At 47.8% G+C, this 44773-nt stretch carries 39 protein-coding genes, 1 rRNA gene, 1 other RNA gene and 2 riboswitches; of the genes, 11 read left to right on the top strand and 30 right to left on the bottom strand.

Annotated elements, in window-relative coordinates:
* The 17 genes from BC351_RS31745 to rpoE all read right to left on the bottom strand — a co-directional run.
* A 16S ribosomal RNA gene (locus BC351_RS31745) occupies nt 1-1271 on the bottom strand; the annotation flags it as partial.
* A 317-nt stretch (nt 1272-1588) separates the two neighbouring features.
* Nucleotides 1589-1858 carry a pro-sigmaK processing inhibitor BofA family protein gene (locus BC351_RS31750; RefSeq protein ID WP_244209244.1) on the bottom strand — a complete coding sequence of 90 codons (270 nt, stop codon included), beginning with the start codon at nt 1856-1858 and terminating at the stop codon, nt 1589-1591.
* A 3-nt stretch (nt 1859-1861) separates the two neighbouring features.
* Nucleotides 1862-2152: a DUF2508 family protein gene (locus tag BC351_RS31755; RefSeq protein WP_244209245.1), complete on the bottom strand. Its 291-nt coding sequence runs from the start codon at nt 2150-2152 to the stop codon at nt 1862-1864.
* Nucleotides 2153-2292: 140 nt separating this feature from the next.
* Nucleotides 2293-2889 (bottom strand): recombination mediator RecR, encoded by a 597-nt coding sequence (gene recR, locus BC351_RS31760; protein ID WP_079418619.1) that lies wholly within the window; start codon nt 2887-2889, stop codon nt 2293-2295.
* 42 nt (nt 2890-2931) lie between these two features.
* Entirely contained in the window at nt 2932-3243 is a 312-nt protein-coding gene (locus BC351_RS31765; protein WP_079418621.1) for a YbaB/EbfC family nucleoid-associated protein, read from the bottom strand.
* Between the two features lie 20 nt (nt 3244-3263).
* Entirely contained in the window at nt 3264-5009 is a 1746-nt protein-coding gene (gene dnaX / locus BC351_RS31770) for a DNA polymerase III subunit gamma/tau (RefSeq protein WP_079418623.1), read from the bottom strand.
* A 77-nt stretch (nt 5010-5086) separates the two neighbouring features.
* Nucleotides 5087-6523, bottom strand: coding sequence for an ATP-binding protein (locus tag BC351_RS31775; protein ID WP_079418625.1), 1437 nt, complete (start codon nt 6521-6523; stop codon nt 5087-5089).
* 172 nt (nt 6524-6695) lie between these two features.
* An RNA gene (gene ffs / locus BC351_RS31780) (signal recognition particle sRNA large type) lies at nt 6696-6959 on the bottom strand.
* Between the two features lie 56 nt (nt 6960-7015).
* Nucleotides 7016-7429 carry a hypothetical protein gene (locus BC351_RS31785; protein WP_079418627.1) on the bottom strand — a complete coding sequence of 138 codons (414 nt, stop codon included), beginning with the start codon at nt 7427-7429 and terminating at the stop codon, nt 7016-7018.
* A 91-nt stretch (nt 7430-7520) separates the two neighbouring features.
* A complete protein-coding gene (rpmE, locus tag BC351_RS31790; protein WP_056621960.1) occupies nt 7521-7718 on the bottom strand; it encodes a 50S ribosomal protein L31 in 198 nt (65 codons plus the stop codon).
* 119 nt (nt 7719-7837) lie between these two features.
* The gene (locus tag BC351_RS31795) at nt 7838-9112 is read right to left on the bottom strand and encodes a radical SAM family protein (protein WP_079418629.1); all 1275 of its coding nucleotides are present in this window, start codon (nt 9110-9112) and stop codon (nt 7838-7840) included.
* 134 nt (nt 9113-9246) lie between these two features.
* A complete protein-coding gene (rho, locus tag BC351_RS31800; protein ID WP_079418631.1) occupies nt 9247-10542 on the bottom strand; it encodes a transcription termination factor Rho in 1296 nt (431 codons plus the stop codon).
* A 62-nt stretch (nt 10543-10604) separates the two neighbouring features.
* Complete coding sequence (locus BC351_RS31805; protein WP_079418694.1) at nt 10605-11864, bottom strand: UDP-N-acetylglucosamine 1-carboxyvinyltransferase; 1260 nt, start codon at nt 11862-11864, stop codon at nt 10605-10607.
* A gap of 251 nt (nt 11865-12115) precedes the next feature.
* Nucleotides 12116-12970 carry a class II fructose-1,6-bisphosphate aldolase gene (fba, locus tag BC351_RS31810; RefSeq protein WP_079418633.1) on the bottom strand — a complete coding sequence of 285 codons (855 nt, stop codon included), beginning with the start codon at nt 12968-12970 and terminating at the stop codon, nt 12116-12118.
* Between the two features lie 129 nt (nt 12971-13099).
* Nucleotides 13100-13492: a response regulator gene (locus BC351_RS31815; protein WP_079418635.1), complete on the bottom strand. Its 393-nt coding sequence runs from the start codon at nt 13490-13492 to the stop codon at nt 13100-13102.
* A gap of 161 nt (nt 13493-13653) precedes the next feature.
* Nucleotides 13654-15255 carry a CTP synthase gene (locus tag BC351_RS31820; RefSeq protein WP_079418637.1) on the bottom strand — a complete coding sequence of 534 codons (1602 nt, stop codon included), beginning with the start codon at nt 15253-15255 and terminating at the stop codon, nt 13654-13656.
* 362 nt (nt 15256-15617) lie between these two features.
* Nucleotides 15618-16193: a DNA-directed RNA polymerase subunit delta gene (rpoE, locus tag BC351_RS31825; RefSeq protein ID WP_079418639.1), complete on the bottom strand. Its 576-nt coding sequence runs from the start codon at nt 16191-16193 to the stop codon at nt 15618-15620.
* A gap of 423 nt (nt 16194-16616) precedes the next feature.
* On the opposite strand from rpoE, the gene BC351_RS31830 reads away from it, so the two are divergent.
* A complete protein-coding gene (locus tag BC351_RS31830) occupies nt 16617-17777 on the top strand; it encodes a S8 family peptidase (RefSeq protein ID WP_079418641.1) in 1161 nt (386 codons plus the stop codon).
* Between the two features lie 930 nt (nt 17778-18707).
* Here BC351_RS31830 and argS read toward each other — a convergent pair.
* The 3 genes from argS to speE all read right to left on the bottom strand — a co-directional run bounded on the left by argS (nt 18708) and on the right by speE (nt 21804).
* Entirely contained in the window at nt 18708-20381 is a 1674-nt protein-coding gene (argS, locus tag BC351_RS31835; RefSeq protein ID WP_079418643.1) for an arginine--tRNA ligase, read from the bottom strand.
* Between the two features lie 5 nt (nt 20382-20386).
* Nucleotides 20387-20797, bottom strand: a complete 411-nt coding sequence (locus BC351_RS31840; protein WP_079418645.1) for a YwiB family protein — start codon at nt 20795-20797, stop codon at nt 20387-20389.
* A gap of 179 nt (nt 20798-20976) precedes the next feature.
* Nucleotides 20977-21804: a polyamine aminopropyltransferase gene (gene speE, locus BC351_RS31845; RefSeq protein WP_079418647.1), complete on the bottom strand. Its 828-nt coding sequence runs from the start codon at nt 21802-21804 to the stop codon at nt 20977-20979.
* Between the two features lie 420 nt (nt 21805-22224).
* Between speE and BC351_RS31850 the strand changes: the two genes are divergently transcribed.
* The gene (locus BC351_RS31850; protein WP_425270954.1) at nt 22225-24249 is read left to right on the top strand and encodes a transglycosylase domain-containing protein; all 2025 of its coding nucleotides are present in this window, start codon (nt 22225-22227) and stop codon (nt 24247-24249) included.
* Between the two features lie 172 nt (nt 24250-24421).
* Here the strand turns inward: BC351_RS31850 and BC351_RS31855 are convergent, their stop codons facing one another.
* Nucleotides 24422-24913 carry a YwhD family protein gene (locus BC351_RS31855; RefSeq protein WP_079418651.1) on the bottom strand — a complete coding sequence of 164 codons (492 nt, stop codon included), beginning with the start codon at nt 24911-24913 and terminating at the stop codon, nt 24422-24424.
* A 212-nt stretch (nt 24914-25125) separates the two neighbouring features.
* Between BC351_RS31855 and BC351_RS31860 the strand changes: the two genes are divergently transcribed.
* From BC351_RS31860 to sugE, 5 genes are all read left to right on the top strand, one after another.
* Nucleotides 25126-27126, top strand: a complete 2001-nt coding sequence (locus BC351_RS31860; protein WP_079418653.1) for a M1 family metallopeptidase — start codon at nt 25126-25128, stop codon at nt 27124-27126.
* A 30-nt stretch (nt 27127-27156) separates the two neighbouring features.
* Nucleotides 27157-27975 carry a hypothetical protein gene (locus BC351_RS31865; protein ID WP_079418655.1) on the top strand — a complete coding sequence of 273 codons (819 nt, stop codon included), beginning with the start codon at nt 27157-27159 and terminating at the stop codon, nt 27973-27975.
* A gap of 167 nt (nt 27976-28142) precedes the next feature.
* Nucleotides 28143-28284, top strand: a riboswitch (cyclic di-AMP (ydaO/yuaA leader).
* 3 nt (nt 28285-28287) lie between these two features.
* Nucleotides 28288-28761, top strand: coding sequence for a C40 family peptidase (locus BC351_RS31870; RefSeq protein ID WP_079418657.1), 474 nt, complete (start codon nt 28288-28290; stop codon nt 28759-28761).
* Between the two features lie 93 nt (nt 28762-28854).
* On the top strand, nt 28855-30231 hold the full coding sequence (locus BC351_RS31875) for a cryptochrome/photolyase family protein (RefSeq protein WP_079418658.1): 1377 nt from the start codon (nt 28855-28857) through the stop codon (nt 30229-30231).
* Nucleotides 30232-30321: 90 nt separating this feature from the next.
* A riboswitch (guanidine-I (ykkC/yxkD leader) is annotated at nt 30322-30425 on the top strand.
* An 87-nt stretch (nt 30426-30512) separates the two neighbouring features.
* A complete protein-coding gene (sugE, locus tag BC351_RS31880; protein ID WP_079418660.1) occupies nt 30513-30833 on the top strand; it encodes a quaternary ammonium compound efflux SMR transporter SugE in 321 nt (106 codons plus the stop codon).
* Nucleotides 30834-30972: 139 nt separating this feature from the next.
* Here the strand turns inward: sugE and BC351_RS31885 are convergent, their stop codons facing one another.
* From BC351_RS31885 to BC351_RS31900, 4 genes are all read right to left on the bottom strand, one after another.
* Complete coding sequence (locus BC351_RS31885) at nt 30973-31932, bottom strand: hypothetical protein (RefSeq protein ID WP_079418662.1); 960 nt, start codon at nt 31930-31932, stop codon at nt 30973-30975.
* Nucleotides 31929-33005: an ABC transporter permease subunit gene (locus BC351_RS31890; protein WP_079418664.1), complete on the bottom strand. Its 1077-nt coding sequence runs from the start codon at nt 33003-33005 to the stop codon at nt 31929-31931. Before BC351_RS31890 ends, BC351_RS31885 begins: the two co-directional genes overlap by 4 nt.
* Before the next feature lie 177 nt (nt 33006-33182).
* On the bottom strand, nt 33183-34898 hold the full coding sequence (locus tag BC351_RS31895; RefSeq protein ID WP_079418666.1) for an ABC transporter ATP-binding protein: 1716 nt from the start codon (nt 34896-34898) through the stop codon (nt 33183-33185).
* 57 nt (nt 34899-34955) lie between these two features.
* Nucleotides 34956-35843 carry a methyl-accepting chemotaxis protein gene (locus BC351_RS31900; protein WP_158082301.1) on the bottom strand — a complete coding sequence of 296 codons (888 nt, stop codon included), beginning with the start codon at nt 35841-35843 and terminating at the stop codon, nt 34956-34958.
* 173 nt (nt 35844-36016) lie between these two features.
* On the opposite strand from BC351_RS31900, the gene BC351_RS31905 reads away from it, so the two are divergent.
* Nucleotides 36017-36802 carry a lipase family protein gene (locus BC351_RS31905; protein ID WP_079418670.1) on the top strand — a complete coding sequence of 262 codons (786 nt, stop codon included), beginning with the start codon at nt 36017-36019 and terminating at the stop codon, nt 36800-36802.
* A gap of 176 nt (nt 36803-36978) precedes the next feature.
* Here the strand turns inward: BC351_RS31905 and BC351_RS31910 are convergent, their stop codons facing one another.
* Complete coding sequence (locus tag BC351_RS31910) at nt 36979-37461, bottom strand: SgcJ/EcaC family oxidoreductase (protein WP_079418672.1); 483 nt, start codon at nt 37459-37461, stop codon at nt 36979-36981.
* A gap of 159 nt (nt 37462-37620) precedes the next feature.
* Here BC351_RS31910 and BC351_RS31915 point away from each other — a divergent pair, with 159 nt between their 5' ends.
* Nucleotides 37621-39150 carry an MDR family MFS transporter gene (locus BC351_RS31915; protein WP_079418674.1) on the top strand — a complete coding sequence of 510 codons (1530 nt, stop codon included), beginning with the start codon at nt 37621-37623 and terminating at the stop codon, nt 39148-39150.
* 68 nt (nt 39151-39218) lie between these two features.
* On the opposite strand, the gene cysK is transcribed toward BC351_RS31915, so the two are convergent.
* The gene (gene cysK / locus BC351_RS31920) at nt 39219-40151 is read right to left on the bottom strand and encodes a cysteine synthase A (protein WP_079418682.1); all 933 of its coding nucleotides are present in this window, start codon (nt 40149-40151) and stop codon (nt 39219-39221) included.
* A gap of 200 nt (nt 40152-40351) precedes the next feature.
* Between cysK and BC351_RS31925 the strand changes: the two genes are divergently transcribed.
* On the top strand, nt 40352-41113 hold the full coding sequence (locus BC351_RS31925) for an exodeoxyribonuclease III (RefSeq protein ID WP_079418684.1): 762 nt from the start codon (nt 40352-40354) through the stop codon (nt 41111-41113).
* 110 nt (nt 41114-41223) lie between these two features.
* On the opposite strand, the gene BC351_RS31930 is transcribed toward BC351_RS31925, so the two are convergent.
* From BC351_RS31930 to BC351_RS31940, 3 genes are all read right to left on the bottom strand, one after another.
* Nucleotides 41224-42357 (bottom strand): hypothetical protein, encoded by a 1134-nt coding sequence (locus BC351_RS31930; RefSeq protein WP_208629874.1) that lies wholly within the window; start codon nt 42355-42357, stop codon nt 41224-41226.
* Nucleotides 42358-42360: 3 nt separating this feature from the next.
* Nucleotides 42361-42915: a hypothetical protein gene (locus tag BC351_RS31935; RefSeq protein WP_079418686.1), complete on the bottom strand. Its 555-nt coding sequence runs from the start codon at nt 42913-42915 to the stop codon at nt 42361-42363.
* Nucleotides 42916-43128: 213 nt separating this feature from the next.
* A complete protein-coding gene (locus BC351_RS31940) occupies nt 43129-43581 on the bottom strand; it encodes an SRPBCC family protein (protein WP_079418688.1) in 453 nt (150 codons plus the stop codon).
* 127 nt (nt 43582-43708) lie between these two features.
* Here BC351_RS31940 and BC351_RS31945 point away from each other — a divergent pair, with 127 nt between their 5' ends.
* Entirely contained in the window at nt 43709-44572 is an 864-nt protein-coding gene (locus BC351_RS31945) for a helix-turn-helix domain-containing protein (RefSeq protein WP_079418690.1), read from the top strand.
* Nucleotides 44573-44773 lie beyond the last annotated feature (201 nt).

Here is a 44773-nt window from a genome sequence, read left to right on the forward strand (position 1 = left end):
CCTCGCGGCTTCGCTTCCCGTTGTACCGACCATTGTAGTACGTGTGTAGCCCAGGTCATAAGGGGCATGATGATTTGACGTCATCCCCACCTTCCTCCGGTTTGTCACCGGCAGTCATCTTAGAGTGCCCACCCGAAGTGCTGGCAACTAAGATCAAGGGTTGCGCTCGTTGCGGGACTTAACCCAACATCTCACGACACGAGCTGACGACAACCATGCACCACCTGTCTCCAATGCTCCGAAGAGGGCGCCTATCTCTAGGCGTTACATTGGGATGTCAAGACCTGGTAAGGTTCTTCGCGTTGCTTCGAATTAAACCACATACTCCACTGCTTGTGCGGGTCCCCGTCAATTCCTTTGAGTTTCACTCTTGCGAGCGTACTCCCCAGGCGGCATACTTACTGTGTTAACTTCGGCACCGAGAAATCGAATCCCCGACACCTAGTATGCATCGTTTACGGCGTGGACTACCAGGGTATCTAATCCTGTTTGCTCCCCACGCTTTCGCGCCTCAGCGTCAGTTATAGGCCAGAAAGTCGCCTTCGCCACTGGTGTTCCTCCACATCTCTACGCATTTCACCGCTACACGTGGAATTCCACTTTCCTCTCCTACACTCAAGTCAACCAGTTTTGGATGCGAACCGGGGTTGAGCCCCGGGCTTAAACACCCAACTTAATTAACCGCCTGCGCGCGCTTTACGCCCAATAATTCCGGACAACGCTTGCCCCCTACGTATTACCGCGGCTGCTGGCACGTAGTTAGCCGGGGCTTTCTTCTCCTATACCGTCACACACAAGGCAGTTACTCCTCATGCTGTTCGTCTAGGGCAACAGAGCTTTACGATCCGAAAACCTTCATCACTCACGCGGCGTTGCTCCGTCAGACTTGCGTCCATTGCGGAAGATTCCCTACTGCTGCCTCCCGTAGGAGTCTGGGCCGTGTCTCAGTCCCAGTGTGGCCGTTCACCCTCTCAGGTCGGCTACGCATCGTCGCCTTGGTGAGCCGTTACCCCACCAACTAGCTAATGCGCCGCAGGCCCATCTANCAGCCACAGATTGCTCCGTGTTTCATAATTCTCTCATGCGAGAAAACCAGTTATCCGGTCTTAGCTATCGTTTCCGATAGTTATCCCGATCTGATAGGCAGGTTACCTACGTGTTACTCACCCGTCCGCCGCTAAGCATTCCCCGAAGGAAATACTCCGCTCGACTTGCATGTATTAGGCACGCCGCCAGCGTTCGTCCTGAGCCAGGATCAAACTCTCCATAGTAGCGGACGATTGCTCGTCCGTATATCTGAAAGCTGAAATGCTCAATTGACTTGCTAGCGAGATTTTACAATCTCTTTTTTTGAACGATTGCTCGTTCGTGCTTACTCACTCGTTGTTCAGTTTTCAAAGATCAATGTCTCTTGTTCAACCCGCTCTCTTTCGAAAGCCGGAAGATCAATATACCACACTAATTATTCGAATGCAACTTGTTTTTCTTAAGCTGCTTCTTTATCCCCGCATGTCTCAGCGGCAACTTTTATAAGATACCACAGATAGGTTAAGAGAGTCAACAACGAATTCACACGTTTTTAATTCCACTAGAGCAAAGTCAATTTTAGTCCAGCAAGCAGCAATACCCCTGGTATGCCAAGAACCGTAACCGTTCCTAAGGTTGCTGTATTAATGGGAATTTCAAACTGTGTATAAGCACTAAGTAAATTAAGCGCATATAAGAGGAACGCAGCCACTACAATGTTCAAACCAAGAGCTGACAGAGCCCTGCCTACGCTGCGATTGCGAAATACAACCAACACCAGCATCAATGATGAGAAAAGAAGCAACCCCCACACCACATATTTGAGATACACGTTCTACACCTCCATTAAGCGATCACTGTCGATCAGACTGACGCCTAGCTTTTTGGCTTGCCTAATAAGCATTTCAAATCTTTTCTCAGCAGCTTCCATCGCATAGATGGCATAGTCGATCTGATCCTTGTCCAAGGCAAATTCAAAGTGAGCTTGTGCGGCAACCCATGTCTGATGAGCATCCCGGATTTCTTGAATCAGCATCTGCTTGTCCTTTATTTGTTCTTCTCTTGCCTGCTTCGCCTGAGGACTTTTTAAACCATACTTCCCTAATAAGGCTGGTCTCATCTGCATTACCTCCATTCCTCCCATAAGCGGGGTGATCTATCCTTATCCATATGGAGGGAATGGAGCCTTTAGAACCATGCAATGTTCGTTTATGGCATAAAAAAAAGAGAGCTCGGCAGCTCCCTCTTCTCGTACAGTTGACTTGCTTATATTTCTCGGCGGCCTTCCATGGCTTTGGTCAGCGTCACTTCATCCGCATATTCCAAATCTCCGCCTACAGGTAATCCATGCGCAATACGCGTCACTTTAAGTCCGAAAGGCTTGATCAACCTGGACAAATACATGGCCGTCGCTTCGCCTTCAATATTAGGATTCGTAGCCAAAATCAATTCTTGCACCGTTTCATCACCCAATCGCTTGAGCAATTCGGCGATATGAATCTGATCCGGTCCGATTCCCTCCATTGGCGAGATTGCCCCATGAAGCACGTGATAGTATCCTTCGAATTCTTTGGTCCGTTCCAATGCGACCAAGTCCTTAGGCTCCTGCACCACACAAATGACCGATCCATCCCTGCTTTTGTCTTGACAGATGCGGCATGGATCAACGTCAGTGATGTTGCAGCAGACTGAACAATAGTGAAGGTTCCTTTTGACATTGACGAGGGCCTTCGCGAAATCAATCACGTCTTCTTCTTTCATACGAAGAACATGAAACGCAAGGCGCCCCGCAGTCTTAGGGCCAACTCCCGGCAGGCGGGAGAAAGCATCAATTAACTTGGATATCGGTTCGGGGTAATACAAAGGAGTTCTCCTTCATTGATCAGAATCGTTGCTCTTGATGTCTTAGAACAAGCCAGGGATGTTCATGCCGCCTGTAAATTTGCCCATATCTTTGTTTGCGATCTCTTCGGCTTTGGTCATTGCGTCGTTTACAGCTGTAAGAACTAGATCTTGCAGCATTTCAACATCTTCCGGGTCTACTGCCTCTGGCTTGATGATAATACTTTGAACTTTCTTGTGACCGTTGATCATCACCGTGACGACACCGCCGCCAGCTGTACCTTCGATCATTTTTGTGCCTAGCTCTTCTTGTGCTTTCATCATTTGTTCTTGCATTTTCTTCACTTGCTTCATCATTTGGTTCATGTTATTCATCGCAGGTAGCTCCCTTATATTTAGTCTTCTTTAATCGTCACTAGATTCTCGCCGAACAACTGGATTGCTTCGGAAATCCATTCTTCCTTCACTGGTGCGCCATTCACATCTTGCGATTCCAACTCCATCACTTCCGGAGCTGAGCTGATGGCTTCATTTCGCGCATCGTCCCACTCTTTGCGCATGATGGTGAGCAAGCGCATCGGCTTGCCGAATACGGCAGCGAGGACCTGCTCAATGATGACTTTGTTTTCGGGTTTCTCGGTCGTGTTGCGGTGCATGTCATTTTTGAAAGCAACCAAAACGACATCATCCAGCATGGATACGAGATCCCCATTTACGAACCAAGCATGAACCGTAATTTTCTTTTCTTTGACATCACCTAACACTTGGCTCCACTTCATCAAAGCAGACTTAGTCTCCGTGCCCTCCGCAGCTTTCAAGTAGCCATCCAGCTTGATGCCGGATTTCTTCGATGGCGCTGAGGCCACTGGCACTTTGGCCGAGGCCGCCGGTTTCGCTTGTGCATCCGCAGAGGCACCCGCTACTCCCGATTTTACCAGTCCAGCTACCTGATCTTCAAGTTGTTGCAGCTTTTTGGTCATTTGCACCAAAAGATCACCTTGCGGCGCGCGACTTCCAACTTCCGATAGACCTGCTGATGAGCCGCTTTCGGCTCCGCTATGACCGCCGCACATTTTCATAATTGAAATTTCAAGCAGGGTCTGCGGCTGTACCGAGTACTTCATTTCGCTTTGATAGTGATTAAGCGTCTCGATCATGGCCATCATTTCGCCGGCTGAGAAGTGACTGGCAATTTCACGCAGCTCGCCCATATCAAACACGCGTTCCGTAATTACGGGCGAATTCGGCACCATGCGAACCATCAGCAAATCGCGGAAGTAATTAATCAAATTTTCAATACATTTGTCAGCACTTTTGCCTTCTTGCATGAAAGTATCGATAAGCTCCAGCGCGGCGCCAAGGTTCTTCTCTTTGATGAAAAGCACGAGTTTCTTGAATTGATCCGAAGCAACACCGCCAGTAATGGACAGAATATCCGCGAGCTGCACTTCGCCTGTGGCAAATGAGGTCGCTTGGTCCAATAGGCTGAGGGCATCCCGCATCCCACCATCGGATAATCTCGCGATATAGTGGAGAGCTTCTTCGTTAATGGCTATCTGCTCTTGCTCACAAATATACTTGAGCCGCATCACTTGATCATCCATCGAAACACGGCGAAAGTCAAAACGCTGACACCGCGAAATGATTGTAGCGGGAATCTTATGCGGTTCCGTAGTCGCCAAGATGAACATAACATGAGCCGGAGGCTCTTCCAACGTCTTGAGCAGGGCATTAAACGCTTCGGTCGTGAGCATGTGTACTTCATCTATGATATAGACCTTTTGTCTAACTTCTGTAGGGGCATACTTCACTTTATCCCGAATATCCCTGATTTCTTCCACACCGCGATTCGAGGCCGCATCGATTTCGACAACGTCCATCACGGCGCCTTCGGTGATTCTTTCACAGGCCGAGCAGGCATTGCACGGTTCTTCGGCAGGTCCATGCAAGCAGTTCACTGCTTTGGCCAAAATTTTGGCTGTACTGGTTTTCCCTGTTCCCCGGGGACCATTAAACAAATAAGCGTGGGTAAGACGATTCTCTCGCAAAGAATTCTGCAGCGTCTGCGTGATATGCTTCTGACCGACAACATCACGAAACGTCTGAGACCTCCACGTTCGATACAGAGCAATATGTGCCATAGTGTTCCTCTCCAATATCCCTGTATGGAATGACTGAATCCATTATACTATAACCCACCTAGGGATGAAATAGAGGATCAAGCATAGGGGATGGATATCGTGAACGTCGTCCCGAAACCTTTGGAGGATACCCGGATCGTCCCGCCCATATCGTGAATAATTCGTTGGCAGACCGAAAGGCCTAACCCTGTACCGGTATCCTTGGTCGTGAAGAACGGATCGAAGATTTTATCAATAACGAACATCGGGATGCCTGAGCCTGTGTCATGGATATCAATACAGACGTTCCGGTCCACTATGTCTACCTTCTCCGAAATCGTTAACATCCCTCCATCCGACATGGCTTCTATCCCATTTTTACAAATGTTCAAGAATACTTGCTTAAGAAGCTCTCGATCAGCAATCACTTCAGGCAGGTGGGAGGATGCTTCATATTGGAGATGAACGCTGTAGAGAATAGCTTCATTATTGATGATCGGCAAAATCCCTCGGAGTACTTCCGTCACATCTATGCGCTCATAAGAGACATGTTTCGGCTTGCTGAGCAGCAGGAATTCGTTAACAAGCTCATTGATTCGATTGATTTCTTCCAACATAACTTCGGTATAGCTCTGCTCTTTATTCATCCCTTGCAGTTCGAATGTGCGGCGCAGCACTTGCAGGAATCCCTTGATGGACGTCAGTGGATTGCGAATCTCGTGTGCCGTGCCGGCAGCAATTTGTCCGATCATAGCCAATCTGTCGCTTCTTTGCACCATTTCTTCCAATGACCGCATATTGGTGACATCTTTGAAAATAACATAAGCACCGACAATGTTGCCTTGACTGTCTTTCAATACGTTGGAATCCAGCAATAGTTCAAAACGCTCCATATTATTCGTCCAGGAGACCGCATGGTTGCGCACCACAGCGCCGTGGAGAACCGTTCTTTGCACAAGCTTGTGCTGGCTCGGCACGGTTGCAAAAATCTCATCCAGCGATTTATTCAAGATATGCTCACGATCCATACCTAGAATCTGTGTTGCCCGATCACTGACATCTGCCAGAGTAAAATCCATACTAATCAACAAAACGCCTAAATTGATATCCTTCAAAAACGCGTCCGAAAAACGCTGCAGCAAATTTAACTGGGGCCCCTCCTCACGATCGCGCATCGTCAGCAGATACATCACCTTCGGGCCATATTTAAGCTTCGCTATTGAAAATTGATAAAAGTAAGTCTCTCCGCATTTGCTGAGAAGAATACCGTGGGGCCATTCCATCAAGCTCATCTCGCTGCTAAAATAAAATTCATATAACTCACGCAAAGTAGCCCTCACTTTGAAAAGTTGAGGGAACGTGGTTTGGGTTATCTCTTCTGCTGAATAGCCGGAGTTTTTCAAAATTTGATCGGTTGCTAACGTAATGTTCTCATCCTCATCAACAATGAGCATACCTACATGCACATTCAGGTTGAAAATCTTGCGCATTTCTTCGATGGAAACCGAGTAATCTTGAGGATCATGAATGGACATATCAGCAGCTCCTTCACTTTCTCTATTCAAATGGCAGCAAGGTATCCCGTTTACATGAACAATCCGATGGTATATAAATTCTCTGCAAAGCAATTTTTTTCCTTCTAAGACCAAAAGAAAAACGCCCTGTTCAAGGGCGTTTGATGGTTCATTCATGAAGTTAGGTATAAAACCGTGCACCTGTTATTGATAAAGGGATACAAGCGTACTCTTATCGTTAGCTCAAATTAGGCAACCCTTCGGCACATGAAACATCTCACTTACGGCTGCTTCCTTCCAGACCTGACCGGGTTCATGAGCATCCATTGCGAAGGACCCGACTCTCAACACCACGTGTAAAAGCCAGACCTCACATCACAGTACCGCTAACAGGAATTCAACCTCGCTACAGCGGATTGCGAGTTACAGGGCACCGCTACCTCCCCATCTAGCACGGTAAAAATAGTATAGCTGATTCAAATGCAAATAGCAACAGAGGGTAAAATCTGTCTTTTATCGAGTCATTTTCACTGTAACTTTGTAGCGCGGCATGTTCGTATTTAGCGCCATTTGGGCCTGTGAACGAAGTTCATCCACTTGGGCAGGCGTCAAAGAAGCTTTTGGCGTAATTTTCACCTTGGCTTTGGGTCCATTAATCGAAATATTGGACTTCTCAATGCCTTGCAGTTGAGCAAGCACCGCTTTCATTAAATTGGCATCATCCTCATAGTGATGATAGGTCGGATTCAGCGGATCATTGGGATTGACGCTCGTTATCCCCAGCATGCCGTCCTGCTTGTAATGCTGCGCTTTATACTGTGCATCGTCCGTCTGCGGGGGATTCTTGTTGCCCGAGCTAATCCCGCAGCCAGCTAAGCTCATCATGAGCAGGATCGCTCCCGCAAACCTAAGCATATCCCTAAACATAAAAACACCTCCCATTGGATTCTAAGCCTAAGCTTAGGATGACCAAGGGAGGTTGTCTTATGCTGATTGGCAGCAAAGCAATTGATGCCAATTAGATTCCGTATTTCTTTTTGAACTTGTCGACACGGCCGCCTACATCGATAAACTTTTGTTTACCAGTGTAGAAAGGATGGCAATTGGAGCAAATCTCAACACGCAGATTTGGCTTGATTGATCCCGTTTCGAACACATTACCACAAGCGCAAGTCACTGTGGTTGCATGATAAGTAGGATGAATACCTGCTTTCATGTTGGGTCACCTCTTTCCGCCCTGAATCATTTGCTGAAACAGAGTTAATGGACGTACCTTTGCATTTTAGCATAATCAGAGGCATTAATGCAATGAGAAAACGAAAGAAAATCCCTTCCTTATAGCACCATTGAGGCCGTCCGGTCACTCGTATAAAACTTCGGTGTATGGGAGTAAGAGCCCAAGATGACATCTGGCAATTCCTCTTGGAAAATTTCGATCATTTGCTTCATTCCCAGCAGCTCGCCTCGTGCCTTGGGAATAATCCCAAGATAGCTTTCGGGGTCAATATTCAGGTTGCGCAATTGAATCAATTTCAATCCCGTTCTTCGCACGAATTCGATCATCGCCTCGATCTCTTCTTCCCGATCGGTTACTCCTGGGAAAACGAGATAGTTAATCGAGGTGATCACCCCTTTATCCGTGGCGTAGCGAAGGGACTTCTCTACATTTTTGAGCGTATAGGCCCGCGGCTTATAATACGCGTTGTAATGGTCATCTAACGCGCTAATGGTGCTGACCCGCATAAGATCAAGTCCGGCGTCTACAATGCCGCGGATGTGATCCGTGAGTCCTGCATTGGTATTAATATTGATATAGCCCATCTTCGTTTGCTCACGCACTTGCTTGATAGCTTCAATGATAATCACAGCTTGTGTACTGGGCTCGCCTTCACAGCCCTGTCCGAAAGAAATGATACTCTCCGGTGTACGAAGATGCTCCAGCATAATCTGCGTGATCTCTTCCACCTTAGGCTTGAAGTTCATACGCGTCTGCGGGGCCACGAACCCACTCTCATCGGGTTGTTCGGAAATACAGCCGAAACAGCCTGCATTGCAGGAATAGGAGACCGGAACAGCCCCTTCCCAGCGCTGGAGGAACGTATTCGAAGCGGTCAGACACTCATAGCCAAGCGCACAGTTGGACAAATGTGCATATAAGCGGTTCTCCGGATACTTGGCGACCAGCCGTTTAACCTCGACCTCAAGCTCCGTCGGGTCACAGTGAATCGGATTCCAATAATACGGGTTATCCGTTAAACGAGCGGCGACATAGAAGCCATCTTCTTTCCACACGACTGCCGTATAGCCGAACAAGGGCAGTGCCTTGGTTTTGTCTGATTTGACATAACCCGGAAGCAGCAGCCGAGTAAAGCCTTGCGGAAGCAAAGCCCCAACCGCATGATAATCGCCTTCAACCAGCTTCATATCGCCAGTCGCCGCGTCGATACCGACCGGACGCGTAAAAGGAAGGCTGACGAGCGTCGAACCCTCTGGAAGAGGAATCAACTCGTCATCTAAGATTTCAGTGATCATTTCTGCGTTTCGGCCAAGCGCCAAGAAGTCGGGATGGTCGAAGACGTTTCCTTGTGAGTCGGAATAAACTAAATTCATAACAGGTACTCCTCTTTGTGCGTCAAGGATAAACGACTTAAGTCGTCCGGGAAGGACGACTGCGTTTGTCAAAGTTGATGCAAGTTGTGTGGCAGAGCCATATAGATTCTGTCAGATAGGTATGTTGTGAAAGCTTAGGATGCAGAGTTCTTTACTTTACTTTTGTTATTCGTCGTGTTGCCGGCTGAAGGGGATGCCAGGGAATCCAAGAATTCCTGATTCGTTTTCGTGTCGGCGAGCTTTTTGATGAATTGCTCTGTATATTCATGCGAATCGTTCATGCCTTTGCGAAGCGCCCATACCTTCTCGAGCTCGTCCTTGCCGAGCAGCGCCTCTTCGCGACGCGTACCGGATCTGCGAATGTCGATCGCAGGGAAAATGCGGCGCTCAGCCATTTTACGATCCAAATGAAGCTCCAGATTCCCTGTACCCTTGAACTCCTCGTAGATCACATCATCCATACGGGAGCCTGTTTCTACAAGCGCCGTAGCGAGGATAGTTAAGCTGCCGCCCTCTTCAATGTTACGGGCTGCACCGAAGAAACGCTTCGGACGATGGAACGCTGCTGGATCAATACCCCCAGATAAGGTCCGGCCAGTCGGCGGAACCACGAGGTTGTAAGCCCTCGCCAGACGAGTAATGCTGTCCAGCAGAATGACAACATCTTTCTTATGTTCAACTAAACGCATAGCGCGTTCCATTACGAGTTCAGCCACCTTGATATGATTCTCCGGAAGCTCGTCGAAGGTAGAAGCAACAACTTCCCCTTTGACAGAACGCTGCATATCCGTAACTTCCTCCGGACGCTCATCAATGAGCAGAACGAACAGTTCGATTTCGGGATAATTCGTGGAAATGCTGTTCGCGATTTCTTTCAACAGCAACGTTTTCCCAGCTTTGGGCGGAGCCACAATCAAGCCGCGTTGACCTAGTCCAACAGGGGCAAGCAAGTCCATAATACGCATGGAAATCTTATTAGGCTCAGTTTCGAGTGTGATTCGTGTGTCTGGATAAAGAGGTGTCAATGCTGGGAAATGAAGTCGCTCCGCAGCTGTCTCCGGTTTCTCGCCATTCACCGCTTCGACCTGAAGAAGTCCGAAATAACGCTCATTCTCTTTAGGAGGACGGCATTTTCCAGAAACGATATCCCCGGAACGCAAATCAAATTTGCGGATTTGGGATGCCGAGATATAAATATCCTCAGAGCTTGGAAGGTAATTAATTGGACGCAAGAAGCCGAAGCCCTCTTGAAGGATTTCAAGGACACCTTGCATGAACATTAGACCACTTTCAGCAGCTTGTGCACGTAAAATTGCAAAAATGAGTTCTTTTTTCTTCAGCGTACCGTAATATGGGATCTGATGTTTCTTAGCTAGTTTATATAATTCAGTAAGCTTGAGTACTTCAAGCTCAGCAAGCTGCATGCTCATATTTCAACCACCAAACTATTAAATTTTCAATTGGATTCTAGCATTGCCTGTTGTTTGGAACTTTATTCCTCGCTCTCGCGCCAAACCTCAGCGCCCAGTGAGGATAGATTGAAAACTAAGTTCTCATACCCGCGGTCAATAAATTCGACGCCAGACACCTCGGTAATACCACCTGTTCTAACACTCAGGCCTGCAAGCACAAGCGAGGCTCCAGCCCGTAAATCCGTAGCTCTTACTTTAGCCGAGCTAAGCTGTGAACCTTCGATAATAGCGGAACGTCCTTCTACTTTCATCTTGGCACCCATGCGCACCAGCTCAGGGATGTGCTTAAACCGGTTGCTATACACGTGATCCGTCAATATGCTCACGCCTCTAGCCTGACAGAGAAGGCTTGCCATTGGAGATTGTAGATCTGTCGCAAAGCCAGGGTAAATCAACGCTTTCACATCAACGCTTTCGTATTCAGGCTGACCCACAACACGAATGGATTCATCCATTTCGTAGATATGTACACCCATTTCCTGCAGCTTGGCCGTCAAGGCCTCCATATGTTTCGGAATCACATTATCCACGGTAACATCCCCGCGCGTTGCTGCAGCAGCAATCATGTAAGTACCGGCCTGGATGCGATCCGGAATAATCGAGTGGCGGCAGCCATGCATCTCGGTTACCCCTTCGATCCGAATGGTCTCTGTCCCAGCGCCCTTGATTCTCGCGCCCATGGAGTTCAAAAGCGTAGCAACATCTATGATTTCAGGCTCTTTCGCCGCATTTTCAATAATGGTAACACCTTTAGCTCGTGAGGCTGCCAGCATAATATTGATGGTTGCTCCAACACTTGCCATGTCTAAGTAAATCTTCGCGCCGCGGAGTTCCTTGGCCCGTATCTTTAGTGCGCCGTTCTCATTGCTAACCTCGGCTCCCAAAGCTTCGAATCCTTTAATATGCAGATCAATCGGACGAGGTTCAAAGTTACAGCCGCCTGGCAAACCAATCGTCGCCTCTCCGAATCTACCAAGCAGTGCTCCCATCAAATAATAGGAGGCTCTAAGCTTCTTCACCTTGCCATTGGGCATCGGCAGCGATTTCATCCGACTCGGATCAATGGTCATGCGATCTTCGTTCCAGTCAATAGTAGCGCCTAAATCCGTTAAAATTTCTGTATATATAGCCACATCGCTCAGATGAGGCAGATTATCCAAAGTTACTGATGTTTCCGCAAGAATGGCCGCTGGAATGAGTGCGACTGCACTATTCTTAGCTCCGCTGATTTGAACGGTTCCCCGTAGTGGACGTCCCCCGACCACCATTAATTTCTCCAACATGTTTCTCCCCCTAAATCCAGGTGCCTAACCAAAGCCAATCAAATGTCCCAAACGCCTGAAATTCCCAAACCAAATTTACCAAAAAAATAAAAAAGTGCCATGACAAATAAACTACTAATATTCTAAGAGAGAACATAAGACAAAAATAGAAGAAGGAAACGCTCGTAAGAACGCATACGTTCGACATTTATTAACCTGTCTTCCGTATGCGTCTCACTGCATTTCCTATCCTATCTATACAATTGGAATTAAGCTTGGTTGCTGCTTCCGAACAATTGAATTTTGGATTTTACGACTTCGATCATAGCATTGCGAGCTGGGGTGAGATATTTACGAGGATCATAAATTTTAGCATCTTTGTTCAGAGCTGTGCGGATGCTTTCTGTGCATGCCACTTGGTTCTCTGTGTTTACGTTGATTTTGCCAACGCCAGCTGCGATGGATTTACGAATCATTTCGTCAGGTACGCCGGATCCGCCATGCAATACAACCGGAACTGGAATCGCTTTGGAAACAGCTTCGATAATGTCAAAGTGAATGTTAGGCTCGCCTGCGTACATGCCATGTGCAGTACCTACAGCGATAGCCAGACAGTCAACACCTGTTTCTTCGTAGAAACGGATTGCTTCTTCTGGTTTTGCAAGGTTAGCGTGCTCTTCGTCTACCGAGATGTCATCCTCAACACCACCGATTGTTCCAAGCTCACCCTCAACGGATACGCCCATTGCACGAGCAGCTTTAACAACTTCTTTCGTCAAACGAATGTTTTCTTCGAAAGAATAGTGGGAACCGTCAAACATAACGGAGCTGAATCCTGCACGGATACATTTCATTGCTACTTCAAAGGAACTACCATGATCTAAGTGCAAAGCAATCGGCAAACCGGATTTTTTCGCTGCTGCTTCCGCAATAGCTACTGTAAATTCGATACCCATATATTTCAGTGCGCCTTCGCTAACACCATAAATGAACGGGGACTTAAGTTCGATTGCTGCTTCCACAATCGCTTGAGCAAATTCAAGGTTGTTCATGTTAAATTGACCCACCGCGAATTTGTTCGCTTTTGCTTTAGGTAAAAACTCATTCATTGAAACCAATGCCATGTTTCTCTTCCTCCTAGAACCTGTAGTAGTTGCGTATACCGCTCTTTGTCATACCTGAGTTATTATAGCACATAAATTTTCAAATGATAACCAAGCCCCCGATTTCACGCACAAAAAAAGACCCTATGACTAGGATCCTACGGCAAAACCGCTGCTTGATTCATTATTAAGCTGCATATTAACCGCCATTCGCAATTCATCAATATCAAATGGCTTCGTGAAATGCATGATGGCGCCCAGATCAGTTGCTTCTTTGATCATATCAAGTTCACCATAAGCTGTCATCATGATCACTTTGATCGAAGCATCGATGGCTTTCACGTGTTTCAGAATATCCAAACCGTCCATGCCAGGAATTTTCATATCCAATAGCAACAGATCAGGCGAAGAATTTTTGACGATTTCCAGAGCCAGTTTACCGTTCGAGGCTTGATAGGTGTCGTATCCTTCGTTGCTGAATACTTCCATGAGCAATACGCGAATTCCATTTTGATCATCGACAATCAATACTTTTTTCTTCATAAGCCTAATTCCCTCCCGAAAACGAATAACGATTCCCAACATCTACCGATTGTAACGTAAGGTATTCGCTATTCATTTTCGTTTTCCTTCTGAAAAAGAGGGTAAATTGAAAACTTTTACAAAAAAGTTGTTTTACAGGAGGTGTGGCGCAATTAGCCGAATTAACGGGAAATCAATTGAGCAGCTTTCACGAATTCACGGAAAAGCGGCTGCGGACGGTTCGGACGCGAAGTGAATTCCGGATGGAATTGCACCGCCAGGAACCACGGGTGACCCGGAAGCTCCACCATCTCCACCAATCGGCCATCTGGGGATGTACCGGAAATACGCAAGCCTGCGGATTCGATCATTTCGCGGTATTCATTGTTAAATTCATACCGGTGACGATGTCTCTCGTACACAAGCTCATCGTTGTAGCATTGCTCAGCAAGGGAGCCTGGAACAATTTTGCACGGGTATAGACCCAGACGCATCGTTCCGCCTAAATTCTCAATATCCTTCTGCTCCGGCAGCAAATCAATAACAGGATAAGCCGTTGTAGGGTTAATCTCGGAGCTGTTCGCACCGTCCAAACCTGAAACAGAACGTGCATATTCAATAACAGCCACCTGCATGCCCAAGCAAATACCAAAGAACGGAATTTCTTTCTCACGGGCATAACGAATAGCGGAAACTTTGCCTTCAATACCGCGATCGCCGAATCCGCCCGGTACAAGAATGCCTTGTACGCCGGAAAGCAGGGAATGTACGTTATGATCGAAAATATCTTCAGCATTTACCCAACGGATATCAATTTCGGAATCGTTATCAATGCCTGCATGGCCTAGAGCTTCCACAATACTGAGGTAAGCGTCATGCAGCGCAACGTATTTCCCAACGATAGCAATTTCTGTCTTTTTGGTTAATGATTTGACTTTGCGAACCAGACTTTCCCACTCTGTCATGTTCGGCTCGTTCGTTTTGAGCTTCAGGTGATTAACGACATAGTCGTCCATGCCTTGCTCACGAAGCATCATCGGTACTTCATACAGCGTTTCAGCATCTCTGCACTCGATAACTGCCGTTGGATCAATATCACAGAACAAAGCTAATTTGCGCTTCATGTCTTCGGTTAAAGGATGCTCGGTACGACAAACAATCACGTGCGGTTGAATGCCTAATCCGCGCAGTTCTTTGACACTATGCTGGGTTGGTTTGGTTTTCACTTCACCAGCCGCTTTAATATAAGGAATCAGCGTAACGTGAATATACATGACATTCTCGCGGCCGATATCATTTTTCATTTGACGAATTGCTTCCAAGAACGGCAAGCTCTCGATATCGCCTACCGTACCGCCAATTTCCGTAATAACAACATCGGACCCAGCTTCACGGCCAGCACGAATAACGCGATCTTTGATTTCGTTCGTAATATGAGGGATGACTTGTACCGTACCGCCCAAATATTCGCCTCTGCGCTCTTTGGTAATAACGGAAGAGTACACTTTACCGGAAGTTACATTGGAGCTTTTGGAAAGATTAATATCAATAAAACGCTCATAATGACCTAAATCCAAATCCGTTTCTGCCCCATCGTCGGTTACGAATACTTCGCCATGCTGGTAAGGACTCATGGTTCCTGGGTCAATGTTGATGTAAGGGTCGAACTTCTGAATCGTAACTTTTAGACCTCTGTTCTTAAGCAATCTTCCCAAGGAAGCTGCTGTAATTCCTTTGCCAAGGGAAGAAACTACGCCTCCCGTAACGAAAATGTATTTTGTCACTATGTACGCCTCCTTAAAGTTTTAGCCAGAAAACTGGCATCGTGAGCATAACTTGGTTTTTTGGTATAAAAAACTTGCCTCGTAAGCTTGAAGCTTACCTTACACCAGAATTTGTAAAAATGAATTTCCTTTTGTATGCAAAACGCTTACGGCGTAAGCTTTCGCTCTCGTTGTTTCAACCCTTATTTAGTGTCTACTAAATGATGGTTTTCATGAAAATATGGTGAAAAAACACCAAAAAAAACAAAAAAAGTGACACCCGTAGTGACGGGGCACTTTTTGAATGCTAGCGCAAATTGTTAAGATTCTTTTAAAGCCCATGCAATAGTTTACTCTGAACAGCTAGGGGCTGTCAAGACAAGTTATTTGTCGTCTTCATCCTCGTCGTCCAGATCGTCGTCCTCATCTTCGCCTTCGGAATCCTCGTCCAAATCGTCATCCTCGTCGCTCTCTTCGATACCCGCTTCGCCAAGATCCTCTTCGATTTCTTCGTCTTCGAAGAATTCAGTATCCTCTTCCGCTTCTTCCTCTTCGGTTTCGGTACCAAATGTATCGTACTCGTCTTCCTCTGCGTATGTATCTTCTTCTTCCGCGTAGATGTCTTCATCCAGATCGTCGTCTTCATCGTTGATGATTCTAGGACGCTTCGCGTTACCAACCGCATCATCCGATTTCTCGACAGGATACCAACGCTTCAAGCCCCATAGGTTCGTACCTACGCAAGCAAAACGTCCATCGATGTTGATCTCCGTATATAGTTGGGCAATCACTTGCATGACATTCTGCTCAGACAACCCTTTTATTTTTGCAATTTCCGCCATCAGGTCACGGTAATAAAACGGCGTATTCGCCGACTTCAGTAATTCAAACGCCAAATCCACCATGGGCATTTCGCGTGCTTGCTCTGTGGTGATTTTGAGTGTGTATTCGCTACTCATCTAAGGCACATCCCTTTCGATCGTCTTCTTCGCTTCTTCTATCTACCTTATCCAATATCTTCATTAAGTAAAACCTATTTTTTCTAAAAATGCAACTACCCCTTAGAATCCCCAAAAACTATGGACGATTCAAGCCTTCCGAGGAAAGAAAGCGATGCCCCTAAAATGAATACAAGCGAAGGTCCCCCTCCGCTTGCGACTGTATCCTAAGGAAAGCGTCTGCGAACGAGTCACAGCCGTTTCCAGTACCTGAGAAAGAGACACTCCTGCTCGCGCCTCTCTATCTATCCTATGTAAAATCTACGCATCTGACACGGCTTCGCACCCATTTATTTCAATAAAGGCGATGACACGGTCAGACGGGGTGACCTGTACATAGGATAGGGGAGATTCGATTCTAAGCTGTCATGGGGGGATGGCACGATGGATATAGCCACCTTTCTTCATTTGCTTCACGAGGAAATCGGCCTCACCAAACGTTCCGGCAAAAAACATATTATCCATTTCTCATCAGCTAGGGACTATTACGCCTGCAAAGCTGAGCTGAAACGAATGAAGTCTAAGCTCCGCAACCTCACCAAAGTTCGCCATTTAGACATCATTCACGCTTTCTCCTGCACGCTCCGTCCTGACTCCAAGCTTAGAGGCTTAACCGGTGCTCCCATCATTGAAGAAGACACGAAAATTACGGTTCATCACATGGTGAACAACAAAATCGTTACGAAACGTGCAAGCACCTTAGATGGCTCCCAAACGATTCCTTGGGGCGTCGATCAAGTTGGCGCACCTCAAGTATGGAGCAAATCGACGGGCCAGAATATTCGTATTGGCGTCATTGATACGGGCATTGACTACAACCACCCTGACTTGCGCCATTCCATTTCACGCGGTATTAATTTGTTAAACCGCAGCATGCTTCCCTTTGACGATAATGGGCATGGCACGCATATCGCCGGAACAATCGCGGCAACTGGCCGCCTTTCCGGTATTGTCGGCGTCGCTCCCCGAGCGATTATCCATCCTGTAAAAGCTTTTGATCACAGTGGAAGCGCTTATGTCTCGGACATCATTGCAGGTATTGATTGGTGTGTTCACAACGATCTCGACATCATCAACATGAGCTTCGGCATGAAGTCATACAATCGTTCTCTCGAACAAGCCGTGATGAACGCCTACTACAGAGGAAAAATCATCATCGCCTCATCAGGCAATGACGGCAAAAAGAAAACGATCGATTATCCCGCCCGCTTCCCGCAGGTTGTCTCCGTTGGCGCGACCACGCGATTAGGCCGAATTGCTCCCTTCAGCAACCGCGGGAAGCAAATCGATATTTACGCACCGGGCGAACGCGTCTATTCGTCGTGGCTGCACGGCAAATACAACGAGCTCAGCGGCACTTCGATGGCTACCGCTCATGTCAGCGGCGTTGTCGCGTTGATGCTCTCCATCAAGCCGATGTCGCCGCTGCAGATCAAGAACGCGCTGCGCCGCTGCTCGGTCGGCTTGAGCAAGCGCGAAAGCACGCGCTGGCAGCCTGGGCATTTGAACGCCCGCCGGGCGATTCGGGCTGCGCGGCAGAGCTAGGCGGGTCGGGGGCGCCGGGCCGGAGAGGCGGGGCACGTAGGCGCAGGGGCAGTGCGTGGGCCGGGGGTGAAGGGCGGACCGCGGCTTCTTTAAAACCTGCAAATGTGCAGGTTTTATCAACCAAAACCATGTAAATAAAGGTAAAACCTGCGATTATGCAGGTTTTATTCGCTTTTTTACCCAACAATCCAAAAAGCAACACAAATGCCTGCATAATCGCAGGAATTTGCTGACAACAGGCCGTTTCAAGCGCAAAAAGATGCACATTTGCAGGTTTCCAGAATTTTTCTCTTCCGCAAAGTCACTTATCCGCATAAGTTCGACAATAGGCGCATTGGAAATCATTTGTATATACGTCCCGATACATATCGCAGACAATAAAAACACCTCCAAACACTGGAAACAGGGCTAACTCCATAGCTGCTTCCCCTTCAGCTGTAATTTGGCTAACATTACCTCCTGCTCCGCGTTCATCACCGGGGAGGATATTCTTTTATTCCTCAGATTTCCCCTTTGGGGGTCCAGCTTTTGAGCACCCCTCTGGGAGCTGTGTACAAGGCCGCCAATACTAGCCTTCTTCCTTAAAACCTGCAAAAGTACAGGTTTTTTCAAACAAAATCATGTAAATAAAGGTAAAGCCTGCGATTACTCCAAGGCTTTATCCGCTTTTTCACCCTACAATCCAAAAAGCAACACAAATGCCTGCATAATCGCAGGAATTTGCTGACAACAGGCCATTTCAAGCGCAAAAGGATGCACATTTGCGGGTTTCCAGAATTTTTCTCTGCCGCAAAGTCACTTATCCGCATAAGTTCGACAATAAGCGCATTGGAAATCATTTGTATATACGTCCCGATACATCTCGCGGACAACAAAAAACACCCCCAAACACTGTTTCCAGTGTTCGGAGGTGTTCTTCTAAGCAGGAAGCTACATCCGCTCCGGAGCTGACACGCCCACCACGCGAAGCGTGTTGGCCAAAGTCGTGCGCAGCGCGCCAAGCAGCGCGAAGCGTGCTTGCGTCAAGGCCACATCATCGCTGATGACGTAGTGGCCTCTGTAGTAACTGTGGAACTGGCTCGCCAGTTCATAGACATAACGGATGAGCCGGTGCGGCGCATACTGTTCGGCTGCGATGGCGATTTCTTCCGGAAGCTCGCCAATCTTGCGCAGCAAGTCGAACTCAGCTTCCGATGTGAGCTGGGTAAGATCTACTTGCTCCAGAGGCAGCACCTGAATGTTCTGTTCTTCCGCTTGGCGGAAGATGCTGCAAATCCGTGCATGGGCATACTGCACGTAGAAGACAGGGTTCTCATTGGACTGAGAAACTGCCAAGTCCATGTCAAAATCCAAATGCGAATCCATGCTGCGCATCGCGAAGAAATAACGAATCGGATCCACGCCAACTTCGTCCATGAGGTCTTCCATCGTAACCGCTTTGCCGGTACGCTTGGACATTTTCACCTTTTCCCCATTCTGGAACAAGCTCACCATTTGCGCAATCAGCACAACAAGTCGATCTGATTCAAAGCCAAGCGCTGTCATGGCTGCCTTCATCCGAGGGATGTAACCATGGTGATCTGCGCCCCAAATATTAATTAAGCGCTCGAAGCCGCGGCCAAATTTGTTGCGGTGGTAAGCGATATCCGGAGTGAGATAGGTGAAGGAGCCGTCATTTTTAATCAGCACGCGATTCTTGTCATCACCAAGCGGTGTAGTGTTCAGCCAAGTCGCGCCTTCTTCTTCATAGATGTGTCCATTATCCCGCAGCTCTTGGAGCACCGGAGGAATGAGGTTATCTTCATAAATCGACGTCTCGGAGAACCAGTTGTCGAAATGTACACCGAACCGACCCAAGTCGCGTTTGATTTTGTCGAGCTCTTTGTTCAAGCCATAAGTACGGAAGTACGCGCGACGCTCATCGTCCGGCAAGCTAAGAAGGCGATCCCCTTCTTCGGCAGCAAGATCAGCGGCAAAGCCCTTGATGTCTTCTCCGAAGTAACCATCCTCCGGCATCTCTGCTTCTTGTCCAAGCGCCTGCAAATAACGGGCTTCAATGGATTTGGCCAAGTTCACGACTTGGTTGCCCGCATCGTTGATATAATACTCACGGGAAACCTCGTATCCAGCCAGATCAAGCACATTGCAGAGCACATCGCCAACAGCGGCACCACGCGCATGTCCTAGATGCAGGGATCCCGTTGGATTCGCACTCACGAACTCGACCTGCACTTTCAGTCCTTGACCAACGTTCGATGCCCCGAAGCGCTCTCCCATCTCAAGAACATTCGCGATAACCGGGTACAAGTACACTTTGTTCATTTTAAAATTAATAAAACCAGGTCCGGCAATTTCGGCTTCTGCGATATTCGCTTTGTCCTTTTGCAGGTTAGCGATGATCTTCTCAGCAATCTGTCTCGGGTTTTGTTTGGCAATACGCGTCAACTGCATGGCAACATTCGTAGCAAAATCACCGTGCGTTTTTTCTTTCGGCACTTCAAGAATGATTTCCGGCAATTGCTCTGCTTCTACGATACCCGCTGCTAGAACAGCTTCTACAATCGCTTCTTTTACGATAGCCTTAACTTCGTTTAGTACATCCATTCGTCTTACTCCTCCTGAATTAACAACTTAATCCTGTATGCCCCCGCATGAGCGCCTGATGCATATAAATCATAGCTCCATCTCGTGATGCCGATGCCTTGCTCAGCTTCCGATTTCAGCTCATGTGTCTCAATTTCGAGTTCCAAACGGCCTTGTGGGGTTTGATAATAGCCGATCCGCTTCTCACCAGCCACAAACGTTTGCTCAGCTTGTACATCTCCTTGACGGACAATGCGTATCTGATTCTCTTCCAGCTTAATAAGTGTCACCGTTCTTCCAAGCTCGTTCGGCTCTTCTTCATAGCGGATATACGTGTGATTGCCTTTGCGATAGAGATCCCCTCGTGCTTTCTGCACCGTGGTCTCGCTCCCGCTTCGACTCTCAATTCGAATGCGCACACGCGCTTTAGCCGTCATGGTCCGTCATTCTCCTCTTCTGCAGATCCTCTTTGCGCCTTATGTCAAGATAAGGCAAGTTAGGTATTAGTTTATATGATAAGGTCGATGAATTCAATGATCGTAAGAAAGGATAAGCAAAAAGCCGCCAGCTCATTCCGTGGCAAACACAGATTCGCTGGCGGCTCTATCCTCTTTTGTTACTTAATCAAATCTTCCACAAATTTCGGCAATACGAATGCCGCTTTGTGTAGACGTGGTGTATAGTACTTCGTCGGGAATTCCGGAATGGCTGATTCTTCGACTTGAAGTGGATCGTATTTTTTGCTGCCCATTGTGAACGTCCAAAGACCGCTTGGGTATGTAGGGATGTTCGCGCTGTACACGCGTACGATCGGGAAGATTTCTTTCACATCACGGTTTACCGTTTGGATCAAGTCAGCTTTGAACCAAGGGTTGTCCGTTTGAGCAACGAAGATCCCGTCTTCTTTTAACGCTTCATGGATGCCTTGGTAGAAACCTTTGGAGAACAGCTCAACAGCTGGTCCTACCGGCTCAGTGGAATCAACCATGATAACATCGTAAGTGTTTTTGTGATCGTGAATGTGCATGTAGCCATCGTTAACGATAACTTCTACGCGAGGGTTGTCCAGTTCGCCAGCAATGGTTGGCAAATACTTTTTGGAATACTCGATGACTTTACCGTCGATATCAACCAGAACAGCCTTTTTCACTTTCGGGTGCTTCATGATTTCACGGATAACACCACCGTCGCCGCCGCCAACAACAAGTACGAACTCTGGGTTCGGGTGAGTCACAAGCGCAGGGTGGGCAACCATTTCATGATAAACGAATTCGTCTCTTACCGTTGTCATGACCATGCCGTCCAGGGTCAGCATTGTTCCCCATTCTTCGGTTTCGATCATTGAAAGGTCTTGGAAATCTGTTTGTTCTCTTACATACGTTTCTTTTACTTTTGCCGTGATGCCGAAGCTATCCGTTTGTTTCTCTGTGTACCACAAATCCATGTTCATACCTTCTTTCGCGAGGCTATATTGGGATGAATAAATACTGATATTCGTTATCTCTAACAGTGTGCCACCAGTTGGAAAAGTCATGCGATGGGAGCTAACATTTCCTGTCCCTTCGTACCAAGGATAACGACTTGCACTGTCCATTTGGACGAGTACGTTTATCAAGGTTCTTCAACGCACAAATTGTATTATAGTTCATTACCCCCAAAATGCAATATTTTCCTAGGCTTTTTACACATTTCATAAAAAATATTTACAATTTGTTGAATACGGACTGCCATGCTTTTCCATACTGGATAGTAAAGCCTTTGGGCACGCAGAAAGGGGGAAAGCATGATGTCCGAAAATGAAAACAATCATCCGCCTTCTTCAGGCACGCCACAAAAACCTAAGAATAAAGAGATTCCTGCGTCTATGCGCTGGATGCGGCGTATTAAGAAGATGTTTTCCTTCTTCTTTACTTCCTGCATTCTTATGCTCATCTTGGCCGCCGGCTTCTTCGTTTATTTGCGCACCCAAACGCTGCCCGTTACCAAAATGCTGCAAACTTCCCAAATGTACGATACCCATGGCGAGCTGATTGACACCTTCTATTCAGGGCAAAATCGGCAGGTCGTTTCTCTCAAAGAAATTTCTCCCTATCTCATTAACGCGACGCTTGCTGTGGAGGATCAGCATTTCTACGAACACTTCGGCGTGGATGTGAAAGCGGTCGCCCGTGCAGCTGTTGTCAATGTCCAAGCGATGGCGAAGGTGCAGGGGGCAGGCACGATTACTCAGCAATTGGCACGGAACTTATATTTAAATCATGATCGAACGTGGTCCCGCAAAATCAAAGAAACCGTCTACGCGGTTCAAATGGAAATGCAGCTAAGCAAGGATGAAATTCTTGCCAATTATTTAAATCAGATCTATTACGGTCATTCTACCTATGGCATTGAAACAGCTTCAGAGCTCTTTTTCGGCAAACATGCCAGTGAGTTGACCTTGGCCGAAAGCGCCATGATCGCCGGGGTGCCGAAAGGTCCTCGCTATTATTCCCCCTATTATGATTTGAAAAATGCGATGGATCGCCAAAAAATCGTTCTACAGACGATGGTGCGCAGCGGGTTCATCACGCAAGCCGCAGCCGACGCCGCAGGCAAAGAAAAGCTGAACATTCAACCGCTTACGAAGAAGAAGCCCGCTGCGGCACCTTATTTCCGTGATTATGTGCGGTCTCTTGCCACAGAGAAATTAGGCATATCAGAAGAACAATTTGACGAGGGCGGCATTCGCATTTACACGACATTGGATAAAAAAGCGCAAGCCATTGCCGAGAATACCGTCACCAAACAGCTCGCTGATAAGCCGGATCTGCAAGCTGCCCTTGTGGCCATTGATCCGCGATCCGGGGAAATAAAGGCCATGGTCGGCGGTCGCGACTATTCGGAGAATCAGTTCAATCGGGCCCTCTCGAATACAAGACAGCCAGGTTCCGCTTTTAAACCTATCGTCTATATGGTTGCACTCCAAAACGGCTACACGCCTGTCACACAGGTCAAAAGTGAGCCAACTGTGTTCACCTATGATGAAGGCCGCCAGAAGTATACGCCAAGGAACTTCAATGATCAGTACATTAACGCGAATATTGATATGCGCCAGGCCATTTCCAAATCAGACAACATCTATGCGGTGCATACGATATTGGATGTCGGCCCAGCGAAGGTCATCGACCTGGCCCGCAAGTTAGGGATTGCCTCTCCGATGAAGCCATTGCCTTCGCTGGCGCTAGGTTCGTTCCCCGTAAGCCCGCTGGAAATGGCGTCCGCCTTCAGTACCATTGCGAATCAGGGCGTGCACCAAGAGGCAACAGCCATCGTACGAATTGAGGATGCGAATGGGAAGGTCTTATATGAAGCGAAGCCGCAAGCCGAGCGTGTGCTGGACCCTGCTGTCGCGTATGTGATGACGAATTTAATGGAGAGCGTGTTCGAGGAGGGCGGAACAGGGAATCGAGTTGCCAGTACGATTAAGCGGCCGATTGCCGGCAAAACCGGTACGACCGACACAGATGCTTGGCTGGTCGGCTTCACGCCAGAGCTTACGACGGCAGTGTGGGTCGGTTATGACAAGGACCGGGATATCTCTACTGTGGAATCCCATCTCGCCTCTCCGATTTTCGCTGAATTCACGGAACAAACATTGGACGCAATTCCACCGAAGCTGTTCCCTGTCCCAGAAGGCGTGAATAGCGTCTATATTGATCCAGTGAGCGGCAAGCTGTCGAATGAGGATTGTCCCAATTCTCATCTGGAAGCTTTCCTTGCCGGCACTGAGCCAACTACCTATTGCACTGGAAAGCCTGCCAAGCCAGCGTCCAAAAATGACAATAAAAATACACCAAAAGGCCAAAACAGCTCTTGGTGGAATGATCTCAAACGATGGTGGAATGACTGATCCGCCGACTCCATTGAAACACAAAAAGGCAGAACTAAGCGCGTCTTAGTCTGCCTTTTTGCTGTCCTAGTATATGAGGTAACATACACTAGGGTCTAGTATACTCGGTTCACCATTGCGTAACAATGGATGACACATAATGTTCATATTCTCAAATATGGCTTTTGTGTGATCAAGAAAGGCTGTCTTTCAGGGACTGGTCCGAGCGATTCCACCATTCTTCATTGTGGGCGATGAGTTGTTTTTTCAGTGCTGCCTTCTCCCCGTCTGCCAGACCGTCAAGAATGAATTTACGTTTCATCGCACCGTCCATTTTGTTCACATGATCGGCTAGGATTTTCCAGCCGCGGCGCGCTTCTGTATCCACCAACATTTCGCAAGCAGCCATTCCCGCATAGTAGGCTCCTTCTTCTGTACGATCCACTGCAACCCACACGATCCAAGCCTTGCGGCCATTCGGTACGTCTTCTTTGTTCGTCGAGAATTTGATTCCTTTTTCAATTTTGCTCTTCGCATGAAGGGTACCTTCATCCAAATAAGCTTCATCCCCATCAATAATGATACCCGACACATTGCTCAAATCAATCGCTCCGGCACCAAAGCCTTTATGATTCACTTTGGAACTTACTATATTTAAGGCCAGCTTCTTTTTATCCGCTTCCATAAGGGCACCTTCCACTCTTCATAATAAAATGACACTTCTTCGTTATTGTTATTGTAGCGAAAGTCCACCTCCAGAACAAGGGCAGGATCGAAAGGACCACTGGAATTGCTCCTTTCGATGCCTTGTCCTGCAATTCTTTTCCACTCGCAGAAATATTCCCTAGGTTGTCTACATATACATGCTGTAGATGCTTGTTAGGCGGGGTGAATTTCATGAGTGTTGTATTCAAAAACCGCAAGGTACAATGGTTCGTTGTCATGCTCCTTGCAGCAGGCACGGTCCTGCTGTCTGAAGCTTTGCTCCCATCCGCAAATAGATTGACGATTCCGGTCGTCTCTAAGGATGAATCGTCTGCTCCGGCGCCGGACATGCAGCCTGCAGACAACGGCAAAGCGCCGGATAAGCAAACACCGGCACCGCTAAGCTATCGCATTGCCGAGTATCACATGAACGTTGCCTATACACCTGAGACGCAGCAGCTTCAAGGGCAGCAAACCGTGACGTGGGAAAATCCGGGATCCGTTCCTGTACAAGAGCTTTACCTTCATCTCTATCCGAATGCTTTCGCGTCCAAAAAAACGACGTTTATGCGCGAATCCGGCGGGAAGCTGCGTCAAGATGAAGCCCGGATAGGCAGCACCGGCAGTATGGACTTGCTGTCTGTGAAAACGATTGACGGCGAGGACCTCAGCACTCGAATGACGTTCGTACAGCCGGATGACGGCAACAAGGATGATCATACCTTGCTGAAAATCCCGCTCCCTAAGCCTGTAGGAGCCGGTGAGCAAGTCACGATCAAGACAGAATTCCTGGTCAAGCTGCCTGCCGCTTTCGCGAGAATGGGGTATGTAGGTGACTTCGTCATGGCTGGGCAATGGTTCCCTAAAGTAGCGGCGTATGAGCGAGCAGGTACAAGGGGACGCACAGAGCCGGGGTGGAACCTCCACCAATATCATGGGAACTCCGAATTTTATGCGGATTTCGGCATGTATGACGTGAAAATCCAAGTCCCATCGAATTACACGGTGGCAGCGACGGGGTTCCCCGTTAAACCAGCCGTGACGGATAACGGCATAAAGACCTATCAGTTCTATGCGGATGATGTCCATGATTTCGCTTGGTCGGCTTCGCCTCACTTCGTGTATGTCGAAGAGCCTTTCTCTACCCCGCAGATCCCGGGAGTGAAGATTAAGCTCTATCTTGATCCTAATCATCAAGATTTGAAGGATCGTTACATGGCCGCTGCCAAAAAGGCCCTGTCTCGCTACAGCCAGTGGTATGGATCATATCCATACTCAACTTTGTCTATTGTTGTCCCTCCTCCGGGCGGCAACGGCGCTGGCGGCATGGAATACCCGACACTGGTTACCGCATGGGGAGCTGCCGACAAAACGCCGGATCTGGAGCTCGAACGCGTCGTTGTCCATGAAATTGGGCATCAATTCTTCTATGGTCTCGTCGCCAGCAACGAGTTCGAAGAGGCATGGCTGGACGAAGGCTTCACTTCTTATATCGAAGATAAAGTCATGGAAGTTGATTATGGCGTGTCTCCCAACTTGCCAGTGGAATCCAGCTATATTACATCGCCTAATGCACTGAAACAGAACGCGTGGGATTATAACGGACATGACCAATATGCGGAGAATGTCTATACACGAGCCAAACTTGTGCTCAAAGCCATCGAGAAGCAAGTCGGCACCAAGACGATGGATCGCATCATGCGAGCCTATTTCCAGAAATGGGAGTTCAAGCACCCTGCGACGAAGGACTTTCAGAATGTCGTGGAAGAAATAACCAAGACGAAGTGGGATGATTTCTTCAACGAATATGTCTACGGCGCAATGATGATGGATTACACCGTCGAGAGCATCCGCGTGAAATCGGTAGGCACGAAAGAAGCCGCTTCCTACGAGAGTACCGTCCTCATCTCCAAAAAAGGCGGCAATTCGCCGGAGGTACCGATCCATTTCCATTTCGCAGACGGCACCGCGCTGGATAAAACATGGGACGGCAAAGAAAGCCGGATCGAATTTAAATTCACCCACACGACACCGGTAGATTGGGTTCGCATTGACCCCAATTACACGCTCATCCTGGAAAACAAACACATTAACAATTATATGCAAACCGAAGTGAGCACGAAGTGGAAAATTCGCTGGAATCTCGGTATTATTCAATTCCTGCAAACGATATTCGGCTGGGTTTCCTGGTAGGGTTAAGCAAATCTCGAAGGAGGGACTTCCATGACATCCTATATTAAATCCGGCTTCCTGGCAGCTTTAGCGCAGCCTTTTGCCACGATTATTCTGTTCGTGTACCAAATGGGCTGGGGCATCCTGCTTTACAAGCTGGTCCAGGGGGTGCTCGTCCCTCTCATGCACCGCTTTCCCGGCGCCGACCAGCCGAAGGAGGCCCTGCAGCTGTTTCTGGCTGAAAGTCAGTTTCAAATTATGAAAACCGATCTTATCTATCCTTACCTCTGGTGGCTAGCTGCGTTGCTCTTGCTCCGCATGCTGCTAACGCCTTTGCTGAACAGCGGTGTTTATTACTCGCTTACCCATTCCGAGCAAAATGCAGGTTATCGCTTCTTCCGCGGAATAAAGGAGCTTATGCTGCCCTTTCTCCTTGCGTATATAACCCGGATCACACTCACCGCGGCTCCGCTCATTTGGCTGCTGCCCAAAGCGCAATCTTTGTTTACGCACAGCACATCGTTTGAGGAAGCCGCGCTCCAATTACTGCCTTGGCTTGCAGGCATGCTGGTATATGGCTTTCTTTTGCACCTCATGTTCATGTACATACAGTTTGCGCTTGCTGGGAACCTTGGTGTCCTATCAACAGTCATCACATTCATTCGCTTTTCGCTTCCCATCATGGGTATAGCACTTATTCTCCTATGCAGTGCAGGACTATTGGCAGGGATCACCTTCACAGCGACCTACTTATGGGCAGGTCTGGTAGCGCTAATCATTTATCAGCTCTTCCCTCTTTTCCACATATTCCTGCAAATTTGGGCGATCACGTCACAATTCAAACTGCTCTCCGCCAAATTGAATGGTTAAAATCAACGAAAACAGCTTAAATTGACTTAAAATGCCTCATTCACTTGTGAATGGGGCATTTTTTCGTCCGATTTGCGATATTTTTCACTTTTTTATAGAAGGAAGCGCTTGGAAAAGGAGGAATTTCAATCTTTATGACGAATTACAAAAACTAGCATCAAAAAACCAAATATTTCATGCCGAATTCCTCATTTCTTTGGGGAAACGGGGGAACCACTACCCGGGTGAATTGATCTTGCAAGACAGGGATCATAGGGAACCTTCAACCGAACCCTCCAGCTAACCTCGTAGGCACCGGAAGGAGACAAGCAGTTGAAAAAGATTGTTGCTCTTGTTTTTAGTCTTGTTTTGTTTTTGAGTGTGGCTTTAGGAAGTGTGTCTGCGTCACAAGCTAAGTTGGATGAAACGGTTGATGGATTGCTCGGAATTCCGTACAAAGATGCGGGAACGACAACAAAGGGCTTTGATTGCTCTGGATTTACCAGATACGTTTTCGACCAGTTCGGTATTGACCTTCCTCATAGTTCATCTGCTCAAGATAAAGAGGGCTTCTGGGTTGACAAAAGTGATCTTCGCAAAGGCGATCTTGTGTTCTTCAACACAGGCGGCAAAGGCATTTCTCACGTTGGTATCTACTTGGGTAACGGTGAATTTATTCATTCCGCGTCCGATGAAGGCATCGTGAAAAATAAGCTAAGCGAATCGTACTATGCCAAGAGGTATGTATCCGCCAGACGTGTTCTGTGGGATGATATCTACAATCAGCTAACTGCTGAATCCAAGTAATTTTCCTGCAATACCATGAATAAAGCCTGGGCAAGCCTAGCTCTCAAGAGCAGCTTCCGGGCTTTTATTCTTTTGGGAGGCCTATTGAATAGAATGAAAGTGTTTATACATCGGAAGGATTTGAGGGTAGACGATCTAGCTGCCTTTAATTATTTATTAGAAAGCGGCGCGCCTAGTTTGCATATGCTCATTCTGGATCCCTCGCTGCTGGGTCACTCCAGGCATGAGGCTCATAGCGGCAAACAATTTCTGCGATATGTAAAAAGGTTGATGAACCTTTATCAGCAATATGATCGAACCTTATATGTGGTTTATGGAGAGCCCGAAGTGGTTCTTGAGCGTTTACTGCAAAATAGCCCCATTGATGAGGTTGTCCTGCATAGCGATTTCACGCCTTATGCGAAATCACGTGATGGGAAGCTGCGGGATGTCGCCCGAGAACTAGGTGTATCGTTCACGACATTCATCGATCATACCCTTGCGGATTTAGCCGATTTTCAGATTACCTCAGGCAAAAGTGGTCCTTACAAAGTATTTACCCCCTTTTATAGAAAGTTAAACACCTATTTGCAAACATTTTATCGCCCTTCTTCACCGATTCATTTGAGCGATTTATCAACCGTAAATCTCGCTCATTGGGAAGACGGGCATCGCTTATTAGAGCTCTTGCAGACCTTTGCTCCGCCTTTTTCCTGGGAGGATGCCCCTCAAGCTGAAGATCCTGCTGAACAGCTGGATGATTTCTTGCGGGATCATCTCCCTTATTATGTCGAGCGGCGCGATCATTACGCTTATGACGGCACCAGCTCGTTGAGTGCAGCTATGAATGCAGGCGCGATTTCGATCCGCAAGGTTTATGAAGCTGTGATGAATCAGGAACATGCAGCCGCATGGGTGCGGCAATTGATATGGCGCGATTTCTATATGTACCAAGCCATCTATGATGACAACTTTTTCAGCTATGAGAAATGCTTTGATTTATCCGCTCTGAGCGACCGGCACTTCGAGCGATGGTGCAGCGGCCAGACAGGCGTGCCGATTATTGATGCGGCTATGACAGAGCTGAATGAAACAGGTAGAATGCCCAACCGCCTGCGTATGATAACGGCCATGTTTCTCACGAAAAACTTGCTTTGTCCTTTTACCTTAGGTGAACAGTATTTCCGCGATAAACTCCATGATTACGATAACATCTTGAATCGCGGCGGTTGGCTGTGGAGCGCGTCACTTGGTTTCGACGCTTCTCCCTATTTCCGCATTATGAACCCGGTGACCCAGTCGGTCACGCATGATCCAAGTGGGCAATACCTGCGCAGATGGCTGCCACAGCTGATGGATCAGAATGACAAGCAGATTCACTTGCCACAAGCGCACGCAATTGTGGATATCAAAGCATCCCGAGCTGCTGCTATTGAGGTGTATAAGCATATTATGAGAAGCAAACAGATCGATGGGCCTGATAGCTCGTAGATGCGAAATGAATCATAAAACGCATACCTTCCTCTGCAGCAGCCAAAAGCTGTAACTTGACATCGCATGTAAGCCGTTCTATAATAACGGCATGTCGTTTTCTAGGGTTCCGCGGCGTTCAACTGCCGGCCTGGTCCAAGAGAAAACACACAGCGAATACGCTGTGGTCACGGAGGGGGAAAAGCCCGGGAGTCTAATCGCTAAGCGATGACTTCCGGGCTTTTTCTGTTTTGCCGCGGCCAAAAAGGCGTGTACAGCACTATTCAAAGGAGTGATTCATCATGGCATGGTTGTATCTCGTTATTGCAGGTGTTTTTGAGGTGGTTTGGGCCATTTCCTTGAAGTTTTCCAATGGTTTCACACGACTGGTTCCTTCTTCCATTACCATCGCAGGGATGGCGGTTAGCTTCTATTTCCTAGCTGTCGCAACGAAAACTCTTCCAATTGGTACCGCCTACGCGGCATGGACTGGAATTGGCGCTGTTGGCGCCATAATCATCGGCACACTTTTTCTCGATGAACCCATCAGTTTGACGCGGATCTTATTTATGATCCTAATCCTAGTAGGCATCCTTGGACTTAAATTTACTTCTGGACATTAATCGAACAGCCTTATCGCTAACAAACTAACTCGCTCTGAGCCAACTTTAGTGGATACTTCTTCCTTCTGATACTACCTCACATGGCTAAGACTCAAAAAAGTCGGGATACCGTCCATGAGATGGCGTTTCCCGACTCTTTTCACATCAATTGACGATCAGTGCCGTAGCGGCGTTTGAGCTGGCTTAAGAAGAACTGCAAAGACAAAAACAAGATAGCGAAACTCGTACCGACGCTCAAAATGATCCAAGGATGCAGCCTGATATACCTTGAACCGTAGGCAATCATAGACAGCCACTCTCCAGATGTCGTGATGGTGATTGAGTAGCCGGCATCTGCGTCGCCGATAGCCTCTGTCCCGCCAAGCACGATGTTGAAGACAGCGAGCTGCCCGAGCAGGAAGAGCACCTGCATAAATTCACTGAGGAAAATGAACAATATTTCATTGCGCATACAAGGAACCAAGTGCCGAAGGGTCCTATGAATAACGGAGCCCCCCATCAAACGCGAGGCTTCAATAAACAATTTATCATTATAATAGCGTGTTCGTTCAGCCATCTGATGTGCCAGCGGAAATACACCAATAAACGTAACCAAACTAACAAACGTAGCGAAAAAAAGAATCTGATAATGTGGATCTGCCTTTGTCCATTGATCCAGCCTCAAGCCAAAATACATGCCAGCCAGAGGCGGGAATAAAAATATAAATGCAGGGACAGATGCCACTACCCACTGCATCGCTTTAAGAATTCCCCACCCCTTGCCGGTCATCCCGCTCCACAACCCCCAGGGCAGTGCGAACAGAAAGCGGGCCAAAGTCAGGACCAGCGCGATGCCCAGCGTGTATTTCAGGCCATTTAGCAATAAGCTGAGGATGTCAAAGCCCCGATGATCCGTACCGAGCAGGAACGTGCTGTTCGGCGCGTACGGTGGGATGCTGTACCTCGTTTTGCCATCTTCTTGATACTGAATCATATTAATTTTATCCGTTGGCGTAATGCCATGCGGCTTAAGCCACGTGCCGAAAATCATGACGAGCAAAATTACGACAACAAGGGCAATCGAACAGTAGTAAGCGGTAGATGAGCGTTTCATCTTCATTGGGAGACTGCCTCCCCTGTGCGGATGACGAACCTTCTGCGCAGCAGAGCGTACAGCACATGAAAGGCCATGGCCACTAATGCAAGTGTCATGCAAATGACGGACATCGACGAGACGCTTTGAACAGTCGGCGAGGTGATGAAGCCGCCAAGGCCAAATATCCCGCATATTGCTTCAGCGACAGCCATGCTGGCCAGCGCCAACGTAGTCGCTTTGGGCAAGATGGCTAGCAAATCCTGCATGACGTTGCGCAGCACATGCGAAATGAGCACCTCGCTGCGGGTTAACCCCTTGGCTTGTGCGGTAACCACGTAGTCTTGACCCAATTCTCGCGAGATAGCAACACGCATCGTGCCATAGATGGTCACCGAAGGAATGAGCGCAATCGTCAGAAATGGAATGAGGAACGGTGTCTTATTCCCTACTTGCACAATCAGAAGCACGTAATGCCCAAGAAATTTCGTAGCATAAATCGCTCCTAATTGAATAAGCACAATCAAGAAGAAGTCAGGCAATCCAACGAGCAAAGCATGAACGCCGTCCATGAAAACGCCGATTCGCCGCCACTTTGCTGAGAGCATCGCCAGAAGCAGACTGACACCAACAGCCATCAACAAACCAGGAATGAAGTACGTGCATGTTCGCAGCAGCATTGTCGGCAGCTCTTGAACAACCGTCACCTCTGTGCGATTAAAAGGGCTGCGGAATTTCCCGAAATCGCCATGCAGAAAGCCTTGAAGCTGCTCTTTGATCGAATAGCCATAGTAACGCCATGAAATGGTCGGATGATCCAAAGGAACGGCCGCGGCACGGAAAACACCTTTTACCGCCATTATTTTCCCTAAATAATCCCACACCTTCCCATAGGGAACGGTGAGCAGCCCAGCTTTCTCATCCAAGACTTGACTGCCAGGCAGCTTTTCGCTTATTGCTTGCAAGGTGGAACCTGAACCAACCATGATCTTAATCTGATCCGGTTGGGTAGATATGAACGCATTGCGGATATTACTCAGAAAGAAGATGCACACGAGCGTAAACAATCCAAGCAATACCCAGCGTAAAGTCGACTTCAACTATCGTCACCCCGTCCTATAATTCACCAGTGGTAGATAACTATTTTCATAGTGTACCACGAATTTTTTAGGAGTTCTATCCACTTTATGGAATTTACATAGCGCCTAACACGTTGTTCCCATCCAGGCAAAAAAAGCTGCAGCAAGCCAGCCTAAGCCAGCTTACTACAGCCTGTATTATGAGCTGAACTGCGCCTGATGCAAGCGGCTGTAGACACCGCCTACTGCGATAAGCTCTTCATGCCCGCCTTGCTCGGTAATGCCATGCTCCGTCACGACGACGATACGATCCGCATTCTTGATCGTCGCCAGTCGGTGGGCGATGACTAACGTCGTGCGCCCCTGCGACAGCTCGGCAAGCGACTGCTGAATCGCCGCCTCGGTCTCCGTGTCGAGCGCCGATGTCGCCTCATCGAGGATGAGAATCGGCGGATTCTTCAAGAACATCCGCGCGATGGCGAGCCGCTGCTTCTGTCCGCCCGACAGCTTGACGCCGCGTTCGCCAACGATCGTATCCAGTCCCTTCGGCTGGGACTGGATGTAGCCTTCCAGCTGCGCGCGACGCGCAGCTTCCCAGATCTCGGCATCCGTCGCGCCCAGCTTGCCGTAGGCGATGTTCTCCCGCAATGTGCCAGAGAACAGGAACACGTCTTGCTGCACGATGCCGATTTGGCGGCGCAGCGACTCCAGCTCGATGCTGCGAATGTCGCGGTCATCGATGGAAATGCTGCCCTCGCTGACATCGTAGAATCGAGGCAGCAAGCTGCAGATCGTCGTCTTCCCTGCGCCGGACGGGCCGACGAAAGCAACGGTTTCTCCCGCCCGAATGGTTAAGCTGATATCATTCAATACCCGCGCTTCGTCTCCGTAGCCAAAAGACACGGAATCGAATGTAATTTGTCCATCCAAATGCTCAACCTTGACGGCATTCGGAGAATTGGATACCTCCGGCTCGGTGTCAATCACTTCGACGTATCGTTTGAAACCGGCAATCCCTTTCGGATAGCTTTCAATCACGTTGTTAATCTTCTGGATCGGCCCAAGAAAGACGTTCGTCAAAAGCACGAAAGCAATAAACTCGCCATAGCTGATTTGCTTGTCAATAACGAACCACGTGCCGCAAATCAGGACGAACACCGTCACCATCCGCATTAATATGTAGCTAAGCGATACATTCCACGCCATAATTTTATAGGACAGCAGCTTGGTCAATCGGAAACGTCCATTGTTATCCTCGAACAGCTTCTTCTCATAGGACTCGTTCGCGAACGCTTGAACTACGCGAATCCCTCCGATATTGTCCTCGACTCTTGCGTTAATATCCGCGAGGTCTCCCATCATGCGGCGGAAGGTTTTCGTCATTTTCTGATTAAAGTATACCGCAATCCAGAGCAGGAACGGCACAATAACGAAAGTTAACAGCGCCAGCTTCACATTAATACTGAGCATGAGCAGCAGCGCACCGATCAAGGTCATCACCGCGATGAACAGATCCTCCGGACCATGATGCGCGACTTCCCCAATCTCGAGCAGGTCATTGGACATTCGCGACATCAATTGACCTGTTTTATTATTGTCATAAAACCGGAAGGAGAGCTTCTGCAAATGATCGAACATCTTTTTGCGCATGTCCGTCTCAATATTAATCCCCAGCTTATGTCCCCAGTATGTGACGATGAAATTCAGCACTGTGTTGAGTCCATAGACAGCAAGCAAGCCTACGCAAGCCCATAGAATCCAACTCCAATTGCCTGCAGGAAGCAGTTTATCCACAACTTGATTCACAGCAAGCGGAAATCCGAGCTCTAGCAGCCCAGCTACAACCGCGCAGGTAAAATCCAAAATAAATAAGTGTTTGTAGGGCCTATAATAGGAAAAAAAGCGTTTTAACACATGTCCCCACCTCCCATCGCTTATTATACCTCATAAAAAAATGAAAAGAAGCCCTATTTAGGACTTCATGGAAGCAGCAATATCTGAAAGTCTTGCAGCCAGCTCTGTCATTAGACTTGTGGCAGCCGCCATCTGATTCGTAGCTGACGCTTGTTCATGACTGCGGATTGCGCTGCCTTCCGACGCTACGGTGATCGAGGTCATCTTAAGACCGATCTGCTCGATGAGATTCGCAATTTGCTCGGCATTCTCCTTGGACTGCGCGGAAAGCTTTCGAATTTCTTCGGCAATCACGGCAAAACCTCGTCCATGTTCCCCGCTTCTTGCGGCCTCGATACCAGCATTCAAGCCGAGAATGTGCGTTTGTGTGGATACGGTTCGGATAAAAGACATGATCGAGCCAATTTGCTTCGATATATGCTGCACATCCTTGATTTCTTCCGCCAGCTGCTTCTCATTCAACTCAATTTCACTCGCTGATTTGGCAATCGCCTCAATCCCCGCTACAACACCTTGGGTATTCGTATCAAGCTGCTCGGCTACCTCCTGCAGGTCCTTGCCCACTCGCTGAACCAACTCCCGATTCACGTTGCGCACACGCGAGGACAAGGCTTTCATGATACGCCAGGCAAAGGCAGAATCTGCTGACAATAGCTCTTGGAACGCTTCCTCTTGCAAGAGAAGCAATCGGCAATGTTCCACTGCCTTGGCGGTCCCGCTTCTAGGCAGTCCTTCCAGAAGAGACATTTCGCCGAAAAAATCACCTTCCCTAAGTTTAGCCGCTGGAATCTGTTTTCCCTCGATCTTCAGCCAAATCTCAACGGTACCTTCTAAGACGATGTACATGTGGTGCCCGGCATCGCCTTCTTGAAACAACGTTTCTCCTTTGTTTATGACAACTTCTTGTCCAATTTGTTTCCCGTCCAGCTGCTCCATGTTCATCATCCCTGTCATCTCCACTCTCTATACGCGTTGATTGCCGCGATATCTCTTTTCTTTCCATCTTACACACTGGTAGGCCGAAAGTCTCTAAGAAAATAGGCCCTTGTCGGAGGACATGTGTCCACTATTTTCATATATATAGGTGAACGGCATCCTGTGTGTGGAGGAATTAACCTATGCTAAGCAATTCGTTAGACACGCGAACGGCTATCTTTCTTGCAGCCATGTGCAGTCAAAGCTATCAGCAGCTTGAAAATGGTAACGATAGCATTGTTTTGCCAAAATCTTATCGCATGGTGTCTCCCTGTACAGCGACTTCTATCTTCGGCGTAAGAGAGCTGTTCGGCTTTATCGCGGAATCGGACGGACAGATCGTCATCGTATTTCGAGGCACCTCCACGACATCGGATTGGATCTCCGATATCATTGCCAGACAAACTGCTTTCCCTTATGCCGCAGAGGAGGGACTCGTGCACAAAGGCTTCATTGATATTTACAGCTCTGCCCGCAAGCAAATATTAGCCTCGCTTCGCAAGCTTTCAGCCCACAAAACGCTGTACATCACAGGACACAGTCTTGGCGGTTCTCTCGCCATCTTATGTGCCGCTGATTTGGCGACCAATACTCGGTTTAAGATGCCTTCTGTGTATACCTATGCCTCACCACGCGTTGGGAATCCGGAATTCGCCAGCCTGTTTAACCATCGAACCGGACCTCACTACCGCATTTATAATACGAATGATATCGTCCCTGAATTGCCGCCTTTCCTATATAAGTCCCCCCGAACCAATCTGATCTACCACTACCTTCATGTAAAAAAGGGCGTAGAGCTTACCTTTCAAGCAGGCTCTGTTTCGGCTAATCATGCGATGGACAATTATTTCAAAGAGCTCTCCAAGTTGGATCCTCGTTATACACAGCGATTAAATGCGCAGAATCCGGGATTTTGCCCAGATGTCTAGTCAGATGAAGAAGAAAATAAAGAAGAAGCCCCGGACCGCCATACTTGTGTCGTTATGTAACTGCCATCCACCGGAACCAAAGACCGGAAAGGGGGCATTTTTTATGTGCCATTTGGCTATCAGCTCTATTTCTCGATACCTATCTACTTGTTTTTGCAATCGTTTCACTTGCTCATCTATTCTTGTTCTTTTCCCTGAGACGCACGCAGCTCTCTGAGTTCCTTCGTCATGGCTTCTACCAGCTCTGGCCTGCCGTGGAATTGCGCCGGTGTATTCTGGTGAAGTACAATCTGCCAGATCTGATCCTTCCTTACCGCGATCATCGTGTGATGCGTATGAAGCTCCGGAGCCAAATCAGACTTCCCTTGGGGGACCATCCCGGCGATGGCTCGCAGAACAGCAACTCCCTCAGCCAGAAAGTGAACAGATTTCACTTTTCCGTAATAAGGCGGCGTCGGATGATTCGCAAATATAGGAGCCAAGTGTTCTAGAATCATCCACCGCCCTTGGACCACACTTCCGTCAAATCCGATCAATTCCCCTTCCTCAGCAAAAACAGCTGCCATATCCGCAGCTTTACGTTCATTCCACGTCGTTAAAAGCCGTTGATATAGGGCTTGAACTGATGCTTCCTCCGTAGATAATGTTGGTGTGCTCATCCTAATTCCTCCTTATGCAGCAATGAGATTAGTATATCATGCTAGAGAAAAAACCTTATATTTCTTAAAATCCCTCTTATAACCCTGACAATAAGTTGTCAGGGTAGTGTGTTTATAATCAAGTTAAATAAACACGATACATGAAGGGATTTGATCAACATGAAAGTAAAGAACCAAACAGGCTTTGTATTAGCCGGACTGCTATTAGCCATTCTTATGGCATCGATGGATAATACCATCGTTGCCACAGCCATGGGCTCAATTATCGCCGATCTCGGAGGACTCGATAAATTCGTGTGGGTCACATCCGCCTACATGGTTGCCGAAATGGCAGGTATGCCCATCTTCGGCAAGCTATCAGATATGTATGGGCGCAAACGTTTCTTCATCTTCGGCATCCTCGTCTTTATGCTTGGATCTGCTTTATGCGGTACAGCCTCTTCCATCGTTCAGCTGAGCTTATATCGCGCCATTCAAGGCATCGGCGGCGGCGCTTTGGTACCGATTACCTTCACCATTATGTTCGACACCGTCAAACCTGAGAATCGCGGGAAGCTAATGGGCTTGTTCGGAGCGGTGTTCGGCATGTCCAGCATCTTCGGTCCCTTGCTTGGGGCCTATATGACCGACTATATCAAGTGGGAATGGATATTCTTCATTAATCTTCCGCTTGGACTTCTTGCTTTCGGATTGGTGGCTTTCTTCTATAAAGAATCTCTTCAGCATGCTAAGCAACGTATTGACTGGACAGGTGCTTTAACGCTTGTTGGCGCTATTGTATGCCTCATGTTCGCTTTGGAGCTGGGCGGTAAACAATTCGCTTGGCATTCTGCCCAAATCCTCGGATTATTTACTGGATTCGCGGTCCTTACCGGCTGCTTCCTCTACGCAGAGACGAAAGCCGAAGAACCGATTATCTCTTTTAAAATGTTCAAAGACCGCCTCTACTCCGCCAGCAATGCCATCGCTATGTTAAGCGGCGCAGCCTTCATTACGGCTTCGGTCTATATTCCCATCTTCATCCAAGGCGTGCTCGGCGGCAGCGCAACGAATTCCGGTTTAGTGCTGCTGCCGATGATGCTGGGAACGGTTGTTACCGCAACGGCCGGCGGCATGCTGACCAGCAAATTTTCTTATCGTGCCATTCTGATCTCGACATTGCTTCTACTGGTCGCTGGCATAGCACTGCTCACGACGTTAACACCGCAATCTTCACGCCTGGTTATTACAATTTATATGATCCTGATTGGTCTAGGCATCGGCGCTTCCTTCTCCGTGCTGAGTAATGCCGCTATTCATTCAGTAGCCGTCAGCCAACGCGGCGCTGCAAACTCAACGCTGAATTTCCTACGCTCCCTTGGCATGACGATCGGCATCACGATCTTCGGCATTATCCAAAGCCATTCACTTACTCGTCATCTGTCGGATGCTTTCTCTGGGAATGGATCCGCCGGGCTGCCGCAAGGCCTAGACTTCAAAGATCCACATGCACTCTTAGACCCGGCAACCCGCTCCAACATTCCGGAGAAAATTTTAGGTCAAATTTCAGAAGGACTGTCCTCGTCCATCGTACTTACTTTTGCCTGGGGAATCATCCCTGCCGTACTAGCTTTGGCTGCTGCTTTTGCGATGAGCAAAGAACGCTTTGTGCTGGAAGCGGAGACAGAGAAATTCGCTGCTTCCCATTAAAATGAACTAAGACCAGAGCCCCCTCAGGGTTTCTGGTCTTAGTTCTATATCAGAGCCTAGCGAGCCTCTCACTCCTCAAAAAGCGCTGTAGACAAATACCGCTCACCGGTATCCGGCAGCACAACGACGATGGTCTTCCCTTTATTCTCGGGACGCTTAGCGATTTCCGTCGCTGCGAAAGCCGCAGCACCGGATGAGATCCCAACAAGCAATCCTTCGGATTTGGCTAATTCACGGGCCGTTTGTATAGCATCTTCATTGCTTACCGTAACAATCTCGTCTACGACTTCTCTACGGAAATTATCCGGCACGAACCCGGCGCCAATTCCTTGAATCTGATGCACGCCCCGCTTGCCTCCAGATAGAACAGGAGAGTCTTCCGGCTCCACGGCAATAATCTGAGCAGACGGGTTTCTTGCTTTCAGCAGCTCACCTACACCTGTAATCGTTCCGCCTGAGCCTACCCCGGCAACGAAAATATCAACGTTCCCCTCCGTGTCCCTCCAAATTTCTTCAGCTGTCGTCTTCCTGTGAATCTCGGGATTCGCCCGGTTGCTGAATTGCTGCGGAATGAAGGAGTTCGGCATCTGTGAGGACAACTCCTCCGCCTTCCTTATCGCGCCAAGCATCCCTTCGGATGCGGGTGTCAGCACAAGCTCGGCACCAAGTGCCTTCAATAATTTCCTTCGTTCCACGCTGAAAGAATCCGGCAAAATAATGATCAACCGATATCCCAGCGCCGCTGCGGCAAAAGCCAAACCGATTCCTGTATTCCCGCTGGTCGGCTCGATAATGACCGTCTCTTTATTCAATTTGCCCGAGGCTTCGGCTTCTTTGATCATGGCAAAACCGATTCGGTCTTTGACACTGCCTGCCGGGTTGAAATATTCTAATTTGGCGAGGATCTTGGCCTCGAGATGATGCTTATGGTTATAGTTCCAGAGCTCAAGCAGCGGCGTATTGCCGATTAGCTCCGTTAGATTATTATAAATGTTGGTCATACATGTACCTCCTCGGTTATTAAACCCATGAACTTAGTCGGATAAGATCAGTATAGCATGCATGCCCTTAATTAAATAAATCAGAAATGTTGATGAAAGTGTACGCTATTTTCTTATATATGGGTGTTTGTTTTAATCGTACCCACTTATGGTACACTGGGATAAGAAACTATCGAAAGCCGCAAGGGGAATCTATGAATATGAAGCTAGTATCGTGGAATGTGAATGGTTTGAGAGCCTGTGTGAATAAGGGGTTTATGGATTATGTCCAGCAGAAAGATGCCGACATCATTTGTCTGCAGGAGACTAAACTGCAAGAAGGACAGATTAACCTAGAGCTCGGTGAGACCTATCAGCAATATTGGAATTACGCGATCAAGAAAGGGTATTCCGGCACAGCTGTTTTTACCAAAGAAAAGCCGCTATCCGTTCGTTACGGTATCGAGCTGGACGAAGAACCTGAGGGTCGGATTATCACGCTGGAATTTGAACAATTCTATTTGGTGACTGTGTATACGCCCAATGCTAAACGTGATCTATCTAGGCTAGACTATCGAATCGAGTGGGAAGATCGTTTTCGCACCTACCTTTTGCAATTGGATGCGCTTAAGCCTGTTGTGGTCTGTGGGGATCTTAACGTGGCGCATAACGAGATTGATCTGAAGAATGCGAAGGGAAATCATAATAATTCGGGCTTTACTTTAGAAGAGCGCGGGAAAATGACGGAGCTCTTAGAAGCCGGTTTCATCGATACGTTTCGTGAGCTGTACCCAGATCGAACAGACATGTATTCGTGGTGGTCCAATATGCCTGGTGTTCGAGCCCGAAATGTAGGATGGCGCATCGACTATTTCCTTGCTTCCCAGCGATTGCGCTCCTTCATCATGGATGCTTCCATTGATTGCGACATTCTGGGCAGCGACCATTGCCCTGTTGTGTTGGAACTGGATTTCGCTCAGTAACATGATCATGGCAGGATTATCGCCTAATCAGCCCTAAATCGCAGAACCCCCTGTCACAATTGTGTGAGAGAGGGTTCTTGTGGTATCAGGAGACTCATATGTCTCCGTTTCTAATAGTCAAAACTTCTATCATGCGAAGTCCGGCGCCGCAAATACCCTCTAACCGCTTTATAGCCATAGAAGCCTAGCAGCGTAAGTTCAAGTCCCCATATGATCACAGTCGAAATATCGCTCGGCTCGATTTGCAAATAGTTGAATTCAGCGAACTGTTTTCTCTCGAATTTATCAGCCACCATCTGTGCGACATGATCGACAATCGGAGAAAAGTCCTTCCCAAAGCCCTGCTCGCTCATATAATCCTGAACTTCAAGCTTTAGAATATCAACTTCACTCCAAGAAAAAGCATACACCCATTTCATCGTTCCATCTGGCGCGGGGCTGAAGCTAACAATGAAATCATTTTTGTTGCCGTTCTGCCATCGGTCTTGCAGCGCATACCCGTACTCTCTGGGTTTGTCGTCCCCGACGTTAACGAAGATCACATTAACCTGCTTCCATGACCTCGTTTTTCCTGGTTTGTCCGGATCTGGTATGTCTTGATTCAGCTTCGTGTTCCAAGCAGCCAGCCTATCTAATGCCTTGGCTTTGCCTGGAACATCCCCCACAATCCGATCCACTTTGATCAAATCCCTGACATAATCAGGATAAGAGGGGAGACCAGGATAATCTTTAGGATCGAGCTCCGTATGCCTAAAAAGGCTATAAGAGCCTTTCACCTTATTCGTGTACGTATGCTTAGAGGCTGACGGCATCCCCAGCGGAAAAAACTTGGCAAGCTCCGCAGTCGAATTGGGGTAACGATCGTTGAACTCCGTTTTCCCGTCCAAGGATTCACTCACCGTCATCCAGCCGTTATCCGTCGTTTGAATTTTATTCTTGGCCTCGTGATGCTCCCAATGTCCCCGGTCTTTGGTGCAGCTTTTACGGCCATGGCTGTCCGTCTCGCATTCTTCTTTGCCGGGAATCCATTCATCCCATTCCTCTTGATGTTCCCAAGCCGAGATTGATCCTGACCACACCTCTTTATCTAGCGTTCGCCAATAGTAGTCTGCCGCAATTACACCGCCAAAGAGGATCGCAGACAGCACGGTGATCCATATGTAGCGCCACCATCTTCTGCCCAGAAAAAGCTCAATCGCAAACCCGACAATCAGAACAAGAAAAAACGCTGCCCAATATGCCATCTGCTACCTCAGCTTCACTTCATTATCTTTGCCCGTTTGATACGCATCGCTTGTGCGATCCGACGTAATGATAAACTTATTCGCGTCCATCGTTTCAAAATGGAAGATGCTGTTCATCAAGACATGCTTGCGAATATGCGTATTATACTCCCGCACCAGATCGGCAATTTTCTTCTGATTACGGTCAAACTCTGTGCGCCCAGCGGAAATTTCATTCTGGAGCTTCGCATACAGATCCTTATTCATTTGAGGATTCTGCTCTTGGACGATTTTGAAAAGAGCCCCTGTATCGTTGTAGCGACCGGCAATCAGATCGGTATACACTTTTTTGATATCGTCTGCTTGCATATCCGTCACTTGGGCCATTTCTTTGAATCGTTTCCACATATTATCGTAATTGGATTTGTTCGAGACATGCTGTGCTTTAATTTTCTCATCCAAGGCAATCGCTGTATTGCGATGTCCCCACAACATAGCCGCGCTAATAATCGCTATAACGAGAATTACGCCAATAAAACCTAAACAACCGATAACAAAAATGCTGTTTCTATTCCGCACGTTATGACACACCTCTGTCTATAATTTCCACTAATCTGTCTTATTCTAGCATATTCCTCAACTGGAAAGATCAAAATTCCACAAATTTTTGCAGTAAACCAAGTGCGAATGATAGGCAGAGGAACGTCAAAAAGGGCTGCAACAACCTGCCCCAAAAGGCAAGCTGTTACAACCTGTCTAATCCCTCATAGATCGCGGGACGTCGCTTATCTCTTACCAGCCAAAATCCAGTGTTTCTCCTGTCTCTACATAACTCTTGATATTGCTTAGGATCATCGGCCAACTGGATTGGGTGGACTCATAAGAAGGATGATTCTCTGGCCACTGATCATTAACCAATGTAAGCTTCGTACAATTGCCAACAACATCCAGTGTAAGTGTAACCCTCGTCTCTAATTCTGCATGGTTTTCCCGATAAGAGGGCCCTGGATGCTCGGTGTAGCTCATCTTAAGATTCGGCTCAAAGGCCAGCACTTCGCCATAAACGTGAACGGTTTCATCGCCTTCACTGCCTGGCCCCACATAAGCATAAGGAGAGCCTATTTCAAAGGTTGAGTTCAGTACACAACCAAAAAATATAGCCTTCGTCCCTTCCGGTGAAATGAACACCTCCCAAACCTTCTCTGGCTTTGCATTGATATAGAATTCATATTTAAGATCTAACATAATCTTGCCTCCATTCATGTGTATTTCATTGCTTTCATCATGCTAAACTGCTAGTCTCAATAGTAGAGCATTCCCACTTCCATGTATTGTAAAAACGCGACAAGCGCAATCGTCTGGGGGAAACTAGATGAAATCCAACGTACAGCAAACCGATAAAGGCATTCTGCATGCGGAAGCCGGGAGACAGAAATTTTCACTTATGCGCTATCAACCTTCTGAAGATTTGGCCTTATATATCGAGCAGTACTGGGTCGTCCGTTGGGATTTAAGGGGGCAAGCTCCATTCCGCCAGGTTATCCTGTCCTACCCCAATGTGAATATAGCCTTTGAACGAGAAAGCAGCGGGCTCTTCGCCGGTGTTTACGGTGTTCCCAAAACAACATACACTCGCCTACTGCAAGACGAAGGCATCGTCTTCGGGGTCAAATTTCATCCGGCGGGCTTCTACCCGTTTTGGAACAAGCCTGTATCTCTTCTTACCGGTCAAACGCTAAGCATCCATGATGCTCTTGGCCTTGAGGTCACAGATATGACGAAGACCATGCTCCAGTTGGAACATGGGGAAGAAATGGTACCGCTCGTGGAACAATTTCTGCGGAATCTCCTTCCGGAGCCCGATGAACAGGTTGCCCGAATCAACCGAATGGTACAATCCGCCATCAACAATCGAGAGATTCTGCAGGTAGAGGACATCGTGCAAGAATTCTCTATTAATAAGCGAACGCTGCAGCGACTCTTCAACCGTTATGTTGGCGTTAGTCCGAAATGGGTCATAGGGCGATACCGGCTTCAAGAGGCTGCTGAGCTTATTGAGAAAGGCGGTCTACCCAACTGGTCTAAATTGTCTCAGGATTTGGGTTATTACGACCAAGCCCACTTCATCAAAACCTTCAAAGCCATGATTGGCAAATCCCCCGAGGAGTATGTGAAAAGCATCGAAAGTTCCAATGCAAATCGCAACAACAATGAACCTCGATCACAGCCTAAATAATCCCATACACATAGAAAAGCAGCCCCTCCAACGCGTGCCGGGGCTGCTTTTTCATTCTATCTCAAGGATGACTTTTATACAGAAGGTGTTAGTTATTCATCTAAGAAAAATGTTAAAATAACATAGTTTGGGAAATACTATTCTCATCGCTGCTGATAGAATTCGCAAAAACATAGGTTTCGCACAATAATAGTTGTTCGA

This window comes from Paenibacillus ferrarius, assembly GCF_002027705.1.
Classification (GTDB): Bacteria; Bacillota; Bacilli; order Paenibacillales; family NBRC-103111; genus Paenibacillus_E; species Paenibacillus_E ferrarius.

Excerpts from the sequence above, each read along its gene's own strand:
- BC351_RS31755 (WP_244209245.1), bottom strand. The coding sequence starts at position 2,152 with ATGCAGATGAGACCAGCCTTATTAGGGAAGTATGGTTTAAAAAGTCCT.
- BC351_RS31765 (WP_079418621.1), bottom strand. The coding sequence starts at position 3,243 with ATGAATAACATGAACCAAATGATGAAGCAAGTGAAGAAAATGCAAGAA.
- dnaX (WP_079418623.1), bottom strand. The coding sequence starts at position 5,009 with ATGGCACATATTGCTCTGTATCGAACGTGGAGGTCTCAGACGTTTCGT.
- BC351_RS31775 (WP_079418625.1), bottom strand. The coding sequence starts at position 6,523 with ATGTCCATTCATGATCCTCAAGATTACTCGGTTTCCATCGAAGAAATG.
- BC351_RS31785 (WP_079418627.1), bottom strand. The coding sequence starts at position 7,429 with ATGTTTAGGGATATGCTTAGGTTTGCGGGAGCGATCCTGCTCATGATG.
- rpmE (WP_056621960.1), bottom strand. The coding sequence starts at position 7,718 with ATGAAAGCAGGTATTCATCCTACTTATCATGCAACCACAGTGACTTGC.
- BC351_RS31795 (WP_079418629.1), bottom strand. The coding sequence starts at position 9,112 with ATGAATTTAGTTTATTCCGACTCACAAGGAAACGTCTTCGACCATCCC.
- rho (WP_079418631.1), bottom strand. The coding sequence starts at position 10,542 with ATGAGCATGCAGCTTGCTGAGCTTGAAGTACTCAAGCTTACTGAATTA.
- fba (WP_079418633.1), bottom strand. The coding sequence starts at position 12,970 with ATGGCATTGGTTTCAATGAATGAGTTTTTACCTAAAGCAAAAGCGAAC.
- BC351_RS31815 (WP_079418635.1), bottom strand. The coding sequence starts at position 13,492 with ATGAAGAAAAAAGTATTGATTGTCGATGATCAAAATGGAATTCGCGTA.
- rpoE (WP_079418639.1), bottom strand. The coding sequence starts at position 16,193 with ATGAGTAGCGAATACACACTCAAAATCACCACAGAGCAAGCACGCGAA.
- BC351_RS31830 (WP_079418641.1), top strand. The coding sequence starts at position 16,617 with ATGGATATAGCCACCTTTCTTCATTTGCTTCACGAGGAAATCGGCCTC.
- argS (WP_079418643.1), bottom strand. The coding sequence starts at position 20,381 with ATGGATGTACTAAACGAAGTTAAGGCTATCGTAAAAGAAGCGATTGTA.
- BC351_RS31840 (WP_079418645.1), bottom strand. The coding sequence starts at position 20,797 with ATGACGGCTAAAGCGCGTGTGCGCATTCGAATTGAGAGTCGAAGCGGG.
- speE (WP_079418647.1), bottom strand. The coding sequence starts at position 21,804 with ATGGATTTGTGGTACACAGAGAAACAAACGGATAGCTTCGGCATCACG.
- BC351_RS31850 (WP_425270954.1), top strand. The coding sequence starts at position 22,225 with ATGCGCTGGATGCGGCGTATTAAGAAGATGTTTTCCTTCTTCTTTACT.
- BC351_RS31855 (WP_079418651.1), bottom strand. The coding sequence starts at position 24,913 with ATGGAAGCGGATAAAAAGAAGCTGGCCTTAAATATAGTAAGTTCCAAA.
- BC351_RS31860 (WP_079418653.1), top strand. The coding sequence starts at position 25,126 with ATGAGTGTTGTATTCAAAAACCGCAAGGTACAATGGTTCGTTGTCATG.
- BC351_RS31865 (WP_079418655.1), top strand. The coding sequence starts at position 27,157 with ATGACATCCTATATTAAATCCGGCTTCCTGGCAGCTTTAGCGCAGCCT.
- BC351_RS31875 (WP_079418658.1), top strand. The coding sequence starts at position 28,855 with ATGAAAGTGTTTATACATCGGAAGGATTTGAGGGTAGACGATCTAGCT.
- sugE (WP_079418660.1), top strand. The coding sequence starts at position 30,513 with ATGGCATGGTTGTATCTCGTTATTGCAGGTGTTTTTGAGGTGGTTTGG.
- BC351_RS31885 (WP_079418662.1), bottom strand. The coding sequence starts at position 31,932 with ATGAAGATGAAACGCTCATCTACCGCTTACTACTGTTCGATTGCCCTT.
- BC351_RS31900 (WP_158082301.1), bottom strand. The coding sequence starts at position 35,843 with ATGATGAACATGGAGCAGCTGGACGGGAAACAAATTGGACAAGAAGTT.
- BC351_RS31905 (WP_079418670.1), top strand. The coding sequence starts at position 36,017 with ATGCTAAGCAATTCGTTAGACACGCGAACGGCTATCTTTCTTGCAGCC.
- BC351_RS31910 (WP_079418672.1), bottom strand. The coding sequence starts at position 37,461 with ATGAGCACACCAACATTATCTACGGAGGAAGCATCAGTTCAAGCCCTA.
- BC351_RS31915 (WP_079418674.1), top strand. The coding sequence starts at position 37,621 with ATGAAAGTAAAGAACCAAACAGGCTTTGTATTAGCCGGACTGCTATTA.
- cysK (WP_079418682.1), bottom strand. The coding sequence starts at position 40,151 with ATGACCAACATTTATAATAATCTAACGGAGCTAATCGGCAATACGCCG.
- BC351_RS31925 (WP_079418684.1), top strand. The coding sequence starts at position 40,352 with ATGAAGCTAGTATCGTGGAATGTGAATGGTTTGAGAGCCTGTGTGAAT.
- BC351_RS31930 (WP_208629874.1), bottom strand. The coding sequence starts at position 42,357 with ATGGCATATTGGGCAGCGTTTTTTCTTGTTCTGATTGTCGGGTTTGCG.
- BC351_RS31940 (WP_079418688.1), bottom strand. The coding sequence starts at position 43,581 with ATGTTAGATCTTAAATATGAATTCTATATCAATGCAAAGCCAGAGAAG.
- BC351_RS31945 (WP_079418690.1), top strand. The coding sequence starts at position 43,709 with ATGAAATCCAACGTACAGCAAACCGATAAAGGCATTCTGCATGCGGAA.